This window comes from Bradyrhizobium sp. USDA3516, assembly GCF_057651995.1.
This window is the reverse complement of record NZ_JBYGYN010000007.1, coordinates 112687-169795: the sequence shown is the minus strand read 5'-3', so window position 1 is coordinate 169795 and position 57109 is coordinate 112687. Positions and strand designations below refer to the sequence as shown.

Genomic DNA, 57109 nt, shown 5'->3' with positions numbered 1-57109 from the left:
GCGATCGTGCGCGGAATGGAGCTTGCGGTCGAGAAGAAGTCGCCATTCATCGTGTTCGCTGCCAGCGGCGGCGCCCGCATGCAGGAAGGCATTCTGTCCCTGATGCAGATGCCGCGCACCACCGTTGCGGTGCAGATGCTGCGCGAGGCAAAGCTGCCCTACATCGTCGTGCTGACCAATCCCACCACCGGCGGTGTCACCGCGTCCTATGCGATGCTCGGTGACGTGCAGATCGCCGAGCCCGGCGCGCTGATCGGTTTTGCCGGTGCGCGCGTGATCGAGCAGACCATCCGCGAGAAGCTGCCTGAAGGTTTCCAGCGCGCCGAGTACCTCAAGGAGCACGGCATGGTCGACATGGTCGTGCATCGCCACGAGCTGCGTCCGACCCTGGCGCGGCTCTGCCGCCTCTTGACCAAGGCGCCGGCGCAGGAAGGTGCATCGAAGTCCGTGCAGCCGGTCGCCAGCCCGGCGCAGATCGTATCCGCCGCCGAGACGGCGCCGGCAGCGCCGCACGCGTGAACGCCTCCCCTGACAGTGCAAAGACACCGCTCGATGAAGTGATCGGGCGGCTGTCGGCCCTGCATCAGAAGCGTATCGATCTCGGACTGGAGCGGATGCTCCGTCTGCTCGAACGGCTCGGCCACCCCGAGCGTAGGCTGCCGCCGGTGATCCACATTGCCGGCACCAACGGCAAGGGCTCGACGCTTGCTTACCTTCGCGCGACGCTGGAGGCTTCAGGTCTTCGTGTCCACGCCTACACCTCGCCCTATCTCGTCCGCATCAACGAATGCTTCCGGCTCGGCCGCACCGGCGGCGGCGTGCTCGTCGGCGACGACGAATTACGTGCCGCGTTGGAAGAGGTCGAGCGCGTCAATGCCGGCGAGGCCGCGACATTGTTCGAGCTGAAGACGACGGCCGCCTTCCAGCTGTTCGCGCAGAACCCGGCCGACATCGTGCTGCTCGAAGTCGGCCTCGGCGGCCGGCTCGATTCGACCAACGTGGTCGATCAGCCGGCGGCCTCTGTGATCACACCCGTCAGCATGGATCACATGGATTTCCTCGGCGATACGCTGGCGTCGATCGCCGGCGAGAAGGCGGCGATCATCAAGCGCGGCGTGCCCGTGATCTGCGCCGAGCAGATGCCGGAGGCGATGGCCGTGATCGAAGCGCACGCGAGGCGCATGCATGCGCCGCTGTTCGCTGCCAACGAGAGCTGGCACGTCAATGTCGAGCGCGGGCGTCTGGTCTATTCCGACGACCGCGGCTTGATGGACCTGCCGGCGCCGCGTCTGTTCGGCCGCCATCAATTCGCCAATGCCGGGCTCGCGATCGCGACGCTGCGCGCGCTGCCGACCATCAAGGTCAACCACGCCGCCTTCGAGGCCGGAATCGTCGGCGCCGAATGGCCGGCGCGGATGCAGCGCCTTACCTCGGGCGAGTTGCTGTCCTGGGGTCCGCAGGGCTCGGAGATCTGGCTCGACGGCGGCCACAATGCCGAGGGCGGCCGCGTGGCGGCGGCCGCGCTCGGCGATCTCGAGGAGCGGGTGTCGCGGCCGCTGGTGATCATCGCCGGCATGATGGCCAACAAGGACGCGCAGGGCTTCCTCGCCAATTTCGCCGGCCTCACCCGCCACATCATCGCAGTGCCGATTCCCGACACCGAGAATGCGATGCCGGTCGACCGTCTCGTCGACGCCGCACGCAGCCTCGGCATGCGCGTCGAGCCCGCTCCGAGCGTCGAAGCCGCCCTGCGCGCGCTGGCGGGGCTCGCCTACGAGCTGCCGCCGCGCATCCTGATCACCGGCTCGCTGTATCTCGCCGGCCACGTGCTGGCGCTCAACGGCACGCCGCCTGCATAAAGGCCAATGATGCGCTTTGCCGCGATTGCCGATATCCACGGAAACTACCTCGCGCTGGAGGCCGTGCTCGCCGACATCCGCAAGCTGGGGATCGGTGACATCGTCAATCTCGGCGACATGCTAAGCGGCCCGCTGGATGCGCGCCGCACCATCGAGACCCTGATGCCGCTCGATGCCGTGCACGTCCTCGGCAATCACGACCGCTATTTGCTCGACCGTCCGCCGGAGAAGATGGGCTCGTGGGATCGTCCCGCCTACGAACAGCTCGACGCCGCGCAACTAGACTGGCTGCGCGCGCAGCCGATGACGCGGGTTTTCCGCGACCAGGTGTTCCTCTGCCATGCGACGCCCGGCAGCGATGAGGTGTACTGGCTCGACAGCGTCCATCCCGACGGCACGGTGTCGCTATCGCCGCTCGACCGAATCGAGCAACTCGCGCAAGGCATCACGCAATCACTGATTCTCTGCGCCCACACCCATCTCGCCCGCGCGGTACGCCTGCGCGACGGAAGGCTGATCGTCAATCCCGGCAGTGTCGGCAGCCCCGGCTTTCGCGACAAGCATCCGTTCCCGCATGTCGTCGAGGCCGGCACGCCGCACGCGCGCTATGCGATCCTCGAACGCGTCGATGCTGCCTGGCAGGTGACGTTCCGCCACGTCGCCTACGATCACGCAGCCATGGCCGCGCTGGCGCGCCGCAATGGTCAGCCGGAGCTTGCGAACGCGCTGGCCACAGGGTGGATCAAGTAGAACCTCGCCTGTCCCGGACAAGGCGCATCGCGCAAGCGATGAGCCGCAGAGCCGGCACCCAGAATGCTACACGACAGGCGCGGCGAGATGGGCCCCGGCTCTGCAGCGCAGCGCTGAAGAAGCGCCGCGCTGCGTCCGGGGCACGAGACCGCGTTACTTCAACAGCTTCATCGGGTCCGCCACTTTCTGCTTCAGCTGCTCGAATGTGCATTGCCGCGGCGCCTTGTCGGGACGCCAGCGCAGGATCGAGGTGCCGTGGCGGAAGCGTTCGCCGCTGAAATGGTCGTAGCAGACCTCGATCACCAGCTTCGGCTTCAGCGGACACCATTTCGCCGAGCGCTCGGTCGACCAGCGGCTCGGCCCGCCCGGCGCGTTGCCGGTGAAGCCGGGCTCGCCGATCAGCGCTTCGAGCCGATCGGTCATATCAGGCTTCGCCTCCGCCTTGATCGCCGAGGTGAAGCCGACGTGGTGCAGCAGGCCGTCATCGTCGTAGAGCCCGAGCAACAGCGAGCCGACGACGTTCCGGCCGGCGATCTTGTTGCTGGCATAGCGGAAGCCGCCGACCACGCAATCGGCGCTGCGGAATTTCTTGATCTTCTGCATGCCGTCGCGATTTCCCGCCTGGTAGGGCAGGTCGATCCGCTTGGCGATGACGCCGTCCGAGCCGCCGCCGGATTGCGCCAGCCATGTCTTGGCCGTGGCGTAGCTCGTGGTCGCCGGTGAGAGGCGGAACAGGCTGCCCTTGAGGTTGGCTTTCGCGAAGGCTTCCAGCGCCGGCCGCCGTTCGCGCAGCGTCTTCTCAGCCAAGCCCTTCTGTCCGGATGTCGCGAGCAGATCGAAAACGAGATAGAGCGCCGGTGTCTCCGCCGAGAGCTTCTTCACGCGGCTCGCCGCCGGATGAATGCGTTGCAGCAGTGCGTCGAAGGAAAAGCTCTTGCCCTGCGGCACGACGATCTCGCCATCGAGCGTGAAGCGGTCGGGCTTCAGCTCCAAGGCCCCGGCGACGACTTCCGGGAAATAGCGCGCGAGGTCTTCGCCGGATTTGGAGCGCAGGTCGACGTTGCTGCCGCTCCGCGCCAGCAGGCAGCGGAAGCCGTCCCACTTGGGTTCATATTGCCATTCACCGCCGCGCGGGATCGCGTCGACCGAACGCGCCTCCATTGCGGCGAGAGAGGTTGGCTTGCGGTCGCGCTTTCGGGGAGGAGCAGGCAAGGGCGGGACTCGTCATACGCTGAACACGTCCCATCAACGCAAAACGGCCGGCTTTCGCCGGCCGTTGTCGAAAATAATCTTGCGCCAGTAATCCTGCGCCAGTGGATCAGACCGCGGAGGTGATCCACTGCTGCAGCTTCGCCTTCGGCGCTGCGCCGACCTGGCGCGAGGCCATCTCGCCGCCCTTGAAGATCATCAGGGTCGGGATCGACATCACGCCGTACTTGGAGGCGGTCTTCGGGCTCTCGTCGACATTGAGCTTCACGATCTTGACCTTGTCGCCCATCGCACCGGCGATCTCGTCGAGAGCGGGCGCGATCATGCGGCAGGGGCCGCACCATTCGGCCCAGAAATCGACGACCACGGGGCCGTTCGCCTTGAGCACTTCGGCTTCGAAATCGGCGTCGGAAACCTTGCTAACGGCCATTGGGAGTACCTCACTCGGTTGAAAGAGAATCGGCGCGACCTGGAATCGCGCCCGGGATCATGCGGTCAACCTATGAACGGCCCCTTGCCGGGTCAAGGACGCTCACACCGAGATGAAGGGATGCCAGCGCCGCGTCCAGCGCGGGGGCCGAAATCTCCATATATTCAAGGGCCTCGGTCCAGAGCAGGACAGCCCTGACGGACTTTTGGGGATAAAGCCGCGACAGCACCGCCCGATACAGCGCAAGCTGCCGGACATAGGCCGCCGGCGCCTCGGCCGCGCTCCTGGGCGCTGCCTGGTTGGTCTTGAAGTCGACGATCAGGACCTCCTCGGGCCGCACGACGAGCCGGTCGATCTGCCCCGACACCAGAGCCGGGGTGCGGCCCGGCCGCTCCAGCCGACCGGCGATTGCGACTTCCGCCCGGCTGCCGGCGGCAAAAACGGGCGCGAAACGCGGCTCCGTGATCAGGGCGAGTACCTTGTCGGCCAGTGCGATGCTATCGGCCTCCGGCCAGTCCGCGGCGTTGCGCGCCATGAAGCCGAGCGCGGCCTCGCGCCGGCGCTCGCCGGCGATCTCGGGCAGCGATTGCAACAGCCGATGCACCAGCGTGCCGCGCTGCAGCGCCAGCGCGCGCGACTGCACCGATTCGCCCGATCGGACGCTGCGGCCCTCCTCGGCAGGCTGGCCCGAGGGACGCACGGGATCCTCCTCGATGGTCTCGCGCGGTGCCGGTGTCCGCAGCCAGTCCGGCAGCGCGACGGTCTGGTGCACTGCCGCCGCCGGCGCGCCCAGCGCCGCGACATCCTCCGGCCGGGCGAACCGCGTCACCTTGCCCAGCGGCGTCTCGATCACCTGCTTGTCGAGGCCGGAGCCGGCAAGCCCGGTGTCGACGAGGTCGTACCAGCTCAGCTTGCGCACCGTCTTCATGTTGCCGGGCATGCAGCCGCCGACGATCAGCCGATCGGCCGCGCGCGTCATCGCGACATAGAGCAGGCGGCGATATTCGTCCTCGGTCTCCTCCAGCATCGCCTTGCGCGCCTCCGCCACGGGCTTGGGATCGTCGGCCTTGCGGCCGGCCCAGACCACGACCTCGCCGCCATTGCCGCGCGGCACCTGGATCAGCCGCAGCCGCTGCGAATCCGCGGGAGACGAGGTGGTGTCGACCATGAACACGACCGAGGCCTCCAGGCCCTTGGCGCCGTGCACGGTCATCACCCGCACCTCGTCGCGCGAGATCTCCATGTCACGCTTCACCTCGGTGTCGGCCGAGCGCAGCCAGGCCATGAAGCCCTGCAGCGAAGCCGGCGCCTTGCGCTCGTAGTTCAGCGCCAGCTCCAGAAATTCGTCGAGCGCATCATTGGCCTCATGGCCGAGCCGGCGCAGGATGCGTGCACGCCCGCCGTCGCCGCCCAGCAGCCAGGCGTAGAACGCGAATGGCGTCTCCTCGCGGGCACGGATCTCGCAGGCTTCCAGGCGCCGCAGCACGGTCGTGAATTTCTCGTTGCCAGCCGCGTGCTCGCCGAGCGCACGGCGCAGCGAGCCCTTGCGGTCATGGGCGAGCGTGAACAGATCGTCGTCGTCGAGACCGAACAACGGGCTCTTCAGCGCCACCGCGAGCGCGAGATCGTCCTGCGGCAGCAGCAGCGCGTCGGCAAGGTTCATCAAATCGATGATGGCGATGTGCTCGGTCAGCTTGAGCCGGTCGGCACCGGCGACCGGAACGCCGGCGTGCTTCAGCGCCTGGATCACGGCGTCGAACGCGTTGCCGCGCCGGCGCACCAGGATCAGCATGTCACCGTAGCGCAAGGGACGACGCTCGCCCTCATGCCCTGTCAGCGTCCCGCTCTCGACCAGCCGCTTGATCTCGGCCTGGATGCGGCGGGCCAGCTTGACCTCGGGGCTGGTGACGGCGACGCCGTCGAACGGCGCGCGCCAGCCCTCGATGTCCTGCCGATCGTCGGCTTCCGCGAGGTCCCACAGCTCGATCACGCTCGGGCCGGCATCGCTGAGCGCGTGGTGCAGGGGATGGCCGATCTCCACCGAATGGATGCTCTTGTAGATTGCGGGATCGCGGAAGACGTGGTCGACCGAATGCAGGATCGTCGCGCCCGAGCGGAACGAATAGGTGAAGGCGACCGGATCGAATTTCAGCCCGGCCGCTGTGAACTTGCGGTGCAGCTCGCGCCGTCGCGCGTCGAACTCGTGGGGCGCCGCGCCCTGGAACGAGAAGATCGACTGCTTCTCGTCGCCGACCGCAAATACCGTGCGGTTCAGACCCTCACGCGCGCCTTCGCCGGCGGTGAACTCGGAGATGATGTGCGCGATGATGTCCCATTGCCGCGGGCTGGTATCCTGGGCTTCGTCGATCAGGACGTGATCGACGCCGCGGTCGAGCTTGTAATGCACCCAGCCCGAGGCGATGCGGTCCAGCATCGCCAGCGTCTTGTCGATGAGGTCGTCGTAGTCGAGCAGGCCGCGCTCCTGCTTCTCGCGGCGGTAATTCGCGGCGGCCGCGGTCGCGATATGCAGCAGGGCCGCGGTGCGGTCCCGAACCGTAACGGCGCGGCGCTTTTCGATCAGCCCTGCAAGGCGCTGCGCCTCGGCTTCGAACAGGCGGGCCACGGACGGATTGTGATCGCAGAACTTCTTGGTCAGCACCGCCTTGCGCGGCAGCTTGTCGTCGGTGAGGAAGACGGACAGATAGGCGTCGACCTGATCACTGCCGGAAAACGCCTTTGCCGCGCGCAGCCGCCCCGCCTGATCATTGTCGGATTTGCTGCCGTCCTCCAGCGCGAAGGCGATGTCGTCCCAGCGCGATCGCGGCAGGAACGGGCCATCGAGAATTTCCGTCTCGATGGCCTCGATGCGGTCTGCGACGTCGACGCCCAGCACCGCCGCCATCTGCGCCGCTGCGGCTTCCGCGTTGCCGGCCTCGTCGGTCCAGGCCATGAAGTGATCGCGGCTGAGGCACGCCTCGCGCACGACCTCCTTGAAGGTGACATCCGCGGCGCTCGCCATCGCCGTCAGCAGCGCCCGGCCTGTGACGCTGTCAGGATCGCGCGCGGCTTCCAGCAGCACCTTCAGATTGGCGCGCTCCATCATGTCGGTCTGGTCGCGCTCGTCGATCACGGCGAAGCGCGCGGGAACGTTGGCCTCGAACGGAAATTGCTGGAGCAGGCGGGTGCACAGCGCGTGGATGGTCTGCACCTTCAGCCCGCCCGGCGTCTCCAGCGCGCAGGCGAACAGCTTTCGCGCTTCGCGCCGCAGCTTCGCGCTCGGGTGAGGAATGCCGACCGCGCGGATCGCCGCGTCGAGCGCATCATCGTCCAGCGTCACCCAATGCCCGAGCGTGGTGAATACGCGCTCGGCCATGTTGGCGGCGGCAGCCTTGGTGAAGGTGATGCAGAGGATTTTCTCCGGCGGCACGCCTGACAGCAAGAGACGGATCACGCGCTGCACCAGCACATGCGTCTTGCCCGAGCCGGCATTGGCCGAGACGAAGGCCGACGCGGTCGGATCGGAGGCGCGCGCCTGCCGCGCGCGCACCTCGTCGGGGATGGGACGCGGCGCCTTCACCATTCCTCGATCCCCAGTCCGCCGGCCGCCGACCATTCCTTGATCCGGGCAAGGTCGTCATAGGTGCCGTAGCGGTTCGCCCACATCGGCAGGTTCAGCGAGGTGTAGGGCTGATTCTCGTCCTCGAAGGCACGAATCAGGGCTTCCAGCTTGGCTCGCGCTTCCGTGGCCGCGATGTCGGGCGGCTGCGGCTCGTCGCCCGGCTTGAACTTGAGCTCTAGGATGCGCTCCTCGCCCGGCGGGTTGTTGCCGCTGAGGCGGACATAGACGAGCTGGCTCACGGAGGCGCCGGCATCAATGCCGGGGAAACCGCCCTCGCGCAGGATCGCAGCTTCCAGCGTTAGCTGCGGCGACAGGCCCATGCGGACCTGCTTGCCGGTCGGCGGCTGGCCGGTCTTGTAGTCGAGGATAGCATAGCCGCCGCCCTTGCGGCGTTCGATGCGGTCGGCGCGCGCAGAAAGGCGGAAGCTGCGCTTGTTATCGAGCATGATCGAGATCTCGCCACGGGTCTCCGCGACGATCGCCTCGATCGCATCGCGCCGTCCCGTCTCCCATTCGCCGAACCAGCGCGCGATGCGCTGGAAGCGCGGCCACCACAGCGCCCGTGCCTCGGGCCGCTCCATCAGCGGTGCAAAGTGCTTCTCGCCGATCGCGCGCAGCACCCGCGCGGGATCGTCGGGCAGACGCCCCGCATAGTTTTCCGTGAATTCGCCGATGGCATCGTGAATCGCCGAGCCGCGATCGGCGGCCGAGAGCGGCATGTCGACGGGATCGAGCGCATCGAGCCGCAAGATGCGTTTGGCGTAGATCGTGTAGGGATCGCGCAGCCAGTCTTCGATCTCGGTGACGGACATTTTGAGCGGCCGTGTCGCGCGGGGCGGTCGCGGTTCCGGCTGCTTGATCGGCTTGACGTCGTCGGGCTGGTCGAGCGCCGCAGCGAGCTGCACATATGTCTCGCCGGCGCGAACGGCCGCCTTCCAGAGCGCGTCGCCGGCGACCGCCTCGAGCCGATGCAGGAAGCGCGAGGCCACCGCCGGCGCGCCGCCGGCCTTGGCGGAATGAGTGAGAATGACCTCGTCGCCGCCGAGCAATTGCGCGAAGTCATGGGCGGACAGGCCGATACGGCGTTCCGGCAGATCGAGCCCGAGCTCGTGCCGCATCGGCCGGCTGAGCCAGGGATCGATGCGCGGTGCCGGCGGCCAGACGCCTTCGATCAGGCCGCCGATGATGATGCGGTCGGCCTGCATCAGGCGCGATTCCAGCGGGCCGTAGATTTGCAGCCGTGCGCCCGGCCTGTCGCGCCGCCGCACCGCGCGATCGCCGAAAGCGGTCTGGAACACGTCCGCATAGTCCGCTAGCTGCACCATCAATCCGCTGGTCGTGCCGCCGCGCAGGAGATCGTCGAAGGCGGCGGCGAGCGAAAGACCATCGCGATCCTCGAAGGCGAGCGGAATGCCCTGCTCGTCGCGCGACAGCTCGATCATGATCTCGCGATGCCGATGCGCGAGCTCGGCGAAATCATAGGGTTTCGAGGGCGGCAGGCTCTCGATCGGCGCCAGTGCCTTTTGCAGGGCCTCGATCAGGGCCTGGATGCGATCGAGATCCTCGGCCTTCAAGCGCGCCCGCGGCTCGGCGCGATGCAGCGCGGAGACCTCGCTGCGCCACAGCTTTGCCAGCTCCTCGCGGAAGCGGTTGAATTCGCGCAGCAGGCCGGCCGTGCCTGCCGGCGGACGCGTGCCGCGCAGCACGGCGAGCTCCAGACTCTCGATTGCCATCTTCCATGCGCCCGGCGCGCGGCCGAGCCGACACAGCGGATGCTTCAGCATCGCCAGCAAAGTCGGCGGCTCCAGGCCCTTGGTCGCCGCCTCTGCCACCAGGCGCGCAAACGTGCCGGCGGAGGTTTCCATCAGGACGTCGCCGCCGGAATCGTCGAAGGCGAGATCCCATCGGGTCAGCGCCGCCATCACCCGCCGCGCCAAGGCGCGGTCTGGCGTGACCAGAGCCGCTGATTTGTCGAGGTGCCTGGCCTCGCGCATGGCGATGGCGATGGCGAGCGCTTCCATTTCAGGGTTGGGCGCTTCGACCACCGCGAGGTTCTTCATGCCGCCCGCGATCTTCGCGGCGACATCGGGCTGCTTCAGCCGGTCGTGCCAGACCTCGGTCTTGGCGGATGGCCGCATCGATTCCGACGCAAGCAGGTCACGGCCGTCTTCCGCTGGGGGCTGCAAGATCTCGACATCGCCGCGCCTGATGCCGAAGCGTTGCAGCAGCGCGTGCAATGCATATTGCGGATGGTTCGAGGTAGGATTCGCGGTGATGCCCAGCAGGTCCCGGCTGCCGCCGATGCTGCGCCAGGCATCCTCATCGAGATCGGTGTCGAGACCCGGCAGCACCACAGCGCCGTGCGGCAGCGAGGCGACGGCGTGCAAAAACTTTGCGGTCGCCGGCATCGAGCCGGTCGAACCCGCTGCGATCACCGGGCCATGCGGATGGGCGGTCAGCCGCTTCGCCTCGGCCGCGATCAAAAGATCGCGCCGCGCGGCCGGCTCGATCCGGTTGATCTCGGCGAGATGATTGGGCCAGGCGATACGGGCGATGCGCAGGAATTCGAGCGAGTGCTGCCAGTAACGGTCGAGGTTGTCAGGCACGAGGCCGTCGAGCGCGCTCCAGTCGACGCCGCGCGTCACCATGTCGTCGATCAGGCGCGCGAGATCGGACGCCAGCGCCAGCGTCGAGGCGGGACCGCCCACCACCAGCGGCGCCAGCACCGGACCCTTGGCCCAGGCGGCGACGAGCTGCGCCAGCGTCAGCCGCCGCTCGAGCTCGCCCAGGCGCGGCGGAATATCGAGCGGCGCGGTCCCGGAAAACTGCTCGCTCTCGCCTGCGAAAGCGAGCTCGTCCTCGTCGATGTCGCCGAGCGCGACGATGCGCGGCAGCACCACGGCATCCGCCTTCATCTCGTCGAGGAAGATCTCGCGCACGACCCGCATGGCGCGGCGTGTCGGCAGATACAGCGTGGCATCCGCCAGCCGCGCCGGTTCCTTGCGTGCCTCGAACCCATCGACCAGCCGCCCATCGAGCAGGGCCGAGACGACCGTGCGCAGGAACGGAACTGAGATGGGAACGCTGAAGACGCGCATGGGCCGCCTGATTCGAAGGATCAGGCAATATAGGGAGGCGGGGTCAATTGGTCATGGGAGGAGGAGGAGTCGTCCCCGCTGTTCGCCGGACCGTTACAGGTCTCGTAGGGTGGGCAAAGCGAAGCGTGCCCACGCATTTTGGAGAGAGATGGTGGGCACGGCGCAAGAGCGCCTTTGCCCACCCTACGGCACCGCGCCTGGAGCAGCCCGCTACGCCACGCTCTCCAAGAACGCCTCTTCCGCGGCGTGCACGGCATCGGGCGTGCCGACATGCATCCAGACGCCGTCGAGGCGCAGGCCGAACAGCCGTTCCTGCTCGCCCGCGCGGTCGAACATTTTGGTCAGCGAGAATTCGCCCCGAGGCGCGTTCGCAAAGATCGCGGGCGACATGATCGCCGCGCCGGCATAGACGAACGGAACGACCTCCTTCTCCTTGCGCTTGCGCAAGGCGCCGTCGGGCAGCATGCCGTAATCGCCGCGGCCGCCATAGCCGATGCTGGTCGCGGTCGGCGCCATCAGCAGCAGGATGTCCATGCGATCGGGATCGAAGTTTTCGGCGAGCCGCGTCAGGTTGGAGCGCACGCCGTCGATCCACAGCGTGTCGGAATTGACGTGGAAGAACGGCGCATCGCCGAGCAGCGGCAGCGCCTTGACGACGCCGCCGCCGGTGCCGAGCACCTGGTCGCGCTCGTCGGAGATGGTCACGCGCGGCACTTGGCGTGATGCGACGTGGTCGATGATCTGATCCGGCAAATAGTGCACGTTGACCACCGCCTCGGTCACGCCGGCCTGGCCGAGCTTGTCGAGCACGTGGTCGAGCAGGGGCTGGCCTGCGACCGGCACCATCGGCTTCGGCATCTTGTCCGTCAGGGGGCGCATGCGCAGGCCAAACCCTGCGGCGAGCACCATGGCTTTGGTCGGTTTGACGGACATCCTTCGCTTTCTCAGACCTTTCGCGTTCGCAATCCTAACACGAGGCTCGAACTGCCGCACCGCATCTCGACCGCCTTAATCACCCGCCGTGACGGTTGTACGACGGGTGTTGCCGTCACGCCCCAACGGCTGTGGAACGGACCTTCTTCTTCTTGTCGCCCACTTTCAGGAAATTGACACCGATCTGGTCGCCATTGACCCAGGCCAGTTCGCAACGCCGATAGGCCAGCCCCGTGGACGACAGCAGGAGAAAGAATTCCTTCAGATGCAGGCCCTCGACTGAGCCCTCGATCGTCAGCTTGGCGCCGCTATCGGAGACGTCCTCCATGGTGCAGTCGCGCCGCCAGGTCCCGTCGATGCCCATCATCTGGGCCGGATATCCGCGCTCGAAAACAACCCGGCTGTTGCCGCGCTGGTCCGCATTTGCCGCCATCTGCCCCGCTCCAGCCCCGTAATGATCCGGCTCCTTCGTCACCAGAATAGCGACATCTTGGCTAACGGCCGGTAAATCGGGCCTGAATCAGGCTTGCGGCGGGCTTTGCGGCGGCGGGACGTTGGCGAGATACCAGTCGCGCAGATGGGCGAGCGCGGGATGCGCCAGCGAGCGCTGGAGATAGGTCCAGATCCGCGGCTGGTGGCGCAGATAATGCGGCTTGCCGTCGCGGCGGTTGAGGCGGGCGAAGGTGCCGAGCAGGCGCGTGTTCCGCTGCGCCGACATGATCGCATAGCTCTCGGCGAAACCGGCCGCATCGAAGCTCGCATCGCTTGCGCGGCGCGTCTTGATGTAGCTCGACAGCAGCGCCAGCTCGAGGGTTTCAGGGACGTCGATGCGCGCGTCCTGGAGCAGCGACACCACGTCATAAGAGTGCGGCCCGAGCACGGCGTCCTGGAAGTCGATCACGCCGACGCGCTTGATGGCGTCGCGGTCAGCGAGCCAGATCAAGTTCGGCGAGTGATAATCGCGGATGACCCACGTCTTCGGCCCGGCCAACGGCCTTTTCAGCAACTCGCGCCACATCGCGAAGAACTCCGCGTGCTTGTCATCGCTCAGCGGTGCGTTGCGATCGGGTAGATACCATTCCGGCATCAAGCCGATTTCGATCAGCATCGCCTCGGTGTCGAAGGCAGGAATGGTGTAGGTCTGATCCGGCAGCTGCAGCGTCTCCGGCAATGTCCTTCTGTGCAGCACGGCCAGCACGTCGGTCGCAGCTTCGTAACGTTCGGCGATCGGGCGCGGCGGATCACCTTCGATCACGCCCTCACTGCCGAAATCCTCTGAGATCAGGAAGCCGTGGTCGAGATCGTAATGGTGGATCGCGGGCGCCGAGATCCCCACCACGCGCAAGCCTTCGTCCATGGCAACGAAAGGCCTGATGTTCTCGGCCAGATGCACCGCGGCGCTGTAGGATTTTCCGTTGTAGAGCGCCGCGCCATCGGGCCGCTGCGGAAAGTTCATCAGGATGACGATTTCGTCATCGCGCAGCAATCGCGCATAGGAGCGTGTCGAGGCGTCGCCGGCCATGCGCTTGCGCGTCGCATTGATGTAGCCGGATGCATCGAGGAAGTCGCGCAGCGCCTTCAGCCGCGCGACGATGGCCGCGCCCTTGCCGTAACCCTTGATGTCGGCGGCGCGCGCGTTCGCGCCCAGCGCCGGCCGGTGCGTCAGCGCGATGTCAATGCGGTCCTCGGGCATTGCGGACGGTGCGCGCTCCGGCCATTCGATCAGCACCAGCGTGGCATCGGGCAGCGGCGACAGCCCGATCTCCTCGAGCTCGCTCTCGTCCTCGACGCGGTAGAGATCGGCATGCAGCACCGGGAAGGGCGGCAGCTCGTAGCCCTGCACCAGCGTGAAGGTCGGGCTCGGCACTTCCAGCGCATCGTCACCGGCGAGATAGCGGATCAGGCTGCGCGCCGCCGCGGTCTTGCCGGCGCCGAGATCGCCGGTGAGGGTGATGACGTCCCCGGGGCCGACCAGCAGCGCAAGGTCGGCCATCAATTGCGCCGTGGCCGTCTCGTTGTGAAGCGCGACGGAGAATGTGGTTGCGTCAGTCATTCGGCGGCGTCGCGATGCGCCGCCTGGTCGGTCGGGAAATCGCAGATCACGACCGTGCCGCGGCCGACGATCGAATCCACCCGCACCTTGCCGCCATGCAGCTCGACGAAGGAGCGCACCAGCGACAGGCCGAGCCCGGCGCCGCGGTGACGCGAGCCCTGCGAGCGGCTTTCGAACCAGTTGAACACCTTGTCCTTCATGTCGGCAGGTATTCCAGGGCCGGAATCTGTCACGGTGAAGACCACGCTGCGTTCGGTGCGCCGCGCGCTGATGCCGACGGTGGAATCCTGTGGAGAAAACCCGACGGCGTTGGCGAGGAGGTTATAGAGCACCTGCACCACGCGCTTCTCGTCGCCGACGAAGCTGCCGACATCAGGCGCGATTTCGACCTTGAGACGGATGCGGTCGGTGGCGAGCCGGTCCTGGATACCCTCCGCGGCAAGCTCGATGGCCTTGCTGACGTCGACCTGCCCGAGTTCCAGCTTCATCGCGCCGGCATCGATGGTGGCGAGATCCAGGATGTTGTTGGTGAGCGCGAGCAGCGCATTGGTCGACTTGGTGACGTAGTCGAGATATTCGGCCTGCTTCGGCGTCAGCGGTCCGGTCGAGGGATCGCTGAGGAAATGCGCAAAGCCGATGATGGTGGTGAGCGGCGAGCGCAGCTCGTAGGAGACGTGGTGGACGAAATCCACCTTCATCTGGTCGGCCGCCTCCAGCGCCTCGTTGCGCTCGCGCAGCGCGCGCTCGACATTCTCGGTGTCCGTGATGTCCTGGAAGGTCAGCATGGTGGCGCCGTCCGGCAGCGGCCGGATCATGCCGTCGAGCACGCTGCCGTCCTTGCGCTCCAGCTTCAGCGGCACGTCGGCGCGGTTCTCGATCGAGGTGATGGCCTCGCGGATCTGGCGCCAGACTTGCGGATCGTCGAACAGCTGATGGCACCAGCCTTCCACCGTCTGGATATGCGGCTCGTCGCGCATGGCATCGCTCGACAGCTTCCACATCCGCACGAAGGCCGGATTGAACAGCTGCGCCTTGCCGTTGCTGCCGAACACCGCGACGCCCTCGGCGAGGCTGTCCAGCGTCTCGCGCTGCACGCGGATCAGGCCGTCGAAGCGGCGGGCGAGGTCGAGGCTTTCGGTGACGTCGTCGAACAGATAGGTGACGCCGCCTTCCGGGTTCGGCGTGGTAACGACCGAGAGCGCGCGGCCGTCAGGCAGGAACCAGGTGTCCTTGGCGGTCTCGACCGCGCGATAGGCCTCGTGCAGCTTGGCTTTCCAGGCGCGGAAATCCGGCTGCTCCGGCAGCTTGCGGGCGGCGCGGAGCTGGTCGAGCACGCTGGAATCGTCCGGATGGGCGTCGAGGAAGGTGCGATCGAGATCCCACAGCCGGCGATAGGAATCGTTGTAGAAGGCCAGGCGCCGCTGGCCGTCGAACACGGCAACGCCGGAGGAGAGCTGGTCGAGCGTGCGGCGGTGCGCCTCCGCCATGCGAACCAGCGCCGAGCTCAGCGCAGCCGCCTCGCTGGCGTCGATGGCGACGCCGACGCTGCCGCTGCCGACATTGACGGCGCGCACGTCGTAGATGCGCCGTTCGCCGCCGACCACGATCGGCAGCCGCGAGGTGAAATTGGCGGCGTCCTTCAGCCCCCGCTCCATCGCGTTGCGGTCGTCGCTGTCGAGCAGCTCGAGCTTGCGCTCCTGGGCATCGATGGCGCTGGCCGCCTCGGTGGCGCGCACATAGGCCGGGTTGGCGTAGGTCAGCGCGCCGTTCTCGGCCTTCGCCCAGATCGGCCACGGCGCAGCCGCAGCAAAGCCGCGAAGCATCTCGGTCTCGTCGGAGAGCGCCTTGTAGCGCAGATTGGTCTCGGCCAGATCGCGACGGAGGCCGGAGAGCTCGCGAATGCGGACGATGGCCTGGCCGCCGATGGCGCGCCCGATCGCTTCCAGCATATGGCCGTGCGCGGTGGTCAGTGTCAGCTGGAACCCGTCGCCGCGCTCGCGCAGCGCGTCGACCGCATGGTCCATCTGCAGCGCCGGTTCCGGCGGCAGCCAGGTTCCGAACGCCAGCACGCGCTGCGGCGAGGAATCGCGCGGCAGCACCAACGCGATGTCGCCGGAAATCTGCGCGCGGGTGTCGCCGGCCGGCCACGAGATCAGGATCTGCGGCTCGGCGAACAGCAGCGCGCCGAAGCGGTCGGCCTGAAGCTGCAGTTCCCCGATCCGCGCGCGGAGCCGCGCTTCGTTCTTGGCCGTGCGCACCCGCGTGCGCATCAACAGGATTGCAGACACCACCGAGAAGCCGAGCAGCGCCAGCGCGGTGGCGAGCACCGCGAGTTCCTGCCGGTTGAAATCCATCACGAGGGAGAGGGTGTCGACGAGGTCGGCGGCCTTGGCCGGCGCAGCCGGCAGCAGCGCTGCGAGAGCGCCTCCCACCAAGCCGTTGCGCGCCAGCGATGTGCACGACAGCAGCGTCCGACGCATCGACACGATCACGCCTGACATAGTTGCCCCAAGACGCGGAAATTCAAGACCGCACGAATCTGCGCGCGGCGACCCCCGTCGCGCGCGAATCAAAGGACAATACCCTCACCGCGACTCCGCCGGTAAGAGTCCAGATCGTGAACGCAAAGCCGGCCCCAAAAAAATGCCCCGCGCATTGTTCCAACACACGTGATTCTGCGGATGATTCGGCTGGGATTGCCGTGCGTTAGCGTGTCATGCGGATCGCCTGCTACGACGGCGGTGCGCTCCCTCCCCCGCTCGCGAGGGAGGGCTGGGAGAGGCAAGCAAGCCTAGCGCCCGGTCGAACCGAAACCGCCGGCGCCGCGATCGGTCGGCGACAAGGTGGCGACGGGAACCAGAGCAGCCTGCAGCACCGGCGCGATCACCATCTGGGCGATGCGCTCGCCGCGCTTGATCACGAAAGGCGCGGCGCCGTGATTGATCAGGATCACCTTGATCTCGCCGCGGTAGTCCGCATCGATCGTACCCGGCGAGTTCAGCACGGTGACGCCGTGCTTGGCCGCCAGCCCCGAACGCGGCCGCACCTGCGCCTCGTGTCCGGCCGGCAAGGCGATGGCAAGGCCGGTCGGCACCAGGGCATATTGGCCTGGTCCGAGCGTCATGGGCTCGTTGTCCGGCACCGCGGCCATCAAATCGAGTCCGGCGGCCTCGCTGGTCTGATAGGCCGGCAGCGGCAGGCCCTCGGCATGGGGAAGGCGTTGCAGCTCGACGGTGACTTCAGTGCTCAAGATGCGGACTCCAGGGATTTGCCGGTCACGCTCTTCGCGATATGCGCGACCAGTTCGATGGCGACCTGTTCCTTGGTCATCGCCGGCCAGGAATCAACTGCAATCTCGCCGTCCTGCGCACCGGTCTTGCGGCTGAGCAGGTGGACGGTGTTGCGGTCGCCGCCCATCACCCCGGTGGCGGGCGAGACGTCGTTGGCGACGATCCAGTCGCAGCCCTTGCGCGCGAATTTTGCTTTGGCGTTGTCGATGAGGTGCTCGGTCTCGGCGGCAAAGCCGATCACGAGCCTCGGGCGCTTGTCGGTGAGCTTGGAGATCGTGGCGAGAATGTCGGGGTTCTCGACCAATTGCAGCGGCGGCATGCCGGCGGACGTCTTCTTCAGCTTCTGCTCGCCCTCATTGGCGACGCGCCAATCGGCGACCGCGGCGGCGAAGATCGCGACGTCGGTGGGAAGCGCGGCCTCGACCTGCTCCAGCATCTGCCGCGCCGATTCGACGTGCTTCACCGTCACGCCCGGGGGATCGTCGAGATCGACCGGGCCGCTCACCAGAGTAACTTCGGCGCCCGCGGCCTGCGCAGCGGCGGCAATGGCAAAGCCCTGCTTGCCGGAGGAACGGTTGGCGATATAGCGCACCGGGTCGATCGCCTCATGGGTGGGACCGGCGGTGATCAGCACGCGCTTGCCGGCGAGCGGCTTCGGCGTCGGCGGCCGCAGCAGGCGTTCGGCGGCATTGGCAATCTCGATGGCTTCCGACATGCGGCCCGTTCCGGCTTCGCCGGCTTCGGCCATCTCGCCCGAATTCGGGCCGATCAGCACCACGCCGTCGCGCTGAAGCTGGGCGACGTTGCGGCGCGTCGCCGCGTTGCTCCACATCAGCGGATTCATCGCCGGCGCCAGCAGCACCTTGCGGTTGGTCGCGAGCAGGATGGCGCTGGCGAGATCGTCGGCATGACCGTTCGCCATCTTCGCCATCAGATCGGCGGTGGCCGGCGCCACCACGATCAGGTCGCAGTCGCGCGCGAGGCGAATGTGGCCGGCGTCGAACTCGCTCTGCGGGTCGAACAGGTCGGTATAGACGCGCTCATGCGACAGGGCGCTCGCCGCCAGCGGCGTCACGAATTGCTGGGCCGCCTTGGTCAGCACGCAGCGGACCTCGATGCGGCGCTCCTTCAGCCTGCGGATCAGGTCGAGGGACTTGTAGGCCGCGATCCCGCCGCCGATGATCAGGGTGACGCTGACCTCGGGAAGGGCGCCGGTGTGCTGCGGCGTCGGGGCGGCGGACGGGGCCGGCGGCACCGCAAACGGCGTCAGCGGCTCCTCGCGGCCCTCGATCAGCTCCCGCAGGATGACCCGGACCTCCTCCTCGACCGACCTGTGGTTCTTGGCCGAGCGCAGCCGCAGATAGGTTTTGACGGCGTCGTCGAGCTTGCGGATGGTCAGGCTTGCCATGACGCCCTCCGGCAGGAATGATAGCGATGCTATCACTCCAGTGATTGCAATGCAATCACACTTTAGCAATCACAGATTCCGGACGGCAATCAGAATCCCGATGAAGGTCGCGGCAATGATCCAGAGCGCCACGGTGCGCCAGCGGTTCTTGCGGCCCTCGCTGCGTCCCATCGCCGCGATGCTCTCCGGCGACAGCCTGATGCCCTCCCGCGTCATGGTCTCGAGCTGCTCGAGCACCTTCACCGACCGCTCGGCGATCTCCGGCAGGCGCATCAAGACCCGCGCGATGTCCCCGGTCCCCGCGAGCGCGCCCTCGATGCGGCCGATTGGTCCGAGATTGCGCTCGATCCATTCGCGCACCACGGGGTCGGCGATCTTCCAGATGTCGAGCTTGGGATCGAAGCCGCGCGCCACGCCCTCGACCACCACCATGGTCTTCTGCAGCAGGATCAGCTCGGGCCGCGTCGTCATGTCGAACAGGCCGGTGACCTCGAGCAGCAGCGTGAGCAGCCGCGCCATCGAGATCTCTTCCGCCGTGCGGTTGTGGATCGGTTCGCCGATGGCGCGGATGGCTTGGGCAAAATTCTCGACCGAATGATGCGCGGGCACATAGCCGGCCTCGAAATGCACCTCGGCCACGCGGCGATAATCGCGGGTGATGAAGCCGAGCAGGATCTCGGCGAGGAAGCGCCGCTCCTTCATGCCGAGCCGGCCCATGATGCCGAAATCGACCGCGACGAGGCGCCCGGCGTCATCGAGGAACAGATTGCCCGGATGCATGTCGGCGTGGAAGAAGCCGTCGCGCAGCGCGTGGCGCAGGAAGCTCTGGATCACCTTGCGGCCGAGATCGGGCAGATCGACCCGCGCCTCGGCGAGGCGCTTGTGATCGTTCAGCGCGATGCCGTCGATCCATTCCATCGTCAGCACGTTGTGCGTGGTGCGGTCCCAGTCGACCGCAGGCACGCGGAAATCGGGATCGTCGCGCGTGTTCTCCGCCATCTCCGACAGCGCGGCGGCCTCCAACCGCAGGTCCATCTCCATCGCGACCGAGCGCGACATGGTGTTGATGACCTCGATCAGGCGCAGGCGCCGCGCCTCGGCCGAATAGGCCTCGGCCTTGTGCGCGACGAAGAAGAAATCCGAGAGGTCGCGGCGGAAGCGTGCGGCGACGTTGGGCCTCAGCACCTTGATCGCGACGGACTTGCGGATGCCGTCGCGCACCACCTCGCCGCGATGTACCTGCGCGATCGAGGCCGCCGCGACCGGCGGGCCGAAGCTCGCGAAGATGTCCGTCAGCGGCCGTTCCAGCGAGGTCGCGATCGTGGCCTCGGCTTCGGCTTGCGGAAACGGCGGCAGGCGGTCCTGCAGGCTTTCGAGATCGCGCGCCATGATGACGCCGACCACGTCGGGGCGCGTGGCCAGGAACTGGCCGAGCTTGAGATAGGCCGGGCCCATCCGCGTCAGCGCGCGCGAGATCCGCGGTCCCTGCTTGGCGCCACGGCGCTCGATGATGCGCGCCAGCTTCAGCGCGAGCTGTCCCGGCGGCGGCACCAGGCTCGGATCGACCGCGCCGAACACGCCTTCGTGCGCAAACACGAACGCGGCGCGGATCAGGCGCGCAAGGTGGGTGACGGCAGAGATCACAAACGCCAGCCCGAATGCAGTGCGACGATGCCGCCGGAGAGTGTCTGCCAGCCGACGCGGGCAAAGCCGGCCTCGCGGATCATGTCGGCGAAGACGGCCGGCTTTGGAAACTTGCGGATGGATTCGACGAGATATTGGTAGGATTCGGCATCGCCCGTGACCATGCGCCCGAGCGGGGGGATCACCTTGAACGAGAACAGATCATAGAGTCTGTCGAGGCCGGGCATCTCGACGGTCGAGAATTCCAGGCACAGGAAGCGGCTGCCGGGCCTCAACACGCGATAGGCCTCGCGCAGCGCAAGGTCGATCCGCGGCACGTTGCGGATGCCGAAAGCAATCGTGTAGGCGTCGAAGCTGCGGTCGGCGAAGCCGAGTGATTCGGCGTTGCCTTCGACGAAATCGACCTGGGTGTCGAGATGACGCTTGGCGGCGCGTTCGCGCCCAACGGCCAGCATGTCCGGATTGATGTCGCACACCGTGGCGTGGAAGCCGGGGCCGGCTGCCTTGGCGGCACGGAACGAGACGTCGCCGGTGCCGCCGGCGACGTCGAGCAGCGCGAACGGCCGGTCGCCCCGGGGCGGATCCAGCGCGGTGATCATGATGTCCTTCCAGACCCGGTGCAGGCCGCCGGACATCAGGTCGTTCATCAGGTCATAGCGCGACGCCACGCTGTGAAACACATCGTTCACCAGCGTCTGCTTGTCCCCGAGGGGAACGTCCCTGAAGCCAAAATGCGTGGTTTCGCCCGGCCGATCCATTACTCTACTCCACTCGGCGGACCATAGCCCGCCCGCCGCAATGGCGCTATCACACCGCCCTCATAAGGTGAATGCCCGACCATGCCTGAATTGCCCGAAGTCGAGACCGTCCGCCGCGGTCTTCAGCCCGTGATGGAGGGCGCGAAAATCCTCGACGCGGAGGCCCGCCGGCCGGATTTGCGCTTTCCGTTCCAGCCCGACTTCGTGGCCCGGCTCAAGGGGCAGGTCGTCACGGGGCTGGGGCGCCGTGCAAAATATCTCATGGCCGATCTCGCCTCCGGCGACGTGCTCCTGATGCATCTGGGCATGTCGGGCTCGTTCCGCGTCATCAAGCCGGACAACGAGGCTCAGCCCGGTGAGTTTCACTATCCGAAGGCCAAGGATTCCGCGCACGACCACGTGCTGTTTCGGATGTCCTCGGGCGCCGACATCGTTTTCAACGATCCGCGCCGCTTCGGATACATGAAAGTGATTGCGCGTGGCGCGCTCGAGGACGAGCCGCTGCTGCGCGGGCTTGGCCCCGAGCCGCTCGGCAACGAATTCGACGCGGCGATGCTGGCGCGCTCCTGCCAAGGCAAGACCACCAGCCTGAAGGCCGCGCTGCTCGACCAGCGCGTGGTGGCCGGGCTCGGCAACATCTATGTCTGCGAGGCGCTGCACCGCTCGCATCTGTCGCCGCGGCGCATTGCTGCGACGCTATCCACCAGGAAGGGCGAGCCGACGGACCATGCCAAGAGATTGGTCGGTGCGATCCACACCGTGCTGAACGATGCGATCAAGGCCGGCGGTTCCAGCTTGCGCGATCACCGCCAGACGTCAGGCGAGCTCGGCTATTTCCAGCACTCGTTCAAGTGCTACGACCGCGAAGGCGAGAAATGCACGACGCCGCGCTGCGGCGGCACGATCAAGCGCTTCGTGCAGAACGGCCGCTCGACCTTCTGGTGCCCGAAATGTCAGAGGTGACCATCAGGCATGCCGCCAAGAGGCCGTGAATCTCGGCGGAGGCGAACCTCGCCACGCCGTCATTGCGAGGAGCTCTCTTGCGACGAAGCAATCCAGAATCCCTCCGCGGTGACAGACTGGATTGCTTCGCTGCGCTCGCAATGACGGGAGGATAGAGTCTTCACTATAACGCGCGAGGCGAAGCAATCCGGCCGGGCTGGTGGCCGGACTGCTTCGTCGCTTGGGCTCCGTCACCGGATGGCGAAGAGGCCGACTGTCATCCGAGCGTTCGCCCCGCTCAGGACGCCAGTGTCGTGGTCTCGTCCGAGGCCTGTTCTGCTGCGATCTGCAGCATGCCGTGCGCAGCCGAGATGACCTGGTCGATCAGGACATTGGTGGTGGCTTCGAGCTCGAGCCGGGTCTCGATCCAGCGCCAGAGGCCGCGGATCTCGTCCGCCGATTTGCCGTTCGGCGCGAATTCGCTGACCGCGAGGCCGCTGGCGAGCGAGTCCTGGTGATCGTTGCGCATCACGATCAGCGGACGCGCGAGCACCTCAGTGAGATCGAGCGCGGCTTCCTCGGCGAGCGCGGTCGCGGCGTTGTCGATGCGCTGACCGCGGATCGGCGTCTGGTTGAGCACGAAGCTGTAAGGCCGCTTCCAGGCGCGGGCGACGCTGAGCGTCGAGACGGTCGCCTCGATGTCGGCGACGCTGGGCCGGGTCGGGATCAGGCAGAGGTCGGAATGGCGGATCGCGGCGGTGGTAGCCGCGGAAAGGCCGGCGGCGGTGTCGACGATCGCGAGCTGGAGGCCGCTATCGGCCAACATCTTGAGACGCGGCGCGATGTCGGCGGCGTGATAGATCGGCTCGACGACGAGATCGTCGGTCAAGCGGCGGCGCTGCCAGTTGGAGAGGGTGCCCTGCGGGTCGGTCTCGATCAGGCGGACGGTGAAGCCGGCCTGCTTGGCGGCCAGTGCGAGCCCGACGGCAAGTGTGCTCTTGCCGCTGCCGCCCTTTTGGGTGGCCAGTACGATCGTGTGCATTGAAGATCAATCCTTTGGAGTGCTGGGTCAGGGATACGCCACGCGAACGTGCATCGCTTCTGGATGCTGAGCGCTTCTCGCTCAGGACGTGCCGGCCCGATCCAAAGGGGATCGCGGAGGTCCGAATCAACGGTAACGATGATGGCGGAATAGCGAATGCCAGCGAATCCGTACCATTACCGATTCCGTAGTCGTACGTAAGGCGCATGCGCAACCGTGCCCCGGACAAAGCGCAGCGCGACAGCGATGCGCTGCAGAGCCCGGGCCCAGAGAGCAACAAGCACGACTGCCGGTGGCATGGGTCCCGGCTCTGCGGAGCGTCACTTCGTGCCGCACCGCGTCCGGGACACGAGAGACGTCCGCAGCGCCTTACTTCCGCACGCAGATCACGCGTACGACCGCGGCCTTTGCATCGGTCGACGTGCCATTCGCCGTGACCCCGTTCGCCTTCAGGAATTCCCGCACCGCCTCCGCGGGGACCATCAAAGCCTGTGATGCCGGTATCGATGTCGGAGGTCCTGCAACCATGGCGGGCTTCAGCAGCGCGATGCCGGCGAACTTGCCGTCGGCGTCGACGGCCGGGCTGCCGGAGAAGCCGACCGCCGGCGGCGGCGAGAGCGCGGAATTGCCGCTCGTCGCCGGCGTCAGCGCGGCCTTGAGGCTCGACACGGCGGCCGCGCCGCCCTGGCTTTGCGGATCGGCGATGCCGACGACATCGACATTGGTCTTCGCGGCCCCGCCGGCGAGGCCGAGCGGCCTCAACCCGCGCGCGCCGTAGATGCGCAGCAGCGCGAGGTCGTGCTCCTTGTTCTCGGCGAGGCGGTCGGCGTTGCCATGGCCGGCGATCGTGATTGCAAGGCAGCCGTCGGTGACGAGGCGGTCGGTGACGATCGCGCCGTCCTCGCTGACGACGATGCCGGTGCCGTATTCAACCGTCTTGCGCGGCGGCGGCCCGGCCAGCGGTCCCGACGGAAACGCGTTGAACGCGCTCGACATCGCAATCACGACCGGCTCGACGGTATTCTCGGTCGCCTGGTCGTAGAGGATCGTCATGGTGCGGACCTCGTCGCCCTTGAAGCTGCCGCGGACGTAGAACTTCTTCAGGCCCTGCAAGCCCGACAGCACGAAGAAGTCGGGCTTCACCACGGTGTAATCGACCTTGCGCCCGGACGGCTCCTTCTCGAGATCGGCGAGCTTGGCCGAGGTCGGGTTCGCCTCCTTGCGGCGGCTGAGAACCACCTGCACGGTCCCCGTCGGCGAGGTCCATTTCGAGCCGTTGGCGTCGCTTGCCTGCTGCGGCACCAGCTTGCCGGGAATGCCGAGCCGGGCACCGCTGGTCGGCTCCGTCACGATCTTCCAGCCGACGCTCTCCTGCTTCTTTCGCGCCGTCTCGGCGAGCGCTGTGCGCTCCTGCGGATTGAGCACGCCGGTCGGCTTGCCGCCCTTGGCCTTCTGATACTCCTTGATGGCGTTGACCATGCGCTCGCTGACGTCGCCGGTGATGGCGCCGTTATACTGGCCGACCCAGGCGAGGTCGGACTGCAGCGCCAGCCGCTCGGCTTTTGCCATGGCCTCGGCCGTCGCCGACGGCGTCTGCATTGCGGGAGGCTGGATCGGGACGGTCTGGACCGTTTTCGGCTTGGTGCCGGCGACCGGCGACGTGGTCATCTGGGCATGCGCGCCCGTGGCGGCCGCAAACACCAAGGTTGCCGCAAGCATCGATCTCATGACAAATCCAGCCAGCCCATTGAACGCCAAAACATTGAAAAGCGTGCCATTCAAGCACATCTCGTTGGTCGCGAACAATGTTGCGGTGGTTCAGGTTTGACAGGAGCCGCGAGCTCAAGTCCTCATCCTGAGGAGCGGCCTCCAGGCCGCGTCTCGAAGGATGGCCGCGGGCGAGATCGGGGCCTTCATGGTTCGAGACGCGCGTTCCGCGCTCCTCACCATGAGGAGTGAGAGGAATGTAGGACGATGCTGAGCCCGGACGAACTCGAACGCTATGCCCGCCACATCGTCCTGCGCGACGTCGGCGGCCCCGGTCAGGCCGCGCTGAAGCGGGCCTCGGTGCTGGTGATCGGCGCCGGCGGGCTCGGCGCGCCTGCGTTGATGTATCTGGCCGCCGCCGGCGTCGGCACGCTGGGCGTGGTCGACGACGACGTGGTGTCGCTGTCCAATCTGCAGCGCCAGGTCATCCATACGACGCCCGACATCGGCCGGCACAAGGTCGAGAGTGCGGCCGAGCGGATCGCGGCGCTCAACCCGCACGTCCGCTTCGTCGGCCACGCCACCTGGCTCAACGCCGACAATGCGCTCAGTCTGATCGGCGATTACGACCTCGTGCTCGACGGCTCCGACAATTTCTCGACGCGTTATCTCGTCTCCGACGCCTGCTTCTTCGCCAAGCGGCCGCTGATATCGGCGGCGCTCGGCACCTTCGACGGCTCGCTCACCACCATCCGTGCGCATGAGACGGGCGAGCAGGGCGAGTTCAATCCGACCTACCGCTGCCTGTTTCCCGAAGCGCCGCCGCCCGGCACCGTGCCGGCCTGTGCGGAAGCCGGGGTCATGGGCGCATTGGCCGGCGTGCTCGGCTCGATGATGGCGCTGGAGGCGATCCGCGAGATCGTCGGTTTCGGCGACGGCCTCGTCGGCCGCCTCCTGATGATCGATGCGCGCGCGATGCGCTTCGAGACGCTGCGCTATTCGCGCGATCCCGCCAATCCGCTCAACGGCGACGGGCCCGTGTTCGAGGATCTCAGCGTCCATCGCGCGTAAGCGCGGGCACGAAATAGGCCCTTGCAAGCATCTCTGTTCGTGATTGAATTCGCCTCGCCGCAAGGCGAATGGAAATTTCAGATTGGAGATTGCTATGAAGTACATCTCGAGCTGGAAATTGCCGCCGAACTTGATCGACTCCGCAATCGAGAAGTTTCTGAAGACGGGGGGAGCGCCGCCGGAAGGTGTGAAGATGCTCGGCCGCTGGCACGGAATGAACGGGACGGGCTTTGCCATTTCGGAGAGCAACGACCCGAAGGCCATGTATCAATGGTATGCCCAATGGGCCAACGTGATGGAGATCACGGTTACGCCATGCGTTGAGGACGCCGAAGCCGGCCCGATCCTGGCCGCATTGGCGAAGCAGTGACTGACTCGGAGCGGTCGTCGTAAGCTGCGGCCGCTCCGCTCAATTCCACGACACAAATCCACGACCCAGGGAGCCGTGTCTCACAGCATGCTCGGCAGCACGCGGTCCGGCGGCTTGTGGGCGTCGAGGAAGGTGCGGATGTTGATGATCACCTTCTCGCCCATCTCGACGCGGCCTTCGATCGTGGCCGAGCCCATATGCGGCAGCAGCGTCACCTTGCCGGCCTTGGCGAGCCGCACCAGCTTCGGGTTGACCGCGGGCTCATGCTCGTAGACGTCGAGGCCGGCGCCGCCGATCTCGCCGCCTTCGATCAGCTTGATCAGCGTGTCCTCGTCGGTGACCTCGCCGCGCGCGGTGTTGACGATATAGGCGTCTTTGCGGATCAGCTTCAGTCGCCGCGCCGAGAGCAGGTGATAGGTCGCCGGCGTGTGCGGACAGTTTACCGAGATGATGTCCATCCGCGCCAGCATCTGGTCGAGGCTTTCCCAATAGGTCGCCCCCAGCTCCTCGGCAATCACGGGGGCGACGGGACGGCGATTGTGATAGTGGATCTGCAGCCCGAAGGCGCGGGCGCGGCGCGCCACCGCCTGGCCGATGCGGCCCATGCCGATGATGCCGAGGCGTTTGCCTCCGATGCGGTGGCCGAGCATCCAGGTCGGCGACCAGCCGGGCCAGGGTTTTCCGTCGGTCAGGATCGAGGCGCCTTCGATCATGCGCCGCGGCACGGCCAGGATCAGCGCCATGGTCATGTCGGCGGTGTCTTCGGTCAGGACCTTCGGCGTGTTGGTGACGGTGATGCCCCGGGCATGGGCGGCAGCGACGTCGATATTGTCGACGCCGTTGCCGAAATTGGCGATCAGACGGAGCTTGCAGTCGGGCTGGTTCACCACGTCGGCGCTGATGTGATCGGTCACGGTCGGCACCAGCACGTCGGCGGTGCGGGCGGCTTCCGCGATCTGCTCGGGCGACATCGGCGTGTCGTCGAGATTGATCCGCGCGTCGAACAATTCGCGCATCCGCGTCTCGATCGAATCCGGCAGCTTGCGCGTCACCACGACGAGGGGCTTTTTCTTCACCGACATGTCCTGCTCTCATGAGACATCGCAAGCCGCCTCTGTCGCCAAAGGCCGGTCGTTGAGGCCTCATTAACCCGGTTGTTCGACACTGCCCTTGCCGTGTCTATCCCCGGCGTTTCCTCCAAGCTCACCCGACATTTCCGGCCGGAAAAATCGGGGCCAATTGGTTGCTCAAATGCCCGTTCTCTCTAGCAGAAGGCCGGGCCAAGACAAGAACCACGGCTTAAGGCTTGGAACCCGCGTAGGCGGGGAGAAGGGCAGGCGCGGCAGGGTTTTGGAATTTGGGGTGAGGGCCCGGTCTACCGGGTCTTCGAAGGAGACGGGTTGATGGCGTTGGGGCGTTTCTATTCGGTGATGGCGCTCGTGTGCATGTGGTTGAGCGCCTTGGTCGACCCCTTGCATGCGGCGAAGGACAATACCCCGCAGGCCACCAGCGGCTTGCCGGTGCCGCGCTATGTCAGCCTCAAATCGGATCACGTGAACGTCCGCGCCGGCCCGACCAAGGACAATGACGTCGCCTGGGTCTACACCCGTGCCGGCCTGCCGGTCGAAATTACCGCCGAGTTCGAGAACTGGCGTCGGGTGCGCGATTCCGAAGGCGCCGAGGGCTGGGTCTATCATTCGCTGCTGTCGGGCCGCCGCACCGCGGTCGTCACCATGAAGCACAAGGACGACCTCGCCCCGATCTATGACCGGCCCGATCCCGACAGCGCGGTTGCGGCCAAGCTGCAGGCCGGCGTCGTCACCCAGGTCAAGAAATGCGCCGCAGGCTGGTGCCGCGTCATCGGCAATGGCTTCGACGGCTGGATCCAGCAGGAGCGCCTCTGGGGCGTCTACGCCGACGAGCAGGTTAACTGACGTCGACAGAGCGAAGCTGCTGCTCCAACGTCATGCCCGGGCTTGTCCCGGGCATCCACGCCCTTCACGCCTGGTCCAAAAACGTGGATGGCCGGGACAAGCCCGGCCATGACGACGATTTCAGCAGTTTAAGGCTAGCTCAGCGCTTCTTGCGCAGGCGCACGACCATGTCGATGCGGGCGATCTCGTAACCCTCGGGCACCTCCGGCATCTTGGACAGCGCCAGATGCGGATCCTCGATGTCGACCAGCTCGTGGCTGTTCTCGAGATAATAGTGGTGGTGGGTGGTGACGTTGGTGTCGAAATAGGTCTTGGTGCCGTCGACGCTGACCTGGCGCAGCAGGCCGGCATCGGTGAGCTGGTTCAGCGTGTTGTAAACGGTCGCCAGCGACACCGGGACCTTGGCGAGGGTGGCTTCCTCGTAGAGCATTTCAGCCGTGAGGTGGCGTGCCCCCTTGCCGAACAGCAGCCAGCCCAGCGCCATGCGCTGGCGCGTCGGCCGCAACCCTGCGGACTGCAGCATCTCGTTGACGTCGTGCCAGGGACACCCGGTCAAGGCCGGCTGGCGGCCGGACAGCAGGGCCGCGGCATGGTCGTCGTCGTGTTGGGACGCGGTATTCTCGTTCATTTCCAGATTTCGGGCACGCGTGAACAATATCTCTCTGTAATATAAGAACAGAAAGATGCAGATGCAAGTTTCTCGCAACTAGAGAGGTTCTAATCAGACTTGGAACCGGCTGGGGAGCGCGTCATTTTACCTTCATGTCTGCGCTTTGCCACCTGAAATGGGCTGTGTTAGAGAGCGCGCGGTTCCGCTTAGCCGATTTTGGCGCAGCCGTGCATGGAGGTCCGGTCGACAGTCCATCCGAAGCTTGCGCAAGTCGCGGCCGGCGGTGGCAATTGGCGTTGCTGTCCGATCGAGACGGGGCCCATTTTCGCCAGGAACGCCGCTCAATCGGGATTTGAACAGAGGCTCGCGAATGCTGAACAGGCGCAACGGTTACGACTACGAAGATCTGCTGGCCTGTGCCCGCGGCGAGATGTTCGGCCCAGGCAATGCCCAGCTGCCGCTGCCGCCGATGCTGATGTTCGACCGCATCACTGACATCAACGACAACGGCGGAGAGTTCGGCAAGGGCCTGGTGCGCGCCGAGCTCGACGTGAAGCCCGATCTCTGGTTCTTCGGCTGCCATTTCAAGAACGATCCGGTCATGCCCGGCTGCCTCGGCCTCGATGCGCTGTGGCAGATGGTCGGCTTCTACCTCGGCTGGAGCGGGGGTGAAGGCCGCGGCCGGGCCCTTGGCCTGAGCGAGCTGAAGTTCGGCGGCCAGGTGCTGACCGACGCCCGCAAGGTTGTGTACAACGTCGACATCAAGCGCGTGATGCGTTCGAAGCTCGTGCTCGGCATCGCCGACGGGTGGCTTTCGGTCGATGACCAGATTATCTATCGCGCCAAGGATCTGAAGGTCGGCCTGTTCAAGCAGGGCACGAGCCTGGGCTGAGCGCATCACCACGAAGACAACGATTGAGGCGAGGCTGTCATGAGGCGGGTTGTGGTCACCGGGATGGGCATCGTCTCGTCGATCGGAAACAACACCCAGGAAGTGCTTGCGAGCCTTCACGAGGCGAAGTCGGGCATTTCGCGGGCTGAGAAATATGCCGAGCTCGGCTTCCGTTCGCAGGTGCAAGGCGAGCCGTCGCTCGATCCGTCGACGGTGGTCGACCGCCGCGCGATGCGCTTCCTCGGCCAGGGCGCGGCATGGAATCACGTTGCGATGGAGCAGGCGATCCAGGATTCCGGCTTGTCGCCCGACGAAGTCTCCAACATCCGCACCGGCATCATCATGGGCTCCGGCGGTCCGTCGGCGCGCACCATCGTCGAAGCCGCCGACATCACCCGCACCAAGGGGCCGAAGCGCGTCGGCCCGTTTGCGGTGCCGAAGGCGATGTCCTCCACGGCGTCCGCGACGCTCGCGACCTGGTTCAAGATCAAGGGCGTGAACTATTCGATATCCTCGGCCTGCGCGACCTCGAACCATTGCGTCGGCAATGCCTATGAGACCATCCAGATCGGCAAGCAGGACGTCATCTTCGCCGGCGGCTGCGAGGAGCTGGACTGGTCGCTGTCGGTGCTGTTCGACGCCATGGGCGCGATGTCCTCGAAGTACAACGACACGCCGGCCACGGCCTCGCGGCCCTACGATCTCAATCGCGACGGCTTCGTCATCGCCGGCGGCGCCGGCGTGCTGGTGCTGGAAGAGCTCGAGCATGCCAAGGCGCGCGGCGCGCGCATCTATGGCGAGATCGTCGGCTATGGCGCGACCTCGGACGGCCACGACATGGTGGCGCCGTCGGGCGAAGGCGCCGAGCGCTGCATGCGCATGGCGATGTCGACGGTGAAGACCAAGGTCGACTACATCAACCCGCACGCGACCTCGACCCCGGCCGGCGACCCGCCGGAGATCGAGGCGATCCGCAAAGTGTTCGGCGTCGGCGAGAAGTGCCCGCCAATCTCGGCGACCAAGGCGCTGACCGGCCACTCGCTCGGCGCCACCGGCGTGCAGGAAGCGATCTATTCGCTGCTGATGATGAACAACGGATTCATCTGCGAGAGCGCGCACATCCAGGAGCTCGACCCCGTGTTCGCCGACATGCCGATCGTGCGCAAGCGCATCGACAACGCCAGGATCGGTACCGTGCTGTCGAACTCCTTCGGCTTCGGCGGCACCAACGCCACCCTGGTGTTCAGCCGGCTGGATGCGTGAGGCCAGCACTCTGTCATGCCCCGCCTAGTGCGCAATTGCGCACGGGGGGCGGGGCATCCAGTACGCCGCGGCTTCTCGACTTATAACGAACGTCTCTGGAATACTGGATCGCCCGCCCCAGTGCGCAAGTGCGCACAAGGCGGGCGATGACCCCGGAATAATGGGAGCCATTGGGCAATGGAAGGTTTGATGAAGGGCAAGCGCGGTCTGATCATGGGCATCGCCAATGATCATTCCATCGCCTGGGGCATGGCGCGGACGCTGCATGCCCACGGCGCCGAGCTTGCCTTCACCTTCCAGGGCGAGGCGCTCGGCAAGCGCGTCAAGCCGCTGGCCGAGCAGCTCGGCGTCGATCTGGTGCTGCCTTGCGACGTCGAGGACATCGCCAGTGTCGATGCCACCTTCGCGGTGCTCCGCGAAAAGTGGGGCAGGCTCGACTTCGTGATCCACGCCATCGGCTTCGCCGACAAGAACGAGCTGAAGGGCCGTTACGCCGACACCAGCCGCGAGAACTTTTCGCGCACCATGGTGATCTCCTGCTTCTCGTTCACGGAGGTCGCAAAGCGCGCCGCCGAGCTGATGACCGAAGGCGGCAGCATGATCACGCTGACCTTCGGCGCTTCGGAGCGCGCGATGCCGAACTACAACGTCATGGGCGTGGCCAAGGCGGCGCTGGAGGCCTCCGTGCGCTATCTCGCCGCCGATTTCGGACCGCGCGGCATCCGCGTCAATGCGATCTCCGCCGGCCCCATCCGCACCCTCGCCGGCTCCGGCATCGGCGAGGCCCGCGCGATGTTCGGCTTCATGCAGAAGCACGCGCCGCTCCGCCGCGGCGTCACGCTCGACGACCTCGGCGGCTCGGCGTTGTATCTGCTGTCCGATCTCTCCGGCGGCGTCACCGGCGAGATCCATTACGTCGATTCCGGCTACAATACCATCCTGATGCCGCGGCCGGATGATTTGAAGGCATCGGAATAGCTTCGTGCCCTTGTAGGGTGGGCAAAGGCGCGCCCTTCGCGCCGTGCCCACGATCTCTCAATGATCGCGACGCAAAGTGGTGGGCACGCTTCGCTTTGCCAACCCTACAAATCCTGAGCTTGTCTATCCCGCCGCGATCTTCTCTGCGCGCTGAAACGCCGGCCGCGCCGTGCAGCGCGCGAGATAGGCGTCAAACGCGGGGCGGGACGGCACCATCTTGAACAGGCGTATCGCGAAATTCAGGCCCGAGCCGATCACGACGTCGGCGGCGGAAAACTCCTCGCCGAGAATCCACGGGCCCTTTTCGAGCGCGGCCTCCAGCACGTCGAACACCTGCGTGGCGCTGCCCCAGGCCGCGGTCGAGGTCGGGATCTCGATCTTGGTGAAGATCTGGATGATGGCCGGCTCGATGCAGCCTGGCGAGAAGAACAGCCATTGCAAATAGCGCGCGCGGCGCGGGTCGGTCAGGGCGGGCGCGAGCCTGGTCTCTGGATAGCGGTCGGCGATATAGGCGCAGATCGCCGCGGCTTCGCCGAGCGCGGCCTCGCCGTCGGTCAGCGCCGGCACTTTTCCCATCGGGTTGATCTTCAAATAGTCCGGCGCCTTCTGCGCGCCGGTCGAGATGTCGGTCAGCACGCGCTCATAGGGCAGGCCGCTCTCTTCCATCAGCCAGAGCGTCGTGAACGAGCGCGAGCGGGGCGACCAATAGAGCTTGATCATGATGAGGAACCTTCCATCGGCAGGAGGCGAACGGCGCGCAATTCATGGCGCGTTTGCGGCGCATTCGCAACGCACTACGTCTAGAGGGATGGGTCGTTCGACGAGCGATATCTTGGTCAACGCGACGAAGGCGACGTCGGACGTTGCAACAGAGTCGGAAGCGTCTTGTCGAGGCTCTTGATCAGCATCGTCCGCACACCGTCGCGCAGCACAGTATTGTTGACAACTTCCGCAGGCTTTTCCGGAAACATCGCAGGATCCAGCTGCATCGAGGGGCCGCCGAGAAAATTGTGCGTCATCCGCTCGATATAGGTGTCCTCGGTCATTAAGGCCGGTGCCTCCTTGACGAGCTCGAAAGTCCGGCCGTCATAGATCCGGATGAGCATCATGGCGAAGAGATGCACGGGCCCGCCATAGGGATATTGCGAGATGCCGATGCCGTATTCGCGCTGCGTTCCGCCGTGCCGGTGGACGACGAGGTAACGATCACAGCGGATCTTTGGCGCTAGAAATTGAACAAAGCCCTTCACGTCGGCTTCGGCGCGATAGAACCATGGATTCTGCTTCTGTCGGCCCCCGGACCTGAGTTCCTCGAGGGTGAAGGGGATCCTGCGGACGGCAATGCCGGGTGCGGCGGCACGAACGCGGGAGACGACGAGGTCGTCGAGCGCCCACGCCGCGACCGAAGTGCGCGTGTACTTGTCGAGAAACTTCAGGGGACCGAACTTCTCGACCATGAAGAGGTCGCCGGCGATCGGAATCACACCGATTTGGCACGGGCCACTTTCGGCAGGCTTGGTCGGGGCGACCGTTGCAGGTTTCCTTATGGCAGGCTTCGCTACCTCCAGCTTTGGTGGAGGCTGAACTTGCCCACCCGCCGGCGACAGCAGGGCATATGAGACCAATGCGGCAGCTAGCAATTTCATCGTCGCACCGTCACGGTGCGAAATAAGGCGGCAAGGTCTTGTCCAGCCGCTCCGTCAGGAAATCGCGCATATTGTCGCGCAGGGTCGTGTTGCTGGCGGTGTCGGTCGCCGCGGCTGGAAACACGGAATTGTCCACTTTGCGCAGATGTTCGTCCAGCCCAAAGCTGTCGGTCATACGCTTCACGACGGCTTCCAATGTCACGCCAGGCTCCTTCCTGATTTCGAAGCTCTGGCCGTCGAACACGGTGACACCGAGATAGACGTAAAGAAACGAATGGCTGATGACGCCGATACCGCGATTGAGAATGCCGAGTCCCCTGAGTGGCAGGTTGGTCCCAGGCAGCATGCCCTCGCCGCGCGTGACGACGACATATCGTTCGCAGCCAGCATTGCCCGCGATCTGACGGATCAGGTTCGTCAGCTCTTCGCGCTCGTTGCGAAACAGGCTGGGCTTCGGGTGATAATAGGCGTCGAACGTGCCTTTGGGATAGGTGATGCGCCGGAGCGGCGTGGCGCCGGCAGCCGCACGCACGCGTGCGAAAACGAGATCGTCCAGGCCCCAGGAAACCGGCACTTCCGCATATTCGTTGCCAAACACCGTGAGGCCGATCTTTTCAACGATGAAAGAATCCTGCGTCGCCGCGATCACGCCGATGCCGCAGGGACCGGCGGCCGCCTGCTCCGCGGGTTGGGCTGGCTGTGCTTTCGGCTTTGCTGCTTTCTTGGTCGCCGGCTTTGCCGGCGTTGCAGTCTGAGCAGGAGGCGCGGTGGGTGCGGGCGGAGCTTGCGCGGCGGCGGGAGGCAGTAGGGACAGGAGCGCGATCAGCGAGACAGCAATTCGAACCATGGATTCCGGGGCAGCGACGGTTGAGGTTATCGGACACGTCACACTAGGGTGGGATCGTGACAACCGCAAGCTGCAGCGTGGAAACGGCGTCTATCCGGGCCGTTGCCGCTTCCACCGATAACACTTCATCACGAACCCGTTCGACGGCTCGATCTCTTCCTTCTCGAGCACAAAGCCTTCGCGCTCGTACCAGCGCCAGGCCTTCTCGTTCTCGCGGACGCAGCGCAGATACATCTCGTCGGGCATTTGCGTGCGTGTGAAGGCGAGCAATTGCCGGCCGATCGATTGGCCCTGATGGGCGGGTGCGACGAACAGCATGTCGAGATAGAGCTTCGGCAGATGCAGCGCCAGCATCGCGGCGATCGTGCCGCGATCGTCGGCGACGAACAGGCTCCAGCCGTTCTCGATCTCGCGCCTGATACGCGCACGCAAGTTCGCCAGCAGAAAGTCGCTGGCTTCGGCGAGCCCGGTCGAGACCCAGCTCTCCATCCAGACCCGGCCGATCTCGTCGTATTCATCCGCGCGGGCGGGGCGGATGATCGGATGCGACATCCGCCGGTCAAGCCTTCTGGCTGCGCAGAGATTGCCGCGCGCGCACCTTGCCGGCCGACAGGCACACCACCTCGGAAATCTGCAGCAGCTGCCGCGCCAGCGGGCTGGTCTTGCGCCAGACCATGCCGATGGTGCGCGATGGCTCGGGGTCGCGGAAGCGCGCCAGCGAGACTGAGGCGGAGCGCGTCTCCACCGGTACTGCCATCTCCGGGATCAGGGTGACGCCGATGCCGGCGCTGACCATCTGCACCAGCGTCGACAGCGAGTTCGCATCCAGCATCTCGCGCGGCGGCGCGGCCTGCAAGTTGCAGAAGGAGAGGGCCTGGTCGCGGAAGCAATGCCCCTCCTCGAGCAGGAGAAGCCGCATCTCGCGCATCATCTCGCGTGACGGCACCGGTGTGCCTTCATCGGCGCCCGGCCGCACCAGCAGGAATTTCTCCTCGAACAGCGCGACCTCGGTGAGCGAGGGCTCCGACACCGGCAGCGCCACGATGGCGGTGTCGAGCCGTCCCTCCACCAGTTCCTGGATCAGCCGCGGCGTCATGGTCTCGCGCACGCGGATGTCGAGCTCCGGATGCATGCGCGTGAGGTTCTTGGTGATCTTGGGCAGCAGGTAAGGTGCGATGGTCGGGATCATGCCGATGCGCAGGCGGCCGGCGAAGCGGTCCTGCGAAGCGCGCGCGAAATCGCCGAGCTCGTCGACCGAGCGCAGGATGTCCCGGACCCGTTGCGCCAGCTCCTCGCCGAACCGGGTCAGCGCGACCTGCCGTGCGCTACGTTCCAGCAGCAGGCCGCCCAGCGCCTCCTCCAGCTCCTTGATCTGCATCGACAGGGCCGGCTGCGAGATCGAGCAGGATTCGGCCGCACGGCCGAAATGGCCGTGGCGCGCCAGCGCATCGAAATACCGGAGCTGGCGCAGCGTCAGGTTGATCATCAGAAAATCCTATCGCAGCGATCATTAAAGTCAACTTCCCCTGATAGGACGCGGCGCTTAGAGTGGTTCTACCTGGTCAAGGGCGCGAGTTCGACGCCGCCAGAGGAGGTATTCATGGACGACACTTCGAAGTGCCCGTTTTCGGGCGGAAAACCCACGCGCACAAACCGCGATTGGTGGCCGACGCAGCTCAACATCGAGGTGCTGCACAAGAATTCGGACAAGTCCGATCCGATGGACAAGGACTTCGATTACGCCAAGGAGTTCAAGTCGCTCGACCTGAACGCGGTCATCAAGGACCTGACCGCGTTGATGACGGATTCGCAGGAATGGTGGCCTGCCGATTTCGGCCACTATGGCGGCCTCATGATCCGCATGGCCTGGCACAGCGCCGGCACCTATCGCACCACCGACGGCCGCGGCGGCGCCGGCGCCGGTCAGCAGCGTTTCGCCCCGCTCAACAGCTGGCCCGACAACGCCAACCTCGACAAGGCGCGCCGGCTGCTCTGGCCGATCAAGCAGAAATACGGCCAGAAGATTTCCTGGGCCGACCTGATGGTGCTCGCCGGCAACGTCGCGCTGGATTCGATGGGCTTCAAGACCTTCGGTTTCGCGGGCGGTCGCGTCGACGTCTGGGAGCCGGAAGAGCTCTATTGGGGCCCCGAAGGCACCTGGCTCGGCGATGAGCGCTACAGCGGTGAGCGCCAGCTGGCCGAGCCGCTCGGCGCCGTGCAGATGGGCCTCATCTACGTCAATCCGGAAGGTCCGAACGGCAAGCCGGATCCGGTCGCCGCCGCCAAGGACATCCGCGAGACCTTCGCCCGCATGGCGATGAACGACGAAGAGACCGTCGCGCTGATCGCCGGCGGCCACAGCTTCGGCAAGACCCATGGCGCGGGCGATCCCTCGCTGGTCGGTCCCGAGCCGGAAGCGGGCGCGCTGGAAGATCAGGGTCTCGGCTGGAAGAGCAAGCACGCCACGGGTCACTCGGGTGATGCAATCACCAGCGGTCTCGAGGTGACGTGGACGAAGACGCCGACGAAGTGGAGCAACAACTTCTTCGAGAACCTGTTCAACTTCGAATGGGAGCTGACCAAGAGCCCGGGCGGTGCGAACCAGTGGACCGCCAAGGGTGCCGACGCGATCATCCCCGATGCCTTCGACAAGTCGAAGAAGCATCGGCCGACGATGCTGACGACCGACCTGTCGTTGCGCTTCGATCCGATCTACGAGAAGATCTCGCGCCGCTTCCTGGAGCACCCCGATCAATTCGCCGACGCTTTTGCCCGTGCCTGGTTCAAGCTCACCCATCGCGACATGGGGCCGATCCAGCGTTATCTCGGTCCGCTGGTGCCGAAGGAGACGCTGATCTGGCAGGATCCGATTCCGGCCGTGAACCACGAGCTGGTCAGCGATCAGGACATCGCTTCGTTGAAGACCAAGATCCTGGCCTCGGGCCTGACGGTGCCCGAGCTGGTCTCGACGGCCTGGGCGTCGGCCTCGACGTTCCGCGGCTCGGACAAGCGCGGCGGCGCCAACGGCGCGCGCATCCGCCTTGCTCCGCAGAAGGATTGGGAGGTGAACGACCCGGCCCAGCTCGCGAAGGTGCTCGGCAAGCTCGAAGCGATCCAGAAGGACTTCAACGCGTCGTCCGGCGCGAAGAAGGTCTCGCTCGCCGACCTCATCGTGCTCGGCGGCACCGCAGCGGTCGAGAAGGCCGCCAAGGATGCCGGCGTCGAGGTCAAGGTCGGCTTCACGCCGGGCCGCATGGACGCCTCGCAGGAGCAGACCGACGCGGCCTCCTTCGCGCCGCTGGAGCCGCGCGCCGATGGTTTCCGCAACTACATCGGCAAGCGGCATCAGTTCATGCAGCCGGAAGAGGCCCTCGTCGACCGCGCCCAGCTGCTGAGGTTGACCGGTCCGGAGATGACGGTGCTGGTCGGTGGCTTGCGTGTGCTCGGCGCGAATGCGAACGGTTCGAAGAACGGCGTCTTCACCTCGAAGGTGGGTGCGCTGACCAACGACTATTTCGTCAACCTGCTCGACATGAGCACGCAATGGGCACCGCCCGGTGCCGACGGCGTCTACGAAGGCCGCGACCGCAAGACCAACACCGTCAAGTGGACCGCAACGCGCGTCGATCTGATCTTCGGCTCGCACTCGCAGCTTCGCGCCTTCGCAGAGGTCTATGCCACCTCGGACTCGAAAGAGAAGTTCGTCAAGGACTTCGCCAAGGCCTGGACCAAGGTGATGAACCTCGACCGCTACGACATCGTGGCGTGATCCCGATCATCAAGCGATAGATCAAAGGGCGGCCGAGAGGCCGCCCTTTTTATGGTCTCCGATCGTCCTCACACGTCGAGTGTGCCGGCCTTCGCGGCAGCGTAGCGCTCGCCGACGACCTTCCAATTCACCGTGTTCCACCATGCCTTGAGATAATCGGCGCGGCGGTTCTGGTAGTTCAGATAATAGGCGTGCTCCCAGACGTCGTTGCCGAGCAGCGCCCGCTTGCCGTCCATCATCGGATTGTCCTGATTGGGCCTTGTCTCGATCGCGAGCTTGCCGTCCTTGCTGACGGTCACGAACACCCAGCCCGAGCCGAACACGCGCCCGCCGGCAGCGTTGAAGTCGGCCTGAAACTTTTCCATGCCTCCGAGGTCGCTGTCGATTGCAGCGAGCAGGGCGCCTTCCGGTTTGCCTCCGTTCGGTCCCATGATCCGCCAGAACATCGTGTGGTTGGCGTGGCCACCCATGCTGTTGCGAACGCCGGTGCGGATCGCTTCCGGCACCGTGCCGAGGTTGCCAAGCACGTCGGCGAGTGGTTTCTCGGCGATCTGCGGATTGTCCTTGGCGAAATTGTTCAGGTTGGTGATGAACGCCTGATGATGGCGCCCGTGATGAATCTCCATCGTCTTGGCATCGATATGCGGTTCCAACGCGTTCGTCGGATAGGCCAGTGGATCGAGCTTGAACGGCCCTGTGGGCGCCATGGCGGCTTGCGCGAACGCCAAGCGCGGGGCAGCGGCAGCCGCGATGAGGCCGGTCGCAGTGAACATGAGGCGGCGCCGGGATATGGACGTCATTTGGTTCTCCTGTCTTGGGACGATCCGCTGATGAAGCGCACGGCGGTCCTATAGTTACGCAACACCAACCATTCCGGGTTTCGATCGCGGTCAATCCGACGCTGCGGCGGAAGCGCGCATGGCCCCCATGATGCAGGCGGCACGGCAAAGAAAAAGGGCGGCCTTTCGGCCGCCCTTGGCGTTTCCGGACTGTCGCGAGGCCTTACTCGCCGGCGGCTTCGCGCGGGGCCTTCTCGCCCTCGCCGCCCTTGTCCTTGCCTTCGAGGTCTTCGCCGGTGGTCTGGTCGACCACCTTCATCGAAAGGCGCGTCTTGCCGCGATCGTCGAAGCCGAGCAGCTTGACCTTGACCTTGTCGCCTTCCTTGACGACGTCGGAGGTCTTCTGCACGCGGCTCGACGCGAGCTGGCTGATGTGGACGAGGCCGTCCTTGGAGCCGAAGAAGTTCACGAAGGCGCCGAACTCCATCACCTTGACGACGGTGCCGTCATAGATCTGGCCGACTTCCGGATCGGACGCGATCGACTTGATCCACTTGATCGCGGCCTTCATCGCCTCGCCGTCAGAGGAGGCGACCTTCACGGTGCCGTCGTCCTCGATGTTGACCTTGGCGCCGGTCTTCTCGACGATCTCGCGGATCACCTTGCCGCCGGTGCCGATCACTTCGCGGATCTTGTCGGTGGCGATCTTGAAGGTCTCGATGCGCGGTGCGTATTCGCCGAGCTCGGCGCGGGCGGCGGTGAGGGCCTTGGACATCTCGCCGAGGATGTGGATGCGACCGTCCTTGGCCTGAGCCAGCGCCACCTTCATGATCTCTTCGGTGATGCCCTCGATCTTGATGTCCATCTGGAGCGAGGTGATGCCCGCTTCCGTGCCGGCGACCTTGAAGTCCATGTCGCCGAGATGGTCCTCGTCGCCGAGGATGTCCGAGAGAACCGCAAAGCGCTTGTCCTCGAGGATCAGGCCCATCGCGATGCCCGCGGTCGGCCGCTTCAGCGGCACGCCCGCATCCATCAGCGCCAGCGAGGCGCCGCAGACCGAAGCCATCGACGACGAGCCGTTCGACTCGGTGATCTCCGACACCACGCGGGTGGTGTAGGGGAACTCGTGGTGCGGCGGCAGCACCGGACGGATCGCGCGCCAGGCGAGCTTGCCGTGGCCGATCTCGCGGCGCTTGGTGCCGCCGAGGCGGCCGGTCTCGCCGACCGAATAGGGCGGGAAGTTGTAGTGCAGCAGGAACGTTTCCTTGTACGTCCCGGACAGCGCGTCGATGTACTGCTCGTCCTCGCCGGTGCCGAGCGTGGTCACGACCATCGCCTGGGTCTCGCCGCGGGTGAACAGCGCCGAACCGTGGGCGCGGGGCAGCACGCCGACCTCGGCGACGATGTTGCGCACCGTCTTGCTGTCGCGGCCGTCGATGCGCTTGCCGGTGTCGAGGATGTTCCAGCGAACGATCTTGGCTTCCAGCTCCTTGAACACGCCGGCGACGCGCAGCTTGTCGTATTTCGGCTCCTGCCCTTCGGGGAAGTAGTGAGCCATCACCTTTTCCTTGACCTTGCCGACCGCGGCGTAGCGATCCTGCTTGACCGGAATGGCGTAGGCGGCGCGCAGCTCCTGCTCGACCAGGCCGAGCATTTCCTTCTCGAGCGCCGAATTGTCGATGACGGTGACTTCGCGCGGCTCCTTGGCGGCCTTCTCGGCGAGCTCGATGATCGCGTTGATGACCGGCTGGAAGTGGCGGTGACCGAACATCACGGCGCCGAGCATGATGTCTTCGTTGAGCTCCTTGGCTTCCGATTCGACCATCAGCACGGCGTCGGCGGTGCCGGCGACGACGAGGTCGAGCTGGGTGTCGACCATCTCGTCGAGCGTCGGATTGAGGATGAATTCGTCATTGGCAAAGCCGACGCGGGCCGCGCCGATCGGGCCCTTGAACGGCGCGCCGGACAGGGTCAGCGCAGCGGACGCGGCCACCAGCGCGACGATGTCGGGGTCGTTCTCCATGTCATGCGAGAGCACGGTGACGATCACCTGGGTCTCGTTGCGCCAGCCGTCGACGAACAAGGGGCGGATCGGACGGTCGATCAGGCGGGAGACCAGCGTCTCCTTCTCGGTCGGACGGCCTTCGCGCTTGAAATAGCCGCCGGGAATGCGGCCCGCAGCGTAGGCCTTTTCCTGGTAATCGACGGTCAGCGGCAAGAAGTCGACGCCTTCGCGCGGCGCCTTCGCAGCGACGACGGTGGCCAGCACCACGGTCTCGCCATAGGTGGCGACGACGGCGCCGTCGGCCTGGCGGGCGATCTTGCCGGTTTCGAGCTTGAGTGGGCGTCCGCCCCAGTCGATCTCGACTGAATGCTTATTGAACATAGAGGTCTTCTTTCATGGGTTCTCGAAAGAACGGACGCTTCCAAAAACAAAAACCATGCGCAAGATTGCGGGACGCTGATCGGAGCGGATGATCAGCGTCCTGCGATCCTGCCATGGTTTTTGGATGTCGGATGGCGTCCATCCTTTCGGGTCATACGGGCGCCTTGCCCGTTGTGCCCAGCCGCCGGATTGCTGCTGGACTGTCAGTCGGCACGAATGCGAACACCGAACCGCGGTCCTCGCCCTTCGTGCCCGGATGCCAGCCGCCAACGACTTGCATCCGACGTGCACGCAACCTCGATCAAAAAGCTTAAAACAAGCGCTTTCGTTCGAAACCACGCGCGAAAACGCGCGCCGGTGGCGCGCGCAGGAACTCTTAACGACGAATATTGTGCTTCTCGAGCAGCGCCTTGTACCGCGCCTCGTCCTTCTTCTTGAGATAGTCGAGGAGCGAGCGGCGGGTCGAGACCAGCTTCAAGAGCCCGCGACGCGAATGGTTGTCCTTCACGTGGGTCTTGAAATGGTTGGTGAGGTTGTTGATGCGTTCCGACAGGATCGCGACCTGAACCTCGGGCGAGCCGGTGTCGCCGGCCTTGGTGGCATTCGTCTTGATGACTTCCGCTTTGCGTTCTGCGGCAATCGACATCGTCAATTTCTCTCGTTGCGACCGGGGCTGGCAGTCAGGCCGGTCAGGTTGAACACACGCTTGGGGATGATTTCGCCATTGCCAACTTCGGCAAGCGCCAAAAGACGGCCTGCCACCGTGACATAGACTGTGCCGCTACAAGTGGGCGCATCCCGTCCGCGCAACAAAACGGCCTGGCCCCGATGGAGCCTTGCCGCATCAGCCCGAGTGACGGCCAGTGCCGGGATGTCGTCCAGCGCGGTCTCAACGGGCAAAAGCGCGTCGGCGAGGCTGCCCTCGCCGGACGCGGCTCTATCGCACAAAGCCTCCAGCTGATCCAGCGGAATCATGTCGTTTTCGCCAAATGGGCCGACCAAAGTCCGCCTCAGCGCGCAGATATGGCCGTAAGTGCCGAGAATCCGGCCCATGTCGCGGGCCAGCGCCCGGACATAGGTGCCCTTGCCGCACTCGGCCTCGAACACGGCCCGGTCGTTATCTGGTTGATCGACAAGGGTTAAATGGTGAATCTCGACCGGGCGAGGCGCCAGTTCCACGATTTCCCCGTCGCGGGCGAGATCATAGGCGCGCTCGCCCTGGACCTTGATCGCCGAATAGCGCGGCGGGATCTGCTCGATCACCCCGGTGAAACGGGGCAGCAGGGCCAGGATGGCCTCCCGGCTCGGGCGCCGGTCCGAGGTCGTGGTCACCCGGCCCTCGATGTCGTCGGTGTCGCGCTCCTCGCCCCAGCAGACCGTGAAGCGGTAGCGCTTGCGGCCGTCCATCACGAACGGGACGGTCTTGGTCGCTTCCCCGAACGCGATCGGCAAGCCCCCGGAAGCGAGCGGATCGAGCGTGCCGGCGTGTCCGGCGCGCTTGGCGCTGAACAGGCGCTTGAGCACGGCGACGGCCTGGGTCGAGGTCATGCCGATCGGCTTGTCGAGCACGACCCAGCCATGGACGTCGCGGCGGTCGCGGCGGACCTGGTTGCCCTTCTGCTGCTTGGCGCGCGGATCGTTGTTGACGCGGCGCGGCTCCTGATGCGGCTGCGAATTGCCGCCCATCTCCGCGAAATCGTTGGTCTGCGCGTCGCGCTGATCGGTGTCGTTGCCGCCGATCGTGCCGTGAGCCGGGTCCATGGTCATTGCTCTTCTTCCCGATCCGAATCCGGATCCTGTTCCAAATCCTTCTGCACCGCAGGCGTTCGCAAAAGCTTCTCGATCCGTTCCGCTTCGTCGAATCGTTCGTCGACGCGGAAGCGAATGTCAGGTGCAAATTTCAGGTTAACGCGCCGTGCGACCTCGCCGCGCAAGAACTTCTTGTTGCGCTCGAGCGCAGCGATGACGATCTCGGTGTCGCGGCCACCGAGCGGCATCACGTAGACCGTCGCGAGCTTCAGGTCGGGCGACATCCGCACCTCCGGCACGGTGATGATGTGACCTTCGAGGTCGGCATCATGCACATTGCCTTGCGCCAGAATATCGGCCATCGCGTGGCGAACCTGCTCGCCGACGCGCAGCTGACGCTGCGAGCCGCCGGGCGCGGAACTCTTCTTCTGATGGTGCCGTGGCATTTTCTGGAAATCACCTCGTCATGCCCGTACCTTTCGACACGGGGCATTGTCATTTGTCCTGTTGGAACGAAGAGGTGTGGATGGCCGGAAAAATCCGGCCATCGCACTCCCGCAATCTCAGTTCAAAAAGATCCGAACGCTTCGGTAAGATTTGGACTTACAGGGAGCGCTGGATCGTCTCCACGCGATAACACTCGATCACGTCACCGGCACGCATGTCGTGATAGTTCTCGAAGGCCATGCCGCATTCCTGGCCGGACTGGACTTCCTTCACTTCGTCCTTGAAGCGCTTCAGCGTCGACAGCTTGCCTTCGTGCACGACGACGTTGTCGCGGATCAGGCGCACATTGGCGCCGCGTTCCACGGTGCCGTCGGTGACGCGGCAGCCGGCGACCTTGCCGACCTTGGAGATGTTGAAGATCTCCAGGATGGCGGCATTGCCGAGCATGGTTTCGCGCAAGGTCGGCGCGAGCAGGCCGCTCATCGCCTTCTTCACGTCGTCCACGAGATCGTAGATGATGTTGTAGTAGCGGATCTCGATGCCGTTGCGCTTGGCGGCCGCAGCGGCCTCCTTGTTGGCGCGAACCGAGAAGCCGATGATCGCGGCGTTGAAGCCTTCGGCCAGCGTCACGTCGGATTCCGAGATGCCGCCGACGCCGGCATGCAGGATGCGGGCTGCGACCTCGTCGGTGCCGAGCTTCTCCAGCGAGCCGAGGATGGCTTCCAGCGAGCCCTGCACGTCGGCCTTGATGATCAGCGGGAATTCCTTGCGGCCCGCCGTCTTCAATTGCGACATCATCTGCTCGAGCGAGCCGCGCATGCCGGAGATCGAGGCTGCCGCGTTCTCGCGCTTCTGGTGCGCGCGGTAGCTGGTGACCTGGCGGGCGCGGGCTTCGTTCTCGACCACCGCGAGACGATCGCCGGCCTCCGGCGGGCCGTTGAAGCCGAGCACCTCGACCGGCACCGAGGGGCCGGCCTCCTGCACGGTCTCGCCCTGATCGGAGATCAGCGCGCGGACGCGGCCCATTTCGGCACCGGCGACGATGATGTCGCCGACGCGAAGCGTGCCGCGCTGCACCAGCACGGTCGCGACCGGGCCGCGGCCGCGATCGAGCTTGGCCTCGATCACGGTGCCTTCGGCCGGACGCTCCGAATTGGTCTTCAGGTCGAGGATTTCGGCCTGCAGCGCGATCATCTCGAGCAGCTTGTCGAGATTGGTCTTGTTCTTGGCGGACACCTCGACGTCGACGACTTCGCCGCCGAAGGATTCCACCTGCACCTCGTGCTGGAGCAGCTCGGTGCGCACGCGCTCGGGCTTGGCGTCGGGCTTGTCGATCTTGTTGATGGCAACGATGATCGGCACGCCTGCCGCCTTGGCGTGGTTGATGGCTTCGACCGTCTGCGGCATCACGCCGTCGTCGGCCGCGACCACCAGCACGACGATGTCGGTGACCTTGGCGCCGCGGGCGCGCATTGCGGTGAACGCGGCGTGGCCGGGCGTATCGATGAAGGTGATCTTCTTGCCGGTTTCAGGCGATGTCACCTGATAGGCGCCGATGTGCTGGGTGATGCCGCCGGCTTCGCCGGAGACCACGTTGGCGTGACGGAGCGCGTCGAGCAGCGAGGTCTTGCCGTGGTCGACGTGACCCATGACGGTCACCACGGGCGAACGGGTCTCGGTGTCGGTCGAATCGTCGGTAGCGTCGAACAGACCTTCTTCAACGTCAGACGCGGCAACGCGCTTGACGCTGTGGCCGAGCTCTTCGGCGATCAGCTGCGCGGTGTCGGCGTCGATCACGTCGGTGATCTTGTGCATCGCGCCCTGCTTCATCAGCATGCGGATGACGTCGACCGCGCGCTCGGACATGCGGTTGGCGAGCTCCTGGATGGTGATCGCCTCCGGGATGATCACTTCGCGGATGAGCTTTTCCTTCGGCTCGTTCGAGGCGTGACCCTTCAGGCGCTGGGTGCGGCGGCGGAACGAGGCGATCGAGCGCTCGCGCACCTCGTCGGCATTGAGCGCGGTGACGACGGTCAGCCGGCCGCGCTCCTTCTGCGGGCCGGGCTTGTGGGTGGGCTTGGGGGCTACCACGGGACGCGCGGCGCCGCCGGGACCGCGGCGGATCTGGCGCGGCGCCTCGTCGTCGTCGGGCTCGGCCGCAACGGCGGGGCCGCGGCCGGCCGGTCCACCCGGACGCTGCGCGGTCGTGGTTGCAGGACGCGCCGTCGTGGTGCCTGGACGTGCCGTGGTGGTGGTTCCAGGCCGGGACGCGGGCGCGCCTGGGCGCGGAGCGGAAGCGGCCGGTGCCGCGGGACGCGCGACGGCCGGCTGCTCGCCTTCGCCAAAACGCTTCTTGGCCTCGGTTTCGGCCTTGCGCTTGGCTTCGTCCTCGTGACGGTGGCGCTCTTCCTCGGCCTTGCGGCGGGATTCGGCGGCTTCGCGCTCGGCGCGCTCGGCGGCCTCACGGGCGGCGCGGCGCTGGGCCTCTTCCTCGGCCTGGCGGCGTTCCTCGACCTCGCGCAGCTTGGCATCGGCGAGCGCGCTGGCACGGGCCGAACGCTCGTCCTCAGTGAGGGTACGAAGCACCACGCCGGAACCGGCGTTGCGCGGCGGTGGCGGGGCCGGACGCGGCGGCGCGGCGGGTGCGGCCGGCGCGGGCTTGGCCGTCACCTCGGGCGCATGCGGCTCAGGTCCGTCGCCAATGCGGCGCTTGCCGCGCTTCTCGACCACGACCTGCTTGCTGCGGCCATGGCTGAAGCTCTGGCGCACGGTGCCCGTTTCGACGCGCGGCTTGAGCGATAGCGTCTTGCTCGGAACGCTCAGCTTCTTGTCGCCAGGGGTCTTGGTATCAACCATTCAGCAGTCCTAATCCTGATTTATCAGTGTTGTGCGTTGCCGCACCATCCAATTGGGTCGTCGTTGTCTCTCAGAAATCCTGGCCGGGTTTTTCGGCAGTCTTGTCGTCGTCCGCCATCCGGTATCGGACCAGGATCTGGCTACGTGACAGGAATGACTTGCTCGCCGGGCCCGCGAGCAGGGCAGCATGTATCACATTTGACCGGGTCAGTGCCAAATCCAATTCTACCGATTTCAGAGCGGTGACGACGGGAATCTGCGCCTTAGCACCGCGATTCCCGGCATTCTGACGCGCCAGCATGTCCAATTTGCGGATTCCGTCCGCGGCCCCGTCGCTGGCATGGATCAGGACCTCGACCGTTCCTTCCCGAAGCGCGCTCTCGACCTTGCCGAAGCCGGCCACAACCTGGCCCGCCTTGGCGGCGATCCCAAGGGCTTCGGTCACGCTCCGGACCAGGAGCGCCTCGATGTCGGTGGGAAGCGTCTGAGGGATGCGCAGCTCGCGCTTGAAGGCCTTGCTAAATTGGTGACGCCGTACCGCTTCCGCAACCATCTTGCGGGAGGCGGTGAGCCACATCCCGCGTCCGGGCAGCTTGCGCTTGAGATCGGGAACTATTTGTCCGTCAGGCGATGCGACGAAGCGGATCAGCTCGTCGATCGGCCGGACCTCGCGGCTGACCGCGCACATGCGCATGGTCGCGGACCTTTCGGTCCGCGGCCCATGGTCAAGTTCGAGGTCGGAATCTGCAAGCATCCGGGCAACATTCTCCTTTACCTTCTAAGTCGCGTGTTCTTTACGCAAAACCGGTCTCCACTTTTGCTGAACACGCATCAAGCAGGTTGATCTTCGGCCGCCTCGGCCTCCTCAGTGGGCTTGGCGAGATCGGCCTCGGTGATCCAGCCGGCCTTGACGCGGGCCTGCATGATCATCGCTTCGGCGTCGTCACGGGAGATGTCGATGCCGTCGAGCGCACCGGCGTGCTTGGTCGGCTCGCTGCCTTCCTTGCGCTCGGTCCAGCCGACCAGATCGTCTGTGGCGCAGCCGGCGAGGTCCTCGACGCTCTTGATGTCGTTCTCGCCGAACTTCACCAGCATCTTCGAGGTCACGCCGGGCACGTCCTTGAGCGCGTCCTCGACGCCGAGCTCCTTGCGCCGCGCCTCGAGCTCGGCTTCCTGCTGCTCCAGATATTCGCGGGCGCGGTTCTGCAACTCCTGCGCGGTCTCCTCGTCGAAGCCCTCGATGCCGGCGAGCTCCTTGACGTCCACCATCGCGAGCTCCTCGACCGAGGTGAAGCCCTCGGACGCCAGCAGCTGGCCGACCACCTCGTCGACGTTGAGCGATTCCATGAAGACGCGGGTCGAGTTCTCGAAGTCGGCCTGGCGGCGTTCCGATTCCTCCTGCTCGGTCAGGATGTCGATGTCCCAGCCGGTGAGCTGCGAAGCCAGGCGCACGTTCTGGCCGCGGCGGCCGATCGCCAGCGAGAGCTGGTTGTTGGTGTCGGGCACCACGACCTCGATGCGCTCGCGGTCCTCGTCGATCACGACCTTGGAGACTTCCGCCGGCGCCAGCGCGTTGACCACGAAGGTCGCGATGTCGGGCGACCAGGGAATGATGTCGATCTTCTCCCCCTGCAGCTCGTTGACCACGGCCTGCACGCGCGAGCCGCGCATGCCGACGCAGGCGCCGACCGGATCGACCGAGGAATCGCGGGAAATCACGCCGATTTTCGCGCGCGAGCCCGGATCGCGGGCCACCGCCTTGATCTCGACGATGCCGTCATAGATCTCCGGCACTTCCTGCGCGAACAGCTTCGCCATGAACTGCGGATGGGTGCGGGAGAGGAAGATCTGCGGGCCTCTGGTCTCGCGGCGGACGTCGAAGATGTAGGCACGGACGCGGTCGCCGTTGCGGAACACCTCGCGCGGCAGCATCTCGTCGCGGCGGATGATGGCTTCGCCGCGGCCGAGATCGACGATCACGCTGCCGTATTCGACGCGCTTGACGACGCCGTTGACGATGTCGCCGATGCGGTCCTTGAATTCCTGGTACTGCCGGTCGCGCTCGGCCTCGCGCACCTTCTGCACGATCACCTGCTTGGCCGATTGCGCGGCGATGCGGCCATATTCCAGCGGCGGCAGGGTGTCGGCGATGGTGTCGCCGACCTGGGCGCCGGGATTGGCGCGCTGTGCGTCCACCAGCGAGATCTGGTTGGAGTGATTCTCGACCTTGTCGACCACCAGCATGTGGCGCGACAGCCGCAGCTCGCCCTTCTTCGGGTCGATCTCGGCATGAACGTCGGTCTCGCTGCCGTAACGTGCCCGCGCCGCCTTGGCGATGGCGTCCTCCATCGCCGCGATGACGATACCGCGGTCGATCGACTTTTCGCGTGCGACGGCGTCGGCGATCTGAAGCAATTCAAGTCGGTTGGCGCTGACTGCCATGGCTAGTCTCCTTGGTCAGGCTCGATCTCGCCGCGCCGCGCGCGTTCGGCGGCAAGGCGATGTTTCTTCGTGTTGGTCGGGGCCGGCTTCTTCTTCGGCTTGGTGTTCTTGGTGATCTTCGCACTGATCTCCGCGTGCGGCGCAGCCGGCGGCTCCAGTCCGAGATCCCTGCGCATCTTGCGCTCCTCGGCCTTGCCGCGGCGCATGGATTCCGCGATCAGCTCATCAGTCAGCACCAGGCGTGCCTCGCCGATATCTTCCATGGTCAGGAGAACGTCGGCATCGTCGCCGGCCTTGGTATCGTCGCGATGCAGATGCACGCTGTCGCCCTCGACCGCGCCGAGCGTGCCGCGGAAGCGCTTGCGCCCCTCATGCGCGACCGCCATCTCGATCTTCACCAGATGCCCGGCATAGCGCTCGAAATCGGAGCGGCGCACCAGCGGGCGGTCGATGCCTGGCGAGGAGATCTCGAGGCGATAGGCGCGGTCGATGGGATCGGCGACGTCGAGCACCGGCGACAGGGCCCGCGAGATCGCCTCGCAATCCTCGATCTGCATCGAGCCGTCCGGCCGCTCGGCCATGATCTGCACGGTGCAGCCGGCTTCCCCGGAAATGCGGATCCGGACCAGGCGGTAGCCCATGCCCTGCAGCACGGGACCAGCCACCGCGGACACCCGCGCCGCGACGCCGGGCTCGACCACGAGCCGCGGCTCGGCCAGCAATTCGGCATCCGTGGAACCAGGGTTCGGCTCGGTCATGTCCAGGGTCAGAACGCTCGTTGGTTAAGGCTTGGGTTAAGGCTTGGGTTAAGGCTTGGTTACGATGTCAAAGCCCGCTTCGGAACTTTCCCGACGACGCGTCGGGCGCATCTCCCGCCGAGCCGCGTTCAGGTAACAAAAAAGAGCGGGTCCTTGCGGGCCCACTCTCACTACGCGGATCGTATGAGAAGATGAATCGGCGCTGATATAGCGCTTTCCCATCCCGCGGACAAGGCCCATTGCAGCGGGAACGGGGCTTTTTGCGCCCGTCCGCGGACCCCTGCGCAACGCTTCCTTCATCAAGCAGGCCTAGATTCCCGATCGTGGGGCGGCTTGGACCAAGGGCGCACCCGCGGCGTGCCCCGTTCGAGTTGCGTTTTCATGACCGTTGCCACGTCGCTCATTCCTGGACTGGACGATATCGTCAAGCGCGGCGATCCGCGCCGCCGCGGCGAAATCGCGCGTGCCATCTCCCAATTGTTCTTTCGCGATGCGGACAAGCTCCGCCCCGAGCTGATCGATCTGTTCGACAATCTCCTGATCGATCTCGTGCCGCATGCCGAGCTCGTATCGCGCGCCGATCTGGCCGAGCGCTTCTCGCACCTCGACAATGCGCCGCCGCACCTCGTCAATCAGCTCGCGCGCGAGAACGAGATCATGGTGGCCGGCCCCGTGCTGCGCCGCTCGCCCGTGCTCGACGACGCGGCGCTGGTCGAGATCGCGCGCTTGAAGGGCCAGGGTCATCTTCTGGCGATGACCGAGCGTCCCGCTTTGTCTCCCGCCGTCACCGACGTGCTGGTCGAGCGCGGCGATCGCGACGTGGTGCGCCGCGCCGCCGCCAATGCCGGTGCTATGTTCTCGCCGGGCAGCTATTCCGAGATGATCAAGCGTGCGGCGCAGGACGGCGTGCTGACGCTGAAGATCGGCCAGCGTAGCGACCTTTCCGGCGAGAATCTGAAGCAGTTGCTGGACGGGACGCTCGACGTCATCCGCCGCCGCCTCTCCACCGTGGTCAATCCCGCGCGCCAGGCCGAGATCAAGCGCGCGATGGCCGCGATCGAGGAGGCCGCGTTGCCGCCGGGCCCGCGCCGCGATTTCTCCGCGGCGCAGCGCACCGTGCTCACCTTGAATCGCGAGGGCCATCTCGGCGAGAGCGCGCTGCTCGGTTTCGCCAAGGCGCACAAATACGAGGAATCGGTCGCCGCGCTGTCGGCGCTGTCGGGCGTCCGCCTCCAGGTCCTCGACCGCCTGATCGCAGGCGACCGCTACGATCCGCTGCTGATCCTGGGTCGCGTGCTGAACCTCGGCTGGCCCACGGTGCGCGCGCTGATCCTGCTCTGGTACGGCTCGAACCGCACGCCGGCCGACGCCGACATCGAGGCCGCGCGCGTGAATTTCACGCGCCTGATGCCGACGACCGCCGAACGCGTCGTGAATTTCTGGCGCAACCGGCAGACGATTTGATCTAAGGTCAGGTCTACTCCGTCATGGCCGGGCTTGTCCCGGCCATCCACGTTCTTCGTGCCACTGAAAGAAAGTACGTGGATGCCCGAGACAAGCCCGGGCATGACGACGGCGGACGGATCGCGCGAAAAATTACACCCGCCGAAACCGCAAGTACGCCGCCTTGCGTCCCTCGCGCGCGGCCTTTCGGCCGTAGCGCGTCATGGTGTAGCCCGGCCATGGAAGCCGGAAATCGTCGGCGCGTTCGGCAAGCCAGACGAAATCGTGTGAGCGGGCGAGATGCGACAGCGTCCAGGCGCAGTAATCGTCGATGTCGCAGACGAAGCGGAATTCGCCGCCTCGCTTGAGCACGCGCGCCATCGCCGCGATGGTGCGGTCCTGAACGAAGCGCCGCTTCCAGTGCCGCCGCTTCGGCCAGGGATCGGGATGGATCAGGTCGATCCGCGACAGCGACTCCTTGGGCAGCCAGGCCAAGAGCTCGGCGGCATCGCCCGCGAACAGGCGGATGTTGCCGATATTGGCCGCCTCGATCTGCGCGAGGATCTTGGCCATGCCGTTGACATAGGGCTCGCAGCCGATGAAGCCGGTGGCGGGAAAGTGCTGCGCCTCGGCCGCGAGATGCTCGCCGCCGCCGAAACCGATCTCGAGCCTGACGTCGTCGGCTGCGGGATCGAAGATGTCGCGGGCGTCCGCCGGCGTCTCGCCCTCGATGTCGAGGGCAAGATGCGGCAGCAACTGCTCGATCAACCCGGCCTGGTGCTGCCTCAGCTTGTGGCCCTTGCGGCGCCCGAAGAAGGCGCGCTCGCTGTCGTCACGGTCAGGGCCTGATTTACGTTCGCTCATCGCAGCGTCTGATAAAGCCGATGCAGCAGCCGCGCACGCGGTGCCAGCGAGGAGACATAGAGCTGCTCATAATGGGTGTGCGCGCCCTTGCCGTCGACGCCGAGCCCGTCGAGCGTTGCGGTGTGGGGGGCGGTGAAATTGCCGTCCGAGCCGCCGCCGGTGTGGGTGTCGATCAGCTCGAAGCCGATCTCGCTGGCGAGCGTCCTGGCATGCTCGTACAGCGAGGCGCCCGCATTGCTCTTCTCGTAAGGCGGCCGGTTGAGCTCGCCGGTGACCGTGACCGTGACGCCGTCGGTCTTCGATCTCAGTCCGAGGATCTTGCCGACGAACTCGTCGGCGTCCCCGAGGCTCACGACGCGCAGATCGACTTCCGCATAGGCATCTTCGGGCGTGACGTTGGGGCGCGTGCCGCCGCGCACCACGCCGACATTGACGGTGACGCCGCGCCTCAGATCGTTCATCCCTTCCAGCGCCAGGATGACGTTGCCGAGCTCGCGGACGGCGCTGCGGCCGTCTTCGGGCCGCGAGCCGGCATGCGCGGGCACGCCCTTGATGAACACCCGGAAGCGTCCGACGCCCTTGCGTGCGGTGACGATCTTGCCGCCGTCGCGCGCCGGCTCGGTCACCAGCACGTATTTGGCCTTGCGCCCTTCCTGCTCGATCAGCGCACGCGACGTCGGGCTGCCGATCTCCTCGTCGGACGTGAACAGATGCGTGATGCCGAGCGGCGAGCGATCGCCCGTCGCGCAAAGCGCGCGGAAGGCGTGGTGGGCGATGTAGGCGCCGCCCTTCATGTCGTAGATGCCGGGACCGAACGCGACGTCGCCTTCGACCTTGAACGGCAGGCGCTCGATGAAGCCGATGGGATGGACGGTATCGAGATGGCTCAGCACCAGGATGCCCGGCTGATCCTGTCCCCAATTCGTGCGCGCCACGAGATGATCGCCGCAGCCGTCCGTGCCCGCGATGCGTTCCAGCGTGACAGGCAGGTCGCCGTATTGCTCCGCGACGACGGAGACCAGCTTGTTGACCTGTTCAGGTGCTTCCGTCGGCGTCTCGATCTCCACCCAGCGGCGGATGCCATCGAGAATAGTTTGCGAATCGAACCAATTGGAGCCGGTCATGGACGCATCTGTGCCTTTGAATCGCATCATCGAAGCGGACGCGCATCAAAGCGCGGTCGTAAATGACGACATAGGCCAGATTTGACGCAGTCTCAAATCGCCGTGGACATGAGCGTCAGCGCTTGTCGGGACCTTCGCGGGCCGCGATCTGCTCGACCAGATCGACGATCGAGCGGCGCATCTTCGAATCGGTGATTCGCGTGAACGCCTTGGTCAAAGCAAGCCCTTCGGAGGTGGCGAGAAAGTCCGAGACGTAAGAGGGCGAGGCGCCTTCGCTGAAGCCATCCGGACCCGGCACGCCGCTCGGGCCGCCCTCGAACAGGAAGGACACCGGCACCTGGAGGATCTCCGCGATCTGCTGGATGCGGCTCGCGCCGACCCGGTTGGTGCCCTTCTCGTACTTCTGAATCTGCTGGAAAGTCAGGCCCAAAGCTTCACCGAGCTTCTCCTGACTCATGCCCAACATGATGCGGCGCATGCGCACGCGACTGCCGACATATTTGTCAACAGGGTTGGGCGCTTTCGACATTTCCTCAGCCCTCCAAACACCACCTTCGGCGCAATGATCAAGCATGCCTCGGGTGCAACACCGCAAAATCAAACCCTGTTATTGGGAAACATTGCGGAGAAATTTAGCAATGCACCGCTATCTTTCGCAGCCAGTGCAGAATGGGGAGGCCGCGTGCAGTCTGTCAACCGTGGGACTACGGTTGTCAAAGGATTCCGGCCGCCGCGGCGGCAGTGCGATCAGGGCCGGCGTTTGCCTATTCGTCGGCGGACCGCCAACAGCACGGCCACCGCGACGAGCATCGCTGCAGGCACATCACCCACCCGTGCATAAACGGTCGGTGGGATCGCAGCCGGCAGGCTTGCGTCCAAAACGCCTTCGAGGCCGAGACCGAGGCTGGCGACGGTGCGGCCGACCGGATCGACCACCGCGGAGATGCCGGTATTGGCCGAGCGGACCAGCGGCAATCCGAGCTCGATCGCGCGCATCCGCGACTGCTCCAGGTGCTGGTAGGGACCGGTCGAGATGCCGAACCAGCCGTCATTGGTCAGGTTCACGATCCAGCCCGGACGTTCGTTGCGTCCAGCCACTTCGCCGGGAAAGATCGCCTCGTAGCAGATCAGCGGCAGCGCGGACGACGCGCTGGCAACCGGCAGCGCATGCCGCACGGTGCCTGGAATGAAGCCGCCGCGCACACGCGTTAGTTGCTCGAAACCGAGCTTCTCCATCAACGACTGGAAGGGAAGAAATTCTCCGAAGGGGACCAGATGCAGCTTGTCGTACACGGCGAGCACGCTGCCATCGTGATCGATCACGTAGATCGAGTTGTAGGCGCGCGTGATCGGCGTGCCCCGTGGCACATCCGGCGCGCGGACCGAGCCCGTGATCAGCACCGTGCCCTTCGGCAAGAGATCGGCGATTTGCGCCATCGCGTCGGCTTCGCGGGTCAGGAAGAACGGAAAGGCGGATTCCGGCCAGATCAGGATGGTGGCATCGCGCACGCCGGTCGATTGCGGGCCGGAGGCGCGGTCCGACAGCGCGAGGTACTTCTTCATCACCTCCGGCTTGGCGGCGTAGTTGAATTTCACGTCCTGCTGCAGGTTGGGCTGCATCAGGCGCAGCTTGGCGCCGGATACCATCGTGGTCGGATGCAGCGACAGGCGGATTGCGCCGAAGATGCTCATGACAAGCAGGAGCGCGACGGCCGCGGCCGGCACCCGCCATTGCAGGCGCCGATCGGACGTGCGGTCGATCAGCGTCGCCGGGCTCGCGAAGATCGCAATCGTCAGGAACGTCATGCCCCACAGGCCGATCAGCGAGGCCGTCTGCGCCAGCGGCAATGGCTCAGACAGCGCATAGCCGAACGCGTTCCAGGGAAAGCCGGTCAGCGCATGGCCGCGCAGCCATTCGCTGATGGTGAGGCTCGCTGCGAGCGCCAGCACGCGCGTGGCGTTCTTGCTCCAGAGCAGGCGCGCCAGCGCAAAGCCGATCGCCGTGAAGATCGAAAGATAGGCCGGCAGGCCCAGCACCGCGAACGGCGTCAGCCAGGCGAATGTGTCGGCTTCGACGAAGAAGGCGTAGCCGATCCAGTAGAGGCCGGGTACGAAATAGCCGAGCCCGAACCAGTAGCCGGTTAGGGCGGCGGCGGGCACGCCGCCATAGCGGCCGGCCCCGGCGCCGTCGATCAGCCAGACCAGCACCGGGAAGGTGACGAACAGCACCGGAAAGAGATTGAACGGCGCCAGCGCCAGCACCGACAGCGCCCCGGCCGCCATGGCGACGATGGCGCGCTGCCATCCCCAGGTGAGGATGATGGCGAGCGCAATTTGCCGAAAGCGCTGCGATGGGCTCACTGCGGGGCGGCCCCGTCGCTCGGCGGCGGCGTGGGCGTGTCGCTGGCCGGCGCTTGTCCGCTCCCCGGCGTGGCGTCACGCCGCCGGCTCTCGCGCTGGGTGCGGGGCGCCGGGCGCTCCTTCCGCGTGGCGATGCGCAGCCGCTTGACGCGGCGCGGATCGGCATCGAGCACCTCGATCTCGTAATTGCCGGGGCCCGAGATCACCTCGCCGCGCACCGGCAGGCGCCCGACGAAGCTGACCAGATAGCCGCCCAGCGTCTCCACCTCCTCGCCGGCCTCGCCGGTGACGAAATCCTCGCCGATCAGCGAGCGGACGTCGTCGAGGCGGGCGCGGGCATCGGCGATGAAGGCGTTGTCGGGCAGGCGCACGATCGAGGGCGGCTCGTCGCTGTCGTGCTCGTCGTCGATCTCGCCGACGATCTGCTCGACGATGTCCTCGATCGAGACCAGCCCGTCGCTGCCGCCATATTCGTCCACCACCAGCGCCAGATGGATGCGCGAGGCCTGCATCTGCGCGAGCAGGTCGATTGCCCGCATCGACGGCGGCACGTAGAGCAGCTTGCGGATGATGTGCGCCTCGTGAAGCGGCAGCGCGAGATCGACCGCGCGCAAATCGAGCCCGGCCGGCAGCGGCTTCTTGCGCTTGGTCTTGGTGGCTTCCGACACCCGGGCGCGCGCGGTCATGAAGGCGAGCAAATCGCGGATGTGGACGATGCCGACGGGATCGTCGAGCGTCTCGTTGAAGACGACGAGGCGCGAATGGCCGGCGCTCTCGAAGCGGTCCATCAATTCCCCGAGCGGGATGTCGCGCTTCACCGCGACGATGTCGGCGCGATGCACCATGACGTCGGCGATGCGGCGCTCGTGCAGGCCGAGGATGTTGCGCAGCATGGTGCGCTCGACCGCGGAGAAGCCGGTGTCGTCGGGCGTCGAGGCGTCGAGCACGACCTGGAGATCGTCGCGCACCGACCCCGCCTTCCAGCCGAACAACGTGCGGATGGCGCGCAGCAGCCAGCTTTCCGCGCTCGGGCGCAGCACCTCGCCCGGCGTCACCACGACCGGCAGATTGGCCGTGGCGCGCGGATTGTCGTGGGTAGGCTCGGAGTCGGGCATCTCAGTGCGTCCCCGGGCGGTCGGCATAGGGATCGGGGATACCGAGATGGGCGAGGATCTCGGTTTCGAGCGCTTCCATCTCCTCGGCCTCGTCCTCGTTCTCGTGGTCGTAGCCGATCAGGTGCAGGAAGCCGTGCACGGCGAGGTGGCTCAGATGATGGTCGAACGGCTTGTGCTCCTCGTCCGCCTCGCGCCGCATGGTTTCATAGGCGATCGCGATGTCGCCGAGCATGCGCGGCGCATCGCCTGGCTTCCGCGCACCCTCCGGCTGCAGCGCGGGAAACGACAGCACGTTGGTCGGCTTGTCGATGCCGCGCCAGTTGCTGTTGAGCGTGCGGATGCCGGCATCATCGGTCAGCATCACGGCCACTTCGGCGTCGGCAACGTCTTCGTCGACGCTCTCGGCGGCCGCCGCCACGGCGCGCTGGATCACGGCTTCGGAATCGGGCTCGCGCTGCCAGCAATCGGCGACGACGAGGACCTCGGTCATGGGAAGGTTGAAATGGGACATTGTGTTGTCTCGGACGAAGGGCGCCGTGCTCGCGCCCGTTTTGGTCCGGTGCTGCCTCGTCAGGATTGACCTTTGGCCGGCCGCTGCGGCGACCCTTCATAGGCGGCGACGATCCGCGCCACGAGCTCGTGGCGGATCACGTCCTCTGCCTT

Annotated in this window: 49 protein-coding genes (2 of these 49 running past the window's edge); 12 read left to right on the top strand and 37 right to left on the bottom strand. The window is 65.9% G+C overall.

What is annotated here, in order from left to right:
* The 3 genes in view from accD to AC24YW_RS22525 are tightly spaced (at most 9 nt apart) and all read left to right on the top strand, a layout consistent with a single transcriptional unit that may run on beyond the window.
* Positions 1-519: the 3' portion of an acetyl-CoA carboxylase, carboxyltransferase subunit beta gene (gene accD / locus AC24YW_RS22535; RefSeq protein WP_225144105.1), read on the top strand. It extends 423 nt beyond the left edge of the window; only the last 519 of its 942 coding nucleotides appear in the window; the start codon falls outside the window, past its left edge; the stop codon is at positions 517-519.
* Positions 516-1859 (top strand): bifunctional folylpolyglutamate synthase/dihydrofolate synthase, encoded by a 1344-nt coding sequence (locus AC24YW_RS22530; RefSeq protein WP_487484759.1) that lies wholly within the window; start codon positions 516-518, stop codon positions 1857-1859. Before accD ends, AC24YW_RS22530 begins: the two co-directional genes overlap by 4 nt.
* 9 nt (positions 1860-1868) lie before the next feature.
* Complete coding sequence (locus tag AC24YW_RS22525) at positions 1869-2609, top strand: metallophosphoesterase family protein (RefSeq protein ID WP_487484972.1); 741 nt, start codon at positions 1869-1871, stop codon at positions 2607-2609.
* 153 nt (positions 2610-2762) lie between these two features.
* Here AC24YW_RS22525 and AC24YW_RS22520 read toward each other — a convergent pair whose 3' ends face one another.
* The 12 genes from AC24YW_RS22520 to ubiE all read right to left on the bottom strand — a co-directional run bounded on the left by AC24YW_RS22520 (position 2763) and on the right by ubiE (position 21051).
* A complete protein-coding gene (locus AC24YW_RS22520) occupies positions 2763-3770 on the bottom strand; it encodes an ATP-dependent DNA ligase (protein ID WP_487484971.1) in 1008 nt (335 codons plus the stop codon).
* A gap of 157 nt (positions 3771-3927) precedes the next feature.
* A complete protein-coding gene (gene trxA, locus AC24YW_RS22515) occupies positions 3928-4248 on the bottom strand; it encodes a thioredoxin (protein WP_008540017.1) in 321 nt (106 codons plus the stop codon).
* Between the two features lie 70 nt (positions 4249-4318).
* Complete coding sequence (gene addA / locus AC24YW_RS22510) at positions 4319-7828, bottom strand: double-strand break repair helicase AddA (protein WP_487484758.1); 3510 nt, start codon at positions 7826-7828, stop codon at positions 4319-4321.
* Positions 7822-10965, bottom strand: a complete 3144-nt coding sequence (addB, locus tag AC24YW_RS22505; protein ID WP_487484757.1) for a double-strand break repair protein AddB — start codon at positions 10963-10965, stop codon at positions 7822-7824. Before addB ends, addA begins: the two co-directional genes overlap by 7 nt.
* 210 nt (positions 10966-11175) lie before the next feature.
* Positions 11176-11898: a nucleotidyltransferase family protein gene (locus AC24YW_RS22500; protein ID WP_487484756.1), complete on the bottom strand. Its 723-nt coding sequence runs from the start codon at positions 11896-11898 to the stop codon at positions 11176-11178.
* A 115-nt stretch (positions 11899-12013) separates the two neighbouring features.
* Entirely contained in the window at positions 12014-12331 is a 318-nt protein-coding gene (locus tag AC24YW_RS22495) for a PilZ domain-containing protein (RefSeq protein ID WP_487484755.1), read from the bottom strand.
* A gap of 87 nt (positions 12332-12418) precedes the next feature.
* A complete protein-coding gene (gene tsaE / locus AC24YW_RS22490; protein WP_487484754.1) occupies positions 12419-13951 on the bottom strand; it encodes a tRNA (adenosine(37)-N6)-threonylcarbamoyltransferase complex ATPase subunit type 1 TsaE in 1533 nt (510 codons plus the stop codon).
* Positions 13948-16452, bottom strand: coding sequence for a sensor histidine kinase (locus tag AC24YW_RS22485; protein WP_487484753.1), 2505 nt, complete (start codon positions 16450-16452; stop codon positions 13948-13950). Before AC24YW_RS22485 ends, tsaE begins: the two co-directional genes overlap by 4 nt.
* A 290-nt stretch (positions 16453-16742) precedes the next feature.
* The gene (gene dut, locus AC24YW_RS22480; protein WP_487484752.1) at positions 16743-17201 is read right to left on the bottom strand and encodes a dUTP diphosphatase; all 459 of its coding nucleotides are present in this window, start codon (positions 17199-17201) and stop codon (positions 16743-16745) included.
* Positions 17198-18649 (bottom strand): bifunctional phosphopantothenoylcysteine decarboxylase/phosphopantothenate--cysteine ligase CoaBC, encoded by a 1452-nt coding sequence (gene coaBC / locus AC24YW_RS22475; RefSeq protein WP_487484751.1) that lies wholly within the window; start codon positions 18647-18649, stop codon positions 17198-17200. The genes dut and coaBC overlap by 4 nt, the downstream gene beginning before the upstream one ends.
* 69 nt (positions 18650-18718) lie before the next feature.
* The gene (ubiB, locus tag AC24YW_RS22470; protein WP_487484750.1) at positions 18719-20293 is read right to left on the bottom strand and encodes a 2-polyprenylphenol 6-hydroxylase; all 1575 of its coding nucleotides are present in this window, start codon (positions 20291-20293) and stop codon (positions 18719-18721) included.
* A complete protein-coding gene (gene ubiE, locus AC24YW_RS22465; protein ID WP_487484749.1) occupies positions 20290-21051 on the bottom strand; it encodes a bifunctional demethylmenaquinone methyltransferase/2-methoxy-6-polyprenyl-1,4-benzoquinol methylase UbiE in 762 nt (253 codons plus the stop codon). Before ubiE ends, ubiB begins: the two co-directional genes overlap by 4 nt.
* An 81-nt stretch (positions 21052-21132) precedes the next feature.
* On the opposite strand from ubiE, the gene mutM reads away from it, so the two are divergent.
* The gene (gene mutM, locus AC24YW_RS22460) at positions 21133-22014 is read left to right on the top strand and encodes a bifunctional DNA-formamidopyrimidine glycosylase/DNA-(apurinic or apyrimidinic site) lyase (RefSeq protein WP_487484748.1); all 882 of its coding nucleotides are present in this window, start codon (positions 21133-21135) and stop codon (positions 22012-22014) included.
* 277 nt (positions 22015-22291) lie between these two features.
* Here mutM and AC24YW_RS22455 read toward each other — a convergent pair whose 3' ends face one another.
* Positions 22292-23035, bottom strand: coding sequence for a nucleotide-binding protein (locus AC24YW_RS22455; protein WP_487484747.1), 744 nt, complete (start codon positions 23033-23035; stop codon positions 22292-22294).
* Between the two features lie 369 nt (positions 23036-23404).
* The gene (locus tag AC24YW_RS22450; RefSeq protein WP_487484746.1) at positions 23405-24763 is read right to left on the bottom strand and encodes a serine protease; all 1359 of its coding nucleotides are present in this window, start codon (positions 24761-24763) and stop codon (positions 23405-23407) included.
* Between the two features lie 246 nt (positions 24764-25009).
* On the opposite strand from AC24YW_RS22450, the gene AC24YW_RS22445 reads away from it, so the two are divergent.
* Both AC24YW_RS22445 and AC24YW_RS22440 read left to right on the top strand, forming a co-directional pair.
* Positions 25010-25813 (top strand): HesA/MoeB/ThiF family protein, encoded by an 804-nt coding sequence (locus AC24YW_RS22445; protein WP_487484745.1) that lies wholly within the window; start codon positions 25010-25012, stop codon positions 25811-25813.
* A 94-nt stretch (positions 25814-25907) separates the two neighbouring features.
* Positions 25908-26183, top strand: a complete 276-nt coding sequence (locus AC24YW_RS22440; RefSeq protein WP_027572360.1) for a DUF3303 domain-containing protein — start codon at positions 25908-25910, stop codon at positions 26181-26183.
* Between the two features lie 80 nt (positions 26184-26263).
* On the opposite strand, the gene AC24YW_RS22435 is transcribed toward AC24YW_RS22440, so the two are convergent.
* On the bottom strand, positions 26264-27265 hold the full coding sequence (locus AC24YW_RS22435) for a 2-hydroxyacid dehydrogenase (RefSeq protein ID WP_487484744.1): 1002 nt from the start codon (positions 27263-27265) through the stop codon (positions 26264-26266).
* A gap of 321 nt (positions 27266-27586) precedes the next feature.
* Here AC24YW_RS22435 and AC24YW_RS22430 point away from each other — a divergent pair, with 321 nt between their 5' ends.
* Positions 27587-28117 (top strand): SH3 domain-containing protein, encoded by a 531-nt coding sequence (locus AC24YW_RS22430; protein ID WP_487484743.1) that lies wholly within the window; start codon positions 27587-27589, stop codon positions 28115-28117.
* A 139-nt stretch (positions 28118-28256) separates the two neighbouring features.
* On the opposite strand, the gene irrA is transcribed toward AC24YW_RS22430, so the two are convergent.
* Positions 28257-28745: an iron response transcriptional regulator IrrA gene (gene irrA / locus AC24YW_RS22425; RefSeq protein WP_025032922.1), complete on the bottom strand. Its 489-nt coding sequence runs from the start codon at positions 28743-28745 to the stop codon at positions 28257-28259.
* A 352-nt stretch (positions 28746-29097) separates the two neighbouring features.
* Between irrA and fabA the strand changes: the two genes are divergently transcribed.
* From fabA to fabI, 3 genes are all read left to right on the top strand, one after another.
* Complete coding sequence (fabA, locus tag AC24YW_RS22420; RefSeq protein WP_036009034.1) at positions 29098-29619, top strand: bifunctional 3-hydroxydecanoyl-ACP dehydratase/trans-2-decenoyl-ACP isomerase; 522 nt, start codon at positions 29098-29100, stop codon at positions 29617-29619.
* 39 nt (positions 29620-29658) lie between these two features.
* Positions 29659-30882 (top strand): beta-ketoacyl-ACP synthase I, encoded by a 1224-nt coding sequence (gene fabB, locus AC24YW_RS22415; protein ID WP_487484742.1) that lies wholly within the window; start codon positions 29659-29661, stop codon positions 30880-30882.
* Positions 30883-31059: 177 nt separating this feature from the next.
* Positions 31060-31860, top strand: a complete 801-nt coding sequence (gene fabI / locus AC24YW_RS22410) for an enoyl-ACP reductase FabI (protein WP_487484741.1) — start codon at positions 31060-31062, stop codon at positions 31858-31860.
* Positions 31861-31983: 123 nt separating this feature from the next.
* Here fabI and AC24YW_RS22405 read toward each other — a convergent pair whose 3' ends face one another.
* The 5 genes from AC24YW_RS22405 to AC24YW_RS22385 all read right to left on the bottom strand — a co-directional run bounded on the left by AC24YW_RS22405 (position 31984) and on the right by AC24YW_RS22385 (position 35839).
* The gene (locus AC24YW_RS22405; protein ID WP_487484740.1) at positions 31984-32580 is read right to left on the bottom strand and encodes a glutathione S-transferase family protein; all 597 of its coding nucleotides are present in this window, start codon (positions 32578-32580) and stop codon (positions 31984-31986) included.
* Between the two features lie 116 nt (positions 32581-32696).
* A complete protein-coding gene (locus AC24YW_RS22400; RefSeq protein ID WP_487484739.1) occupies positions 32697-33500 on the bottom strand; it encodes a hypothetical protein in 804 nt (267 codons plus the stop codon).
* 16 nt (positions 33501-33516) lie between these two features.
* The gene (locus tag AC24YW_RS22395; protein WP_487484738.1) at positions 33517-34353 is read right to left on the bottom strand and encodes a hypothetical protein; all 837 of its coding nucleotides are present in this window, start codon (positions 34351-34353) and stop codon (positions 33517-33519) included.
* Between the two features lie 90 nt (positions 34354-34443).
* Positions 34444-34905 (bottom strand): GNAT family N-acetyltransferase, encoded by a 462-nt coding sequence (locus AC24YW_RS22390; protein WP_487484737.1) that lies wholly within the window; start codon positions 34903-34905, stop codon positions 34444-34446.
* A 7-nt stretch (positions 34906-34912) separates the two neighbouring features.
* A complete protein-coding gene (locus AC24YW_RS22385; protein ID WP_487484736.1) occupies positions 34913-35839 on the bottom strand; it encodes a hydrogen peroxide-inducible genes activator in 927 nt (308 codons plus the stop codon).
* Positions 35840-35953: 114 nt separating this feature from the next.
* Between AC24YW_RS22385 and katG the strand changes: the two genes are divergently transcribed.
* Positions 35954-38122, top strand: a complete 2169-nt coding sequence (gene katG / locus AC24YW_RS22380) for a catalase/peroxidase HPI (protein ID WP_487484735.1) — start codon at positions 35954-35956, stop codon at positions 38120-38122.
* 68 nt (positions 38123-38190) lie between these two features.
* Here the strand turns inward: katG and AC24YW_RS22375 are convergent, their stop codons facing one another.
* The 9 genes from AC24YW_RS22375 to rimP form a co-directional block, all read right to left on the bottom strand.
* Positions 38191-38922 (bottom strand): superoxide dismutase, encoded by a 732-nt coding sequence (locus AC24YW_RS22375; protein WP_487484734.1) that lies wholly within the window; start codon positions 38920-38922, stop codon positions 38191-38193.
* A 202-nt stretch (positions 38923-39124) separates the two neighbouring features.
* Complete coding sequence (gene pnp / locus AC24YW_RS22370; protein ID WP_487484733.1) at positions 39125-41287, bottom strand: polyribonucleotide nucleotidyltransferase; 2163 nt, start codon at positions 41285-41287, stop codon at positions 39125-39127.
* A 376-nt stretch (positions 41288-41663) separates the two neighbouring features.
* On the bottom strand, positions 41664-41933 hold the full coding sequence (gene rpsO / locus AC24YW_RS22365) for a 30S ribosomal protein S15 (RefSeq protein ID WP_008540131.1): 270 nt from the start codon (positions 41931-41933) through the stop codon (positions 41664-41666).
* Positions 41934-41935: 2 nt separating this feature from the next.
* Positions 41936-43054: a tRNA pseudouridine(55) synthase TruB gene (gene truB, locus AC24YW_RS22360; RefSeq protein ID WP_487484732.1), complete on the bottom strand. Its 1119-nt coding sequence runs from the start codon at positions 43052-43054 to the stop codon at positions 41936-41938.
* Entirely contained in the window at positions 43051-43482 is a 432-nt protein-coding gene (gene rbfA, locus AC24YW_RS22355; RefSeq protein ID WP_271510559.1) for a 30S ribosome-binding factor RbfA, read from the bottom strand. Before rbfA ends, truB begins: the two co-directional genes overlap by 4 nt.
* Positions 43483-43639: 157 nt before the next feature.
* Positions 43640-46339: a translation initiation factor IF-2 gene (gene infB / locus AC24YW_RS22350; RefSeq protein WP_487484731.1), complete on the bottom strand. Its 2700-nt coding sequence runs from the start codon at positions 46337-46339 to the stop codon at positions 43640-43642.
* Positions 46340-46409: 70 nt separating this feature from the next.
* A complete protein-coding gene (locus AC24YW_RS22345; RefSeq protein ID WP_487484730.1) occupies positions 46410-47093 on the bottom strand; it encodes an RNA-binding protein in 684 nt (227 codons plus the stop codon).
* Positions 47094-47170: 77 nt separating this feature from the next.
* The gene (gene nusA / locus AC24YW_RS22340) at positions 47171-48781 is read right to left on the bottom strand and encodes a transcription termination factor NusA (RefSeq protein WP_487484729.1); all 1611 of its coding nucleotides are present in this window, start codon (positions 48779-48781) and stop codon (positions 47171-47173) included.
* 2 nt (positions 48782-48783) lie between these two features.
* On the bottom strand, positions 48784-49539 hold the full coding sequence (gene rimP / locus AC24YW_RS22335; protein WP_487484728.1) for a ribosome maturation factor RimP: 756 nt from the start codon (positions 49537-49539) through the stop codon (positions 48784-48786).
* Positions 49540-49920: 381 nt separating this feature from the next.
* Between rimP and AC24YW_RS22330 the strand changes: the two genes are divergently transcribed.
* Positions 49921-51003 (top strand): DUF2336 domain-containing protein, encoded by a 1083-nt coding sequence (locus AC24YW_RS22330; RefSeq protein ID WP_487484727.1) that lies wholly within the window; start codon positions 49921-49923, stop codon positions 51001-51003.
* A gap of 132 nt (positions 51004-51135) precedes the next feature.
* Here the strand turns inward: AC24YW_RS22330 and trmB are convergent, their stop codons facing one another.
* The 7 genes from trmB to AC24YW_RS22295 form a co-directional block, all read right to left on the bottom strand.
* On the bottom strand, positions 51136-51846 hold the full coding sequence (trmB, locus tag AC24YW_RS22325) for a tRNA (guanosine(46)-N7)-methyltransferase TrmB (protein WP_487484726.1): 711 nt from the start codon (positions 51844-51846) through the stop codon (positions 51136-51138).
* The gene (locus tag AC24YW_RS22320) at positions 51843-53000 is read right to left on the bottom strand and encodes a M20 family metallopeptidase (protein ID WP_487484725.1); all 1158 of its coding nucleotides are present in this window, start codon (positions 52998-53000) and stop codon (positions 51843-51845) included. Before AC24YW_RS22320 ends, trmB begins: the two co-directional genes overlap by 4 nt.
* Positions 53001-53085: 85 nt before the next feature.
* Positions 53086-53499 (bottom strand): helix-turn-helix domain-containing protein, encoded by a 414-nt coding sequence (locus AC24YW_RS22315; RefSeq protein ID WP_018319423.1) that lies wholly within the window; start codon positions 53497-53499, stop codon positions 53086-53088.
* Between the two features lie 218 nt (positions 53500-53717).
* The gene (gene lnt, locus AC24YW_RS22310) at positions 53718-55331 is read right to left on the bottom strand and encodes an apolipoprotein N-acyltransferase (RefSeq protein ID WP_487484724.1); all 1614 of its coding nucleotides are present in this window, start codon (positions 55329-55331) and stop codon (positions 53718-53720) included.
* Positions 55328-56446: a hemolysin family protein gene (locus AC24YW_RS22305; protein ID WP_487484723.1), complete on the bottom strand. Its 1119-nt coding sequence runs from the start codon at positions 56444-56446 to the stop codon at positions 55328-55330. Before AC24YW_RS22305 ends, lnt begins: the two co-directional genes overlap by 4 nt.
* A 1-nt stretch (position 56447) precedes the next feature.
* Positions 56448-56957, bottom strand: a complete 510-nt coding sequence (ybeY, locus tag AC24YW_RS22300) for an rRNA maturation RNase YbeY (RefSeq protein WP_487484722.1) — start codon at positions 56955-56957, stop codon at positions 56448-56450.
* 59 nt (positions 56958-57016) lie between these two features.
* On the bottom strand, positions 57017-57109 hold the end of the coding sequence (locus tag AC24YW_RS22295; RefSeq protein WP_487484721.1) for a PhoH family protein. It continues 903 nt past the right edge of the window; 93 of the gene's 996 nt are visible here — the last part of the coding sequence; its start codon lies beyond the right edge, outside the window; the stop codon is at positions 57017-57019.

What these genes read in the sequence shown, in the direction of transcription:
- AC24YW_RS22525 (WP_487484972.1), top strand. Translation starts at nt 1,869, where the DNA reads ATGCGCTTTGCCGCGATTGCCGATATCCACGGAAACTACCTCGCGCTG.
- AC24YW_RS22520 (WP_487484971.1), bottom strand. Translation starts at nt 3,770, where the DNA reads ATGGAGGCGCGTTCGGTCGACGCGATCCCGCGCGGCGGTGAATGGCAA.
- trxA (WP_008540017.1), bottom strand. Translation starts at nt 4,248, where the DNA reads ATGGCCGTTAGCAAGGTTTCCGACGCCGATTTCGAAGCCGAAGTGCTC.
- addA (WP_487484758.1), bottom strand. Translation starts at nt 7,828, where the DNA reads ATGGTGAAGGCGCCGCGTCCCATCCCCGACGAGGTGCGCGCGCGGCAG.
- addB (WP_487484757.1), bottom strand. Translation starts at nt 10,965, where the DNA reads ATGCGCGTCTTCAGCGTTCCCATCTCAGTTCCGTTCCTGCGCACGGTC.
- AC24YW_RS22500 (WP_487484756.1), bottom strand. Translation starts at nt 11,898, where the DNA reads ATGTCCGTCAAACCGACCAAAGCCATGGTGCTCGCCGCAGGGTTTGGC.
- AC24YW_RS22495 (WP_487484755.1), bottom strand. Translation starts at nt 12,331, where the DNA reads ATGGCGGCAAATGCGGACCAGCGCGGCAACAGCCGGGTTGTTTTCGAG.
- tsaE (WP_487484754.1), bottom strand. Translation starts at nt 13,951, where the DNA reads ATGACTGACGCAACCACATTCTCCGTCGCGCTTCACAACGAGACGGCC.
- AC24YW_RS22485 (WP_487484753.1), bottom strand. Translation starts at nt 16,452, where the DNA reads ATGTCAGGCGTGATCGTGTCGATGCGTCGGACGCTGCTGTCGTGCACA.
- coaBC (WP_487484751.1), bottom strand. Translation starts at nt 18,649, where the DNA reads ATGGCAAGCCTGACCATCCGCAAGCTCGACGACGCCGTCAAAACCTAT.
- ubiE (WP_487484749.1), bottom strand. Translation starts at nt 21,051, where the DNA reads ATGGATCGGCCGGGCGAAACCACGCATTTTGGCTTCAGGGACGTTCCC.
- mutM (WP_487484748.1), top strand. Translation starts at nt 21,133, where the DNA reads ATGCCTGAATTGCCCGAAGTCGAGACCGTCCGCCGCGGTCTTCAGCCC.
- AC24YW_RS22455 (WP_487484747.1), bottom strand. Translation starts at nt 23,035, where the DNA reads ATGCACACGATCGTACTGGCCACCCAAAAGGGCGGCAGCGGCAAGAGC.
- AC24YW_RS22450 (WP_487484746.1), bottom strand. Translation starts at nt 24,763, where the DNA reads ATGAGATCGATGCTTGCGGCAACCTTGGTGTTTGCGGCCGCCACGGGC.
- AC24YW_RS22445 (WP_487484745.1), top strand. Translation starts at nt 25,010, where the DNA reads ATGCTGAGCCCGGACGAACTCGAACGCTATGCCCGCCACATCGTCCTG.
- AC24YW_RS22440 (WP_027572360.1), top strand. Translation starts at nt 25,908, where the DNA reads ATGAAGTACATCTCGAGCTGGAAATTGCCGCCGAACTTGATCGACTCC.
- AC24YW_RS22435 (WP_487484744.1), bottom strand. Translation starts at nt 27,265, where the DNA reads ATGTCGGTGAAGAAAAAGCCCCTCGTCGTGGTGACGCGCAAGCTGCCG.
- AC24YW_RS22430 (WP_487484743.1), top strand. Translation starts at nt 27,587, where the DNA reads ATGGCGTTGGGGCGTTTCTATTCGGTGATGGCGCTCGTGTGCATGTGG.
- irrA (WP_025032922.1), bottom strand. Translation starts at nt 28,745, where the DNA reads ATGAACGAGAATACCGCGTCCCAACACGACGACGACCATGCCGCGGCC.
- fabA (WP_036009034.1), top strand. Translation starts at nt 29,098, where the DNA reads ATGCTGAACAGGCGCAACGGTTACGACTACGAAGATCTGCTGGCCTGT.
- fabB (WP_487484742.1), top strand. Translation starts at nt 29,659, where the DNA reads ATGAGGCGGGTTGTGGTCACCGGGATGGGCATCGTCTCGTCGATCGGA.
- fabI (WP_487484741.1), top strand. Translation starts at nt 31,060, where the DNA reads ATGGAAGGTTTGATGAAGGGCAAGCGCGGTCTGATCATGGGCATCGCC.
- AC24YW_RS22405 (WP_487484740.1), bottom strand. Translation starts at nt 32,580, where the DNA reads ATGATCAAGCTCTATTGGTCGCCCCGCTCGCGCTCGTTCACGACGCTC.
- AC24YW_RS22395 (WP_487484738.1), bottom strand. Translation starts at nt 34,353, where the DNA reads ATGGTTCGAATTGCTGTCTCGCTGATCGCGCTCCTGTCCCTACTGCCT.
- AC24YW_RS22390 (WP_487484737.1), bottom strand. Translation starts at nt 34,905, where the DNA reads ATGTCGCATCCGATCATCCGCCCCGCCCGCGCGGATGAATACGACGAG.
- AC24YW_RS22385 (WP_487484736.1), bottom strand. Translation starts at nt 35,839, where the DNA reads ATGATCAACCTGACGCTGCGCCAGCTCCGGTATTTCGATGCGCTGGCG.
- katG (WP_487484735.1), top strand. Translation starts at nt 35,954, where the DNA reads ATGGACGACACTTCGAAGTGCCCGTTTTCGGGCGGAAAACCCACGCGC.
- AC24YW_RS22375 (WP_487484734.1), bottom strand. Translation starts at nt 38,922, where the DNA reads ATGACGTCCATATCCCGGCGCCGCCTCATGTTCACTGCGACCGGCCTC.
- pnp (WP_487484733.1), bottom strand. Translation starts at nt 41,287, where the DNA reads ATGTTCAATAAGCATTCAGTCGAGATCGACTGGGGCGGACGCCCACTC.
- rpsO (WP_008540131.1), bottom strand. Translation starts at nt 41,933, where the DNA reads ATGTCGATTGCCGCAGAACGCAAAGCGGAAGTCATCAAGACGAATGCC.
- truB (WP_487484732.1), bottom strand. Translation starts at nt 43,054, where the DNA reads ATGACCATGGACCCGGCTCACGGCACGATCGGCGGCAACGACACCGAT.
- rbfA (WP_271510559.1), bottom strand. Translation starts at nt 43,482, where the DNA reads ATGCCACGGCACCATCAGAAGAAGAGTTCCGCGCCCGGCGGCTCGCAG.
- infB (WP_487484731.1), bottom strand. Translation starts at nt 46,339, where the DNA reads ATGGTTGATACCAAGACCCCTGGCGACAAGAAGCTGAGCGTTCCGAGC.
- AC24YW_RS22345 (WP_487484730.1), bottom strand. Translation starts at nt 47,093, where the DNA reads ATGCTTGCAGATTCCGACCTCGAACTTGACCATGGGCCGCGGACCGAA.
- nusA (WP_487484729.1), bottom strand. Translation starts at nt 48,781, where the DNA reads ATGGCAGTCAGCGCCAACCGACTTGAATTGCTTCAGATCGCCGACGCC.
- rimP (WP_487484728.1), bottom strand. Translation starts at nt 49,539, where the DNA reads ATGACCGAGCCGAACCCTGGTTCCACGGATGCCGAATTGCTGGCCGAG.
- AC24YW_RS22330 (WP_487484727.1), top strand. Translation starts at nt 49,921, where the DNA reads ATGACCGTTGCCACGTCGCTCATTCCTGGACTGGACGATATCGTCAAG.
- trmB (WP_487484726.1), bottom strand. Translation starts at nt 51,846, where the DNA reads ATGAGCGAACGTAAATCAGGCCCTGACCGTGACGACAGCGAGCGCGCC.
- AC24YW_RS22320 (WP_487484725.1), bottom strand. Translation starts at nt 53,000, where the DNA reads ATGATGCGATTCAAAGGCACAGATGCGTCCATGACCGGCTCCAATTGG.
- AC24YW_RS22315 (WP_018319423.1), bottom strand. Translation starts at nt 53,499, where the DNA reads ATGTCGAAAGCGCCCAACCCTGTTGACAAATATGTCGGCAGTCGCGTG.
- AC24YW_RS22305 (WP_487484723.1), bottom strand. Translation starts at nt 56,446, where the DNA reads ATGCCCGACTCCGAGCCTACCCACGACAATCCGCGCGCCACGGCCAAT.
- ybeY (WP_487484722.1), bottom strand. Translation starts at nt 56,957, where the DNA reads ATGTCCCATTTCAACCTTCCCATGACCGAGGTCCTCGTCGTCGCCGAT.